The following is a 57075-nucleotide window of genomic DNA, read 5'->3' as shown; positions in this document are numbered from 1 at the left end:
GATTTGCGAGTGGCATAAATCGACCGCGGCCGCAGAGCCTCGGAGAATAATAACTACCGTTAGATTAAGGACTTATCATGTCTTTCACTTCCAACACCCGGGATGGGCGTATCGCTCCGTCCCTGCTCGCCATGGGCATCGCACTGGCTCTTTATCCTCAGATTGGTCACGCAGCGGATAAGACCGAAGACACTATCATTGTTGAAGGCTCAGCGGACAACAGCAGCGATACACAAGATCAGGACTACAGCGTAAAAGCCACCACTGCAGGGACTAAGATGCAGATGGTTCAGCGCGATATTCCGCAATCGGTTAGCATCATCAACGAACAACGTATGCAAGATCAGCAGCTGCAAACGCTTGGTGACGTGATGAACAATACCATTGGCATCACCAGCAGTCAGGCTGACTCCGACCGTACCAGCTACTTCTCTCGCGGCTTTCAAATTGATAACTACATGGTCGATGGCATTCCGACCTATTTTGAATCGCGCTGGAACCTAGGTGACGCGCTCTCCGATACCGCGTTGTTCGAACGTGTGGAAGTGGTACGTGGGGCGAATGGCCTCATGACCGGGACGGGGAATCCTTCCGCCTCCATTAACATGATCCGTAAACACGCCACCAGCAAAGAATTTAAAGGCGATATTTCCGCTGAATATGGTAGCTGGAATAAGCAACGTTACGTCACCGACCTGCAAAGCCCGCTGACCGAAGATGGCAATATTCGCGCGCGTATTGTTGCCGGTTACCAGAACAACGACTCCTGGCTCGACCGCTACAACAACGACAAAATTTTCTTCTCCGGGATCTTAGATGCGGATCTGGGGGACACCACCAGCATGTCGGTGGGATATGAATATCAACGTATAAATATCGACAGCCCAACCTGGGGCGGCCTGCCGCGCTGGAACACTGACGGCAGCACCAATCATTACGACCGCGCACACAGTACCTCACCGGATTGGGCCTACAACGATAAAGACATCAACAAAGTCTTCATGACGCTAACGCAGCGCTTTGCCGATACCTGGCAGGCCACGTTAAACGCCACCCATTCCGAGGTGAAGTTCGACAGCAAAATGATGTACATCGATGCCTACGTTAACAAAGCTGACGGTAAATTGATTGGTCCGTATGGCAGCTACGGCCCGGATTATGAGTACGTAGGTGGCACCGGCTGGAACAGCGGCAAACGTAAAGTGGATGCGCTGGACCTGTACGCCGACGGCAGCTACGACTTGTTCGGCCGCCAGCATAACCTGATGCTGGGTGGCAGCTACAGCAAACAGAACAACCGCTACTTCAGCTCTTGGGATAACGTCTTCCCAGACCAGATTGGCAACTTTGATAACTTCAACAGCGCCAGCTTCCCAGAAACCAACTGGAAACCGCAGAGCCTAGCGCAAGATGACACCACGCGCATGAAGTCGCTGTACGCCGCTACGCGCATTACGCTTGCTGACCCACTGCACCTGATTGTTGGTGCGCGTTACACCAATTGGAGCGTGGATACGCTGACCTACAACATGGAGCAAAACCATACGACGCCGTACGCGGGTCTGGTTTTTGACATTAACGATAACTGGTCAACTTACGCCAGCTACACCTCCATCTTCCAGCCGCAGAACGTCCGTGACAGCTCGGGCACATACCTGAAGCCAATCACCGGCAACAACTACGAGATGGGGCTTAAATCCGACTGGTTGGACAGCCGTCTGACCACCAGCCTTGCGGTATTCCGCATTGAGCAGGATAACCTGGGACAAGATAGTGGTGTGCCAATTTCCGGCGGCAACGGTGAAAATGCCTATACCACCGTCGACGGCACCGTCAGCAAAGGCGTTGAGTTTGAAATCAACGGTGCGCTGACCGATAACTGGCAGATGACCTTTGGTGCGACCCGCTATGTTGCTGAAGACAACGAAGGCAACGCGGTGAACCCGAACCTGCCACGCACCAGCGTGAAACTGTTCACCCGCTACCGTCTGCCGGCCATGCCTGAACTGACCGTCGGCGGTGGGGTAAACTGGCAAAACCGTATCTATAAAGACACCGTGACCGCGTATGGCACCTTCCGTGCCGAGCAAGGCAGCTACGCGCTGGTTGATTTGTTCACCCGCTACCAGGTGACCAAAAACTTCTCCGTACAGGGCAACCTGAACAACCTGTTCGATAAAACCTACGATACCAATATCGACGGTTCTATTGTTTATGGCGAACCGCGCAACGTTAGCGTGACGGCAAGCTATCAGTTCTAACGGGCTAGGATGAAATGGAAAGGAGCCAATAGGCTCCTTTTTTTTGCCGGATGGCGCTCACGCTTATCCAGCCTACGGCTGCATAACATGTAGGCCGGATAAGGCGCAGCCGCCATCCGGCACCCCGCTCTGGACATAAAAAAGGCAGCCATTCGGCTGCCTTAGTCTCCCCAATACTGCGACTACCAATAACTTAGTTATTGCGAATGTAGTCGTCCATCTCGGTTTTCAGGTTATCGGATTTAGTACCGAAGATTGCCTGAACGCCGGAACCTGCAACAACCACACCTGCAGCGCCCAGTCTCTTCAGGCCAGCCTGATCAACTTTTGCTACGTCAGCTACGCTGACGCGCAGACGGGTGATACATGCATCAAGGTTCGTGATGTTTTCTTTACCGCCGAAGGCTGCAATCAGCGCCGGAGCCATTTCACTGGTTGCGGTTGCTTTAGCATCTTCAGTGTTATCTTCACGGCCCGGAGTTTTCAGGTCCAGTGCTTTAATCAGCACACGGAAGACAACGTAGTACACGATCGCATAGCAAATACCGACGATCGGGAACAGCCACAGTTTGCTGCTGTTACCGGACAGTACGATAAAGTCGATAAGGCCGTGTGAGAACGACGTACCGTCACGCATACCCAGCAGAATACAGATAGGGAATGCCAGACCCGCCAGAATCGCGTGGATGATGTACAGGATCGGCGCAACGAACATGAAGGAGAACTCGATTGGCTCGGTAATACCGGTCAGGAACGAGGTCAACGCAGCGGAGATCATAATACCGCCCACTTTCGCGCGGTTTTCTGGTTTTGCTGAATGCCAAATAGCAATAGCTGCAGCTGGCAGGCCGTACATTTTGAACAGGAAGCCGCCGGACAGTTTGCCCGCAGTTGGGTCGCCTGCCATGTAGCGAGGAATGTCGCCATGGAAGACCTGGCCTGCTGCGTTGGTGTATTCACCAATTTGCATCTGGAATGGAACGTTCCAGATATGGTGCAGACCAAATGGCACCAGGCAACGCTCGATGAAGCCGTAGATACCAAACGCCACAACCGGGTTCTGGTAAGCCGCCCACTGAGAGAAGGTCTGGATAGCCGTACCGATTGGTGGCCAGATGAAGGACAGGACTACGCCGGTAAAGATCGCGGCCAGACCTGAGATAATCGGAACAAAACGCTTACCGGCAAAGAAGCCCAGATATTCTGGCAGCTTGATACGGTAGAAGCGATTGAACATGTACGCAGCAATAGCACCGGAGATGATACCGCCAAGAACACCGGTATCAGCCAAGTGTTTAGCGGCAATTTCTTCGGCCGGCAGATGCAGTACCAGTGGCGCAACCACAGCCATGGTTTTCACCATGATGCCGTAAGCGACGACGGAGGCGAGTGCGGATACACCGTCGTTATTGGTGAAGCCTAATGCCACACCGATAGCGAAGATAAGCGGCATGTTAGCAAAAACAGAACCGCCTGCTTCTGCCATAACATGAGAAACGACGGCTGGCAGCCAGCTGAAGTTTGCGGAACCGACGCCCAGCAGGATACCTGCGATAGGCAGCACGGAAACCGGCAGCATCAGCGATTTACCGACCTTCTGCAGGTTAGCAAATGCATTCTTAAACATAATTAGGAGTGCTCCTGAGTATTTGTACTTTTATCTACGTTTTCACGCATTAGTGAGTGGGGAGAGACTCACCAGGGACAGGGCATCTAAAGCGCCCTTTATTTATTACACAGAGTAAAATAAATCACTCGGTTTTTGTTTGACGGCTATCACGTTTCAAAGAGCTACGGCGTTAAAACTTAATCTTCTTTACAATATACGTGTCTATATGTTGCAGGATTAACATTCACCGCCGGTTTTACGGCGGTGAACTGTACTCGCTTTAACCATTAATTACGAGCATTAAAATAAGCCAAAAAATCAGCAAGATTGCAGGCGGGCGGGATCGATATGGAAGAGGTTTGCGAAGTTGTCCGTCGTCTGTTGCGCCAGCTGTTCGATGCTAACGCCCTTCAATACAGCCATGTATTCTGCAACGTCACGGACCATCGCTGGCTGGTTCTCTTTGCCACGATGAGGAACCGGTGCTAAGTAAGGAGAGTCGGTCTCAACCAGCAGTCGGTCCAGAGGAACGTAACGCGCGGCCTCGCGCAGCTGTTCCGCGTTGCGGAAGGTCACAATCCCCGAAAAAGAGATATAGAACCCCATATCCAAAAGCTTACCCGCAGTCTCAGTATCTTCCGTGAAACAGTGTAGTACACCGCCGCAATCCATCACCTTTTCTTCTTGCAGGATAGCCAACGTATCGGCACGGGCATCGCGGGTGTGCACAATCACGGGCTTATTCAGCTCACGGCCTATCTGGATATGTTGACGAAATGACAGCTGCTGCTGGGGCTTAGTTTCCGGAGTATAAAAATAATCCAACCCGGTTTCGCCCATTGCCACGACGCCCTCTTCTGCCGCCATACGACGGAGATCTTCTACATCGTACGGTTCGTCCTGATTCAGAGGATGCACGCCGCAGGAGAACACCACTTCCGGGCGTTCGCCTACTAGCTCACGCATCTGCCGATAGCCGGGCAAGGTGGTGGCAACAGCTAAGGCAAAACGGACATCACGCGCGGCGGCTTTCGCCATCACGTCGTTAACGTCTTTATGCAGGGATTGATAATCAAGGCCATCAAGATGGCAGTGCGAGTCGACTAAAAACATAATGTCTCTCTTAGAGGTGGGGTACTGGCAGTAATGCGCCAGGTTGCAAATACTGTTCCCAACGCAGTAGGCGCTCGGTGAGAATTAATTCACGATTGAGCCCGGTGACGCTCAGCAACTGTTCGCGGCAAACACAGGCATCAGCAGCAATAGCCTGGAGGCGTGCAGCCGACAGCGTCAGGGCTAGCTGATTGACCAGTGCCTGATTATCGACGTTGGTCTGGCGCGTGATCCGCTGTTGCTGCTTAAGCGCATCAAGCAACAACGAGGATAGCCAATGGAGCCGCTGTACCGCTGAATCATGGTTCAACGCCGGCAAAAGCGCCAGCCAGTCACCGCTGTTTAAGCTGCTGGTTAGCGCCTGACACAGTTTTTCACGCGCATCCCATGTTTCTTTGGCTAACAGTTCGCACGCCGCCGCTGGCGCATGATCGCACAGGCGCAGCGCGGTCAGCAGCATGTCACGCGGCGCGGTCACTTCGCGCTCCAGCCACGCCAAGGCATATTGCTCGCTCGGCGGTGCCAAATGGAAGAAACGGCAGCGACTACGCAGGGTTGCCAGAAGACGCGCGGGTTCTTCACAGGCCAAGAAGAACCACGTATTTTTTGGCGGTTCTTCCAGCGTTTTTAACAGCGCATTGGCCGCAGCTTCGGTGAGCAGCGTGGCGTCAGCAATCCACACCACCTTTGCGCCGCCCAAGCGGGCGTGTTCGTAGAGTTTTTCATTAACGCTACGCACGGCATCAATACCCAAGGTACTTTTGCCTTTTTCAGGCTGCAATGCGTAATAATCCGGGTGTGTCCCCGCCTGCATCAGTTGGCAGCTATGGCACTGACCACAGCTTTTATGGCCGTCGGGCTGATGACACATCAACAGACGGGTAATGGCGTAAGCAAGTGAATCGCCGCCCATTCCCGCGCGCGCCTGAATCAGCAGCGCGTGGTGACCCCGTCCAGCCTGATAGCTTGCGGTAAGCTGCTCAAACGGTGGGCGTAACCACGGATACCATTTCATGCCTGCTGCTCCGCAAACCAGCCGATCACCGCAGCGCGAATGTCGCTCATCACCTTCTCAAGTGACTGAGTGGCATCAATGGTGATGATACTGTCGTCGGCGGCCGCCAGCTCAAGATAACGCGCCCGGGTACGATTGAAGAAGTTCAACGACTCTTGTTCAATTCGGTCCAGCTCACCGCGCGCACGGGCGCGTTTGAGGCCCACTTCCGGCGTGACGTCGAGATAAATTGTCAGGTTGGGACGAAAGTCGCCCAACACCGCATCACGCAACGTAGCCAGCATGTGGCTGTCGATACCGCGCCCGCCGCCTTGGTACGCCTGAGTGGAAAGGTCATGGCGGTCGCCAATAACCCACTGACCGTTCGCCAGCGCAGGTTTTATGATGCTGTCAACGAGTTGGACACGCGCGGCATAAAACATCAGCACTTCGGCTTTATCCGTAATCACTTCATCGCCAACCGACTTAATATCCAGCACCAAGCTCCGCAACTTTTCGGCCAGTACGGTACCGCCTGGTTCACGGGTGAACAGCAGGTCGTTGACGCCAAGCTCGCGCAGCGTCTCCACAACCACGTCCCGCGCGGTTGTTTTACCCGCCCCTTCCAGCCCTTCAATGACGATGTAATTACTGCGCATTTTTATCCTTTAGCACTTTCAGATACTCCTGCACCGACCGGTTATGGCCCGCAAGATTGGTATTAAACGTATGCCCGCCTTTGCCGTCCGCAACAAAATAAAGGTACGGCGTTTTTGCCGGATGCGCCGCGGCATTCAATGACGCTTCGCCCGGACTGGCAATGGCACCCGGCGGCATGCCGGAAATGGTGTAGGTATTATACGCGGTTGGCGTCTCGAGATCTTTACGTGAGAGCTTGCCATTGTAGCTTTCACCCATGCCATAAATGACGGTCGGGTCGGTTTGCAGCCGCATACCAATACGCAGACGGTTGATAAACACCGAGGCGACACGATCGCGCTCCTCGGCCACCGCCGTCTCTTTTTCGATGATCGACGCCATGGTGACCAGCTGATTTTTATCATGATACGGCAGATTTTCCGCTCGCCCGTCCCAGATTTTATCAACCTGCGCGACCATTTTTTGATGAGCGCGTTTGAGGATCGCCACGTCGCTGGTATTGGCGGTATACATCCAAGTATCAGGCCAGAACCAACCTTCAACCCATTCCGGGTTATCTAATTTTAACGTCTGCGCCACCGTCGCATACTTATCGTCGCTGAGGGTGTGCTTGATATACGGCGACTCGCGCAGCTGTTTGAGATAGTCACTTAAACGCATGCCTTCGACAAAACGCAGCGGGAACTGCGCCTCTTTGCCGCTCGCCAACAGCTGTAGCATCTCGCGAACGGTCATTTGCGGCGTAAGACGGTAAGTCCCCGCCTTAAAGTGTGAAAGCTCGGGCTCTAAACGCAGCAGCCACTGGAACACCCGCGGACGGTTCAGCACTTTTTCCGCATACAGCTGGTTGCCAAGCGCCAGACGACCCGTGCCAGGTTTCAGCGTGAAGATGGTTTCGTCTTTAATCAGCAGCGCGCTGTCAGCCAGCTGCCGAACTTTCCACATGCCCACGCCGGCAGCAATGCCGAGGACGATGATTACTAACAAGACAAAGCGTAACATTCTTTTCATGCTAATCAGACGACTCACAAAGTGGGGCTAAAAATTGATAGAGTTCGCGGGCAGGCCACTGCTGCTCCGCATAGCGCTGAACGGGTACTATCGGCATCAACGCATTACAAATCACAACTTCGTCGGCCTGGCTTATCGCCTCAGGCCGCACGTTAACTTCGACAACGCGATAAGACGAGCGTGCCAAGCTTGCCATAATAAACTGGCGCATTACGCCGTTGACCCCAGCGCTGTCGAGGCGCGGCGTGAACACGTCCTGTCCGCAACGCCAGAATAAATTTGCGGCACAGCATTCCGTAAGCCACCCGTCACTGTCAAGAACAAGGGCCTCATCGGCGTTTGTCTGTTCAAGATGAGAACGAATCAGCACCTGCTCAAGACGGTTGAGGTGTTTTATTCCGGCAAGATACGGATTACGCCCCAGCGTCACGGGACTCAGCGCAAGGGTAATCCCCGTCGCTTTCCATTGAGTATAGTGGTCTGGCATCGCCGAAGTGGCGAGAATGCGGGTGGGCGAATGGCAGGCGCTGCCGCTGTAGCCCCTTCCCCCTGCTCCACGGCTGATAATCACTTTAAGGACGCCGTGCCCTTGCAAAACAGCCAGCGATGACATTTCTTGCGCCAAAAGCTGCCAGTCGTTAAACGTAATTGAAAGGCGTGAACAGGCCTGCTGTAGGCGATCAATATGGGCGGCAAGCATCATAACCCGCCCGTCAACGATACGCGCCGTAGTGAAACTACCGTCACCAAACTGCGTCGCACGGTCATTTACCGCAAGAGTGTTTTGCTCGAGGCCATTAATTAAGAACATAGCGGCTCCTTACTGATGGGCGGGTAGTTTCGCAAGATGGAACGCATTGAACAAGCAGAGAAAGCCGAATAAAAAAGGCCCGACATGCGGGCCTTAATCACGGCGTTATCCGACAGCGTAAGGGCTAGCGGATAATCAGGCTCAGATCTTTTTAAAGATCAGTGAACCGTTGGTACCACCAAAGCCGAAGGAGTTACACAGGGCATACTCCAATCCGCTAACCTGACGCGCTTCATGAGGCACGAAGTCCAGGTCACAACCTTCATCCGGGTTATCGAGGTTGATGGTTGGTGGAATGGCCTGATCGCGCAGCGCCAGGATGGAGTAGATAGACTCTACTGCACCAGCGGCACCCAGCAGGTGACCGGTCATTGACTTGGTGGAGCTGACCATCACACGGCTTGCGGCATCGCCAAACACAGACTTAACGGCCTGAGTTTCTGCTTTGTCGCCAGCAGGCGTTGAGGTACCGTGGGCATTCACGTAGCCAATCTGGCCCGCTTCAAGACCCGCGTCACGCAGGGCGTTAACCATCGCCAGCGCAGCACCCGCACCGTTTTCCGGCGGTGAAGTCATGTGGTAAGCGTCGCTACTCATGCCGAAGCCAACGACTTCTGCATAAATTTTCGCGCCGCGTTTTTTCGCGTGTTCGTACTCTTCCAGCACGACCATACCCGCACCGTCACCCAGCACGAAGCCATCACGGTCTTTATCCCAAGGACGGCTTGCCGCCTGCGGATTATCGTTGCGAGTAGACAGCGCGCGCGCAGCACCAAAGCCACCCACGCCCAGCGGGGTACTGGCTTTTTCTGCACCACCAGCAACCATCGCATCCGCGTCGCCATAAGCGATCATGCGTGCTGCTTGGCCGATGTTATGCACACCGGAAGTACAAGCGGTGGCGATAGAGATGCTTGGACCACGCAAACCGAACATGATGGTGAGATGACCTGCCACCATGTTAACAATGGTTGATGGAACGAAGAACGGGCTGATCTTACGCGGGCCACCATTCACCAAAGAGGCATGGTTTTCTTCGATAAGACCGAGTCCGCCAATACCGGAGCCGATAGCGGCGCCAATACGGTGAGCGTTCTCTTCCGTAATCTCGAGGCCAGAATCCTGCATGGCCTGCCAGCCTGCAACAATTCCATATTGAATGAAGGCATCCATCTTGCGCTGTTCTTTGCGCGAGATAATGTCATCACAGTTAAAATCCTTTACTAAGCCAGCAAATTTTGTTGCATAGGCGCTAGTATCGAAATGGTCGATCAGGCTGATGCCACTCTGACCGGCAAGGAGAGCTTTCCAGGTAGACTCTACGGTATTGCCGACAGGAGACAACATGCCCAGTCCGGTCACAACTACACGACGCTTAGACACGTTTGTCCTCCAGGGAGGGATAAAATAGATTCTTAAGGGAGAAAAAGATAAAACTCAGGCGGTCGAATGACCGCCTGGAGATGTTCACTTACGCCTGGTGACCGTTGATGTAATCAATGGCAGCCTGAACAGTAGTAATTTTCTCAGCTTCTTCGTCCGGAATCTCAGTATCAAACTCTTCTTCCAGAGCCATTACCAGCTCAACGGTGTCAAGAGAATCTGCGCCCAGGTCTTCAACGAAGGAAGCATTGTTGGTCACTTCTTCCTGCTTAACGCCCAGCTGTTCGCCGATGATTTTCTTAACGCGTTCTTCGATAGTGCTCATACTCTTAAATTTCCTATCAAAACTCGCTTTCGCGATGGTTTTCGTAGTGTATAAAATGTTGAAAAATTTGCAACTAAATCCCGGCAGGTCATACCACGATTTTACGCTATTTTGAGGGTGTTTGCCCTCATAACGCAAATGATTTTGCACTAATCATACTCAGACATACGTAGATTGCCCGTTGTCTGAGCACTTTGTGCAAAACACGGTCAGACCATATACATCCCGCCGTTAACGTGCAACGTTTCACCAGTGATGTAACTTGCTTCGTCGGAGGCTAAAAATGCCACCGCGCTAGCGATTTCATTTGGGGAACCAAGGCGCCCCGCAGGAACTGCTGCCAGCGTACCCGCACGCTGCTCATCAGTCAGCGCACGCGTCATGTCCGTTTCAATAAAGCCCGGCGCAACAACGTTTACAGTAATACCGCGTGACGCAATTTCACGCGCCAGTGATTTACTGAAGCCGATCAGACCCGCTTTCGCCGCAGCGTAGTTTGCCTGACCTGCATTTCCCATGGTACCAACCACAGAACCGACAGTGATAATACGCCCATGACGCTTTTTCATCATAGCGCGCATTACCGCTTTTGACAGACGGAAAACAGATGACAGGTTGGTTTCGATGATATCGTTCCACTCGTCATCTTTCATGCGCATTAACAGGTTATCACGAGTAATCCCGGCATTATTAACCAGAATGTCGACTTCACCAAATTCCGCACGAATTTTTTCCAGAACAGATTCAATAGATGCTGGATCGGTCACATTCAACATCAGACCTTTGCCGTTCGCACCCAAGTATTCGCTAATCGCCTGCGCACCGTTTTCGCTGGTCGCAGTGCCGATAACTTTTGCGCCGCGAGCGGCGAGTGTTTCAGCGATTGCGCGGCCAATACCGCGGCTTGCACCCGTTACCAGTGCAATTTTACCTTCGAAGCTCATGCTTTCCTCTTTTATTGCGCAAGTGCCGCTGACAGCGCGGTAGGCTCATTAATCGCCGACGCAGTCAGGGTATCTACAATACGTTTGGTCAGACCGGTCAGGACTTTACCCGGGCCAACTTCATACAGGTGCTCTACGCCCTGGGATGCCATAAACTCGACGGTTTTGGTCCACTGAACCGGGCTGTACAGTTGGCGAACCAGCGCATCGCGGATCGCGTTGGCTTCGGTTTCGCACTTCACATCGACGTTATTCACAACAGGAATGGTCGGTGCGGAGAAGGTGATTTTTTGCAGTTCAACGGCCAGTTTTTCCGCCGCAGGCTTCATCAGCGCACAGTGGGATGGCACGCTCACTGGCAGTGGCAGTGCACGCTTAGCGCCCGCCGCTTTACAAGCAGCGCCCGCGCGTTCAACCGCTTCTTTGTGACCTGCGATAACGACTTGGCCCGGCGAGTTGAAGTTAACCGGAGAAACAACTTGGCCTTCGGCAGATTCTTCACACGCTTTTGCGATAGAAGCATCATCCAGACCAATGATAGCAGACATGCCGCCAGTGCCTTCCGGTACCGCTTCTTGCATGAATTTGCCACGCATTTCAACCAAACGTACCGCATCAGCAAATGCGATTACGCCTGCGCAAACCAGCGCAGAGTATTCGCCAAGGCTATGGCCTGCCAGCATCGCAGGTGCTTTACCGCCCTGCTGCTGCCACAGACGATACAGCGCAACGGATGCAGTCAGCAACGCAGGCTGGGTCTGCCAGGTTTTGTTCAGTTCTTCAGCCGGGCCCTGTTGGGTTAACGCCCACAGATCGTAGCCCAGTGCTGCAGAGGCTTCATGAAAAGTCTCTTCAATAACCGGATAGGTTGCTGCCAGTTCAGACAACATGCCTACCGCTTGAGAACCCTGACCCGGGAACACAAAAGCGAATTGCGTCATTTTTTTATCCTTGTACTTAAAAACGAACCAGCGCGGAGCCCCAAGTGAAACCGCCACCAAAGGCTTCCAGCAGCACCAGTTGACCGCGTTTAATGCGGCCATCGCGGACGGCTTCGTCAAATGCGCACGGTACGGAAGCGGCCGAGGTGTTACCGTGACGATCGAGCGTCACCACCACATTGTCCATCGACATACCGAGCTTCTTCGCGGTCGCGCTGATAATACGTAAATTCGCCTGGTGTGGCACCAGCCAGTCCAGTTCAGAACGGTCGAGGTTATTGGCCGCCAGCGTTTCATCAACGATGTGCGCCAGCTCAGTGACCGCGACTTTAAAGACTTCGTTACCCGCCATCGTCAGATGGATAGAGTTTTCCGGGTTAACGCGATCGGCGTTCGGCAGCGTTAGCAGCTTACCGTAGCTCCCATCTGCATGCAGATGGGTAGAGATGATACCCTGCTCTTCGGATGCACCAAGTACCACGGCGCCAGCACCGTCACCGAAGATAATGATCGTGCCACGATCGGTAGGATCGCAGGTACGCGCCAGCGTATCGGCACCCACAACCAACGCGTACTTCACTGCGCCCGTTTTCACGTACAGATCGGCTACGCTCAGTGCATAGGTAAAACCGGCACACGCGGCGGCGACGTCAAATGCTGGAGCGCCTTTCACGCCCAACATATCTTGAATCTGGCAGGCAGCGCTTGGGAACGCGTGGGTCGCAGAAGTGGTGGCAACCACAATCAGCCCCAGTTCGCTTGCCTCAATACCCGCCATTTCTAGCGCGCGTTTTGCCGCTTCGTAACCCAGCGTAGACACGTTTTCATCAGGGCCCGCGATACGACGTTCGCGAATACCTGTACGGGTGACAATCCACTCGTCGGTGGTATCAACCATTTTCTCCAGATCGGCGTTAGTCCGCACCTGCTCAGGCAGATAGCTGCCGGTACCAATAATCTTCGTATACATGTACGCTCAGTCACTTTTCGCTAATATAGCCGCACTATTCGACCGCTGCGAAGCTGGCTTTACTGTTTGCCATCTTCCAGTACGTCAAACCCTGCGGGGTATACGGATTCCAGGCGAGCGGCAATTCTCTTGGGAACTTGTCGCTGCACCGCCTGCACTGCCTGTTCAATCGCGACGGCAAAAGCTCGCTGATTGGCAGCACCATGACTCTTAATCACCGTGCCGCGTAATCCTAACAGACAGGCGCCATTATACTGGTCGGGGTTGAGGTGACTGAATCGCCTTGTCAGGCTTTTTTGTAACCAACGCTTTAATATAATCAGCCACCACGACCGTTTTTTACCCTCACTTTGCGATTTCAGCAAAGAAAGGAACACTCTGACCACCCCTTCCATCGTCTTTAAGGTGACGTTACCGGTAAAACCATCACACACTAAAACATCGGTCTTACCCGTCAACAATTCGTTGGCTTCAAGATAGCCGATATAGTTGAGGGAAGAGATTTTTTTTAGCATTAATGAGGCATCACGAATACTATCATGCCCCTTAATTTCTTCTTCGCCGATGTTGAGCAACGCCACCCGCGGATTGGTAATCCCGAGCACGTCCTCCGCCATCACCGAACCCATGACGGCAAACTGCACCAGCATGGTACTGTCACAATCCACGTTAGCGCCGAGATCCAGCACCACCGTTTTCCCCTTTTGCTGATGCGGTAACACCGTCACTAGCGCCGGGCGCTCAATCCCCTGAATGGGTTTGAGTAATAATTTCGCCAGCCCCATCAGCGCACCGGTGTTCCCCGCGCTGACACAGGCCTCAGCCCGTCCTTCTTTTACCATCTCAAGGGCCACACGCATTGAACTTCCGCGACTATGGCGGATAGCGTGCGAAGGCCGTTCATCACTGGCAATAACCGACTGGGCAGGGATTATCTGCAAACGCGAACGTTGTTCAAAGTCAGCTTTGGCGAGTAATGGCGTAATGTCGTCGGGATTGCCGACTAATAGAAGTGAGAGTTGCGAATTAGAATCCAGTGCCTGCAAAGCTGCAGGCACTGTCACGGTAGGGCCAAAATCGCCCCCCATGACATCTAACGCCAGGGTTAGACGTGTCAAGGTATCGTCGCCGCTCGGTTTGGTGTTTCCCCAGTTGCCCGGGGAAATCCTCACTAAGCTTCACCACGCTTGTACTCTTCGTCTTTCACATCAAAGATGAGAAATCCCCGAGTAAGGCGTGATTACTTAGCGATAACCTTACGGCCACGGTAGAAACCGTCGGCAGTGATGTGGTGACGCAGGTGCTTCTCACCGGAGGTTTTGTCTACGGACAGATTTGCTGCGGTCAGAGCGTCATGGGAACGACGCATGCCACGTTTGGAACGGGTTGGTTTATTCTGTTGTACGGCCATGGACCTTACTCCTCAATTACTTTTGCTTTAAGCTGGCTAATACGGCAAATGGGTTTGGCTTCTGTGCCTCTTCAGGCAATTCACCAAAGACCATGTCCGCCTCGGACACTTCACAGTGTTCAGAATCATGCACCGGAACTACCGGCAAGGCGAGGATGATTTCATCTTCGACCAACGCCTGCAGATCGATTTCACCGAATTCGTTAACCTGAATCGGCTCATACGCTTCCGGGAGTGCTTCAATCTGGTCATCATTTTTGACCGGACTAAAACAATACGTTGTGTGAACATGATGGGTAAACGACTTCCCGCAACGCTGACATTCCAGCGATACCGTCACCTTCGCATCACCGTTAATGACCGCGAGGCGTTGGTTATCGATAGCGAAGGAGATCTCGCATTCCACATCGGTGTCCACACTGACTACAGACGCGGCGACGCGCTCCACCTGATCGCGGGAATAGATACCTGCGTAATCAAGGCGTTTTTGAGCCGTACGAACCGGATCGAGAGTCAGGGGTAATTTTACGTTTTGCATAGGGCGCGCATATTAACTTTGTAGCGTCATAGAGTCAAAGAAAAAGGCAGCCTCAGGTTGCCTTTCGCCAATTATTCGCACACATTGCGGCCTATAGTTTAAAATGTCGGAATCTAATTCGCTACACTCTATTTGAAAAATTATGCCTGAATTGATTCTTGCCTCCACCTCACCCTACCGCAAAATGCTCTTAGAGAAGCTTGGGCTGCCGTTTGAATGCGCGGCACCTGAGGTAGATGAACTCGCATTACCGGGCGAAACACCGCGTAGTCTGGTGCTGCGACTAGCCCAAGCGAAAGCCCAGGCCCTCGCCGCGCGTTATCCAAACCATCTGATAATCGGTTCCGATCAAGTCTGCGTGCTGGAGGGTAAAATAACCGGCAAACCGCACACGGAAGAAAATGCCCGCCTGCAGTTAAAAAAGGCCAGCGGCACCGTGGTGACTTTTTATACCGGACTGGCGCTTTATCACTCAGGCACGGGTCAACTGCAAACAGAATGTGAACCTTTCGATGTCCATTTTCGCCACCTGAGCGAGCAGGAAATAGACGTTTACATTCGCAAAGAGAGCCCTTTGAACTGCGCGGGCAGTTTTAAAAGCGAAGGTTTAGGCATTGCACTGTTTGAACGTCTTGAAGGGCGAGACCCAAATACCTTGATTGGTTTACCGCTAATTGCGCTCTGCAAAATGCTACGCCACGAGAATTTTAACCCGCTATTAGGTTAACCTCATTCCGCCACCGCATTGAACGTTCAGCCATGCGGTGGTGACAATATTGCTTATTCCTTCCGCGATCACAGTTTATTTTTCCGTCACCGCTAAACTCCAAAACAAAGATTGAAACAATGTTTTAATTTAAGGAGTGAGGATGCGTAGCAATAGTAAAATATTATTTATGCTGGCAATGTTAACCGCGGCACAAAGCTATGCTGCGGATGACTGGCAGCGTCAGGGCATTGTAGAAGGCAATCTTCCTGCCAGTTGGCAGCAGATGAAAACCCAGATGAACTATCCGGATTCATGGCTCTCTGGTCATTTTCCCGATTTTAAAAACTGGCTGCAGCATGCTCGTCAAACCTTCCGCCACGCTCTGCTGACCCCGAACGCCACTCGCCCCTTCGACGCGCAGAAAATCGCCAGCGAGGACCGGGGAAGCTACATTGCTGAAAAGCTAGCCCTCAATATCACCGACGATAATCGCATTGCGGCGCTGATGCTGACGCCAAAAACATCCGGGCCGCACCCGGCTATTGTCTTACTCCATGACCACGGTTCAAAATTTGATATTGGCAAAGAGAAACTTATTCGGCCGTGGGGCAACGCTGAACAGCTCGCCAGTGCACAAGCCTGGGCGGATAAATTCTTTAGCGGACGGTTTATCGGCGATGAACTGGCCAAACGCGGCTATGCCGTCATTGTTATCGATAGCCCCGGTTTTGGTGAACGCGGGCCAATGGTCTACGAGCAGCAGCAGGCGCTGGCCAGCAACTATTTCAATCTTGGACGCTCGCTTGCAGGTGAAGTGGCCTATGAAGATATGCGTACCGTGGATTTTATCGCCTCACTGCCAAGCGTTGATAGTCAACGTATCGGCGTTCTCGGTTTCTCGATGGGCGGCTTCCGGGCCTGGCAGCTAGCCGCGCTCTCCGATAAGGTGGCAGCGACCGCCGTGATTTCATGGTTTGGTACCTATGAAGGCCTAATGACCCCGGGCAATAACGTGCTGCGTGGGCAGTCTGCTTATTACATGCTGCACCCTGGCATGCCCGCTAAGATGGACATCCCAGACATCGCCAGCATGGCGGCACCAAAACCGATGCTGATTTTCAGCGGCGGCCAAGACAAACTTTTCCCCGCCAAAGCGGTTGATGATGCTTTCGTAAAAGTACACAAGATATGGGCTTCGCAAAAAGCCGACAATATGCTGGTGACGAAGAGCTGGCCAGCACTGGGCCACGTATTTTACCGCCAACAGCAGGATGAAGTGTTCCCTTGGCTGGACAAGTGGTTGAAACCCTAACCCCGTGTCCTCAGCCCGCGCGCCTTGCGGGCTGAGCCACGTAGATTTTTTATGTCGCTCTAGTTACTCTCTTGTCACAAATCATCATGACGACAGGACAGCTCCGTGAGCGCCTCATCGCAATCCTCTTCTTCCCTATGGCTCCCTATTACACTCGCCAGCGTGATCTTGATGATCACCATGGGTATCCGTCAAACCGTCGGGCTATTTATCCACCCCATCGTGATGGAAACCACCATGACCATTGCCGAAATCAGTATGGCGCTAGCTATTGGCCAACTGATGTGGGGCGCATTCCAGCCGCTGTTTGGCGCGTGGGCAGATAAACGCAGCGCGTTCAGCGTCCTCGTGATAGGCGCGCTGTTGATTGCGCTCGGCCAGCTCGGGACGTTGTGGGCCTCGTCGTTTTTACCTTTAACCCTTGCTCAGGGGCTGCTAAGCCCAGCAGGCGCAGCGGCCGGCAGCTTTTCGGTATTGATTGGTGTGGTTGCTAGCCGTATGCCGCCCGACAAAGGATCTATGGCGAGCGGCATCATCAACGCTGGAGGCTCGGTTGGCCAGTTTCTCTTCGCCCCATTGGTGCAGGTCATCATTAGCCTACGCGGGATGGCTTCAGGTCTGGGTTTTCTTGCTATAGCGGCGCTGGCGACGATATTTCCATCATGGTTGTTGTGCCGGGACGATAAACGCCAGGCTCTAATGGCTGACGCCCCCACCGCCGCCAGCACCGCCACGGAAAGCGGGCTAAAACAGCAGATAGCCTTGGCCTTTCGTAATCCGAACTACCTCTTGCTGCACGCAGGTTTTCTGACCTGTGGTTTTCACGTGGCGTTTCTAACCACCCATCTACCAACAGAAGCCGCACTGTGCGGCCACGATGCCACCGTTCCCGCCATTAGCCTGTCGCTAATCGGGCTTTGCAATATTGCGGGCAGTATCGCGGCGGGCTTCCTCGGTAAACGTTACCCCATGAAATACATTCTGGCGGTGCTTTATGCCTCACGCGCGGTGATGATTGCTCTGTTCCTACTATCATCAAAGTCAGAAACGGCGTTCTACATTTTCGCCTGCGCCATTGGTTTTACCTGGCTTGCCACGGTGCCGCCCACCGCCGGGATTATCGGTAAGTTATTTGGCACCCGCTATCTGGCGACGCTGTTTGGTTTTACGCTGTTTACCCACCAAATTGGCGCCTTTTTCGGGGCCTGGCTCGGCGGTGTCGCGATGCAGTACGAAGGGAATTTAACGTGGGTGTGGTATGTCGATATTGCGTTGGCCCTGCTGGCCGCGCTGGTCAATCTGCCCATCAAAGAGAAAAGCGTAGCCGTTCGGCTGCGCGAAATGGCGTAAAAAAACGGGCCATCTGGCCCGTTTCGCATTTACTTCTGGTTACGCAACACCTGAAGGCAACGCTTAAGCACGTTATCCATCGGCGCTTCAACGCGCATCACTTCACCAGTTCCCGGATGCGTGAATTTCAGCGCTGCGGCATGCAGGAACAGACGATTAAGCCCGGTTCCCGCCAGTTGCTTATCAAATTCGCGGTCGCCGTAACGATCGTCAAAAGCGATAGGATGCCCAGCATGCAGCGTATGCACACGAATCTGGTGCGTACGTCCGGTTACCGGGCTGCAGCGCACCAGCGTGGCGTGGGTGTAGCGCTCTTCCACTTTAAAGCGGGTTTCCGACGGCTTGCCTTCCTGACTAACGCGGACAATACGTTCGCCGCTCTGCAGTATATTTTTCAACAGCGGTGCCTGCACGCTCTTAACATGCGACTGCCACTGTCCGCGAACCAACGCCAGATAATCTTTCTGCATCCCCTTTTCACGCAACTGCTCATGCAGCGAACGCAGCGCAGAGCGCTTCTTCGCCACCAGCAGAACGCCGGAGGTGTCGCGGTCAAGACGATGAACCAGTTCCAAGAAGCGGGCTTCCGGACGCAGCGCTCGCAGCCCTTCAATAACACCGAAGCTTAATCCGCTGCCACCGTGAACCGCGGTGCCCGAGGGTTTATTGAGCACGAGGATATGGTCATCTTCATAGAGAATAACCTCGCTGAGCGCCGCGACTTTTTGCAGATGCGGAGAAACCGCATCTTCTTCACGTTCAGCAACGCGCACCGGTGGAACACGAACGATATCGCCATCTTCCAGCTTGTATTCTGGCTTGACGCGTTTCTTGTTCACCCGCACTTCGCCTTTGCGCAGGATGCGGTAAATCATACTCTTCGGCACGCCCTTAAGCTGGGTGCGCAAAAAGTTATCAATTCGTTGCCCGGCTTCATCAGCGCTAATGGCAATCATTTTTACGGTTGGAGTCTCAGTTTTCATGGTGCGCGATTCTAAATACCCCCGCTCAATAGCGCCACTCATTTTTATATGCTTATATTTAGCATGACCTGTTTTCTCTATGGTGCTTCCCACCGTGAATTGTTTGTTATTAGAACAATCTCAATGGACTGGTGAAGAAACTGTGAGTAACCGGGTGATAAAAGGTGAAAGTCATCTTGCTATAAGCAGGTTAGCAAGGAATAATGAAGCTGTTTTCCGTGTTGAACCTGAAATAACAAGGATATTTACGGAAAGACCAATTTTGTTTGCTTGATCATCCACGCAGCAATGGCGTAAGACGTATTGATCTTTCAAACAGTTAGCGGGCTGCGGGTTGCAGTCCTTACCGGTACATATACTGTACGAATTTTAGATGATAGACAGAAAGCGTAACGGGAAACACCCGTACTTACGTCAGTAAGATGCTAAGACCTCTACCCTCTAAAAGATGACGAGTATAAATGGAATCTTCTCTGGAGAGTTATCCCAGGTTGTTCCCCAAATAATTGCGCTGTGGTTCCGTTTGAAACACAGGCTACCGACACTCTGCGCCTCTTAAACGAGCGACAACCGTGAGGTTGGCGACGTGAATAGTCACGAGGCCATCGGTTTACCCCGGAAAGGCAATACTCTGCTCGCAGCTTAGTCGTCAATGTAAGAATAATGAGTAAGTTACGATGAAAAGAATGTTAATCAACGCAACTCAGCAAGAAGAGTTGCGTGTCGCTCTCGTGGATGGGCAGCGTCTGTACGATCTGGATATTGAAAGCCCAGGACACGAACAGAAAAAAGCGAACATCTACAAAGGCAAAATTACCCGTATCGAACCAAGTCTCGAAGCCGCGTTTGTTGATTACGGCGCCGAGCGTCATGGTTTCCTCCCCCTCAAAGAAATTGCTCGCGAATACTTCCCAGCGAATTACAACTCACACGGTCGTCCAAACATCAAAGACGTTCTGCGTGAAGGTCAGGAAGTCATCGTTCAGATTGATAAAGAAGAGCGCGGCAACAAAGGTGCTGCACTGACTACCTTTATCAGCCTGGCAGGCAGTTACTTGGTGCTGATGCCAAACAACCCACGTGCCGGCGGTATTTCTCGTCGCATCGAAGGTGATGACCGCACCGAACTGAAAGAAGCGCTGGCAAGCCTTGAACTGCCAGACGGCATGGGCTTAATCGTACGTACCGCTGGCGTGGGTAAATCCGCCGAAGCGCTACAGTGGGATTTAAGTTTCCGCATGAAGCACTGGGAAGCTATCCAGAAAGCTGCCGAAAGCCGCCCTGCTCCGTTCCTGATTCACCAGGAAAGCAACGTTATCGTTCGCGCCTTCCGCGACTACCTGCGCCAAGATATTGGCGAAATCCTTATCGACAACCCGAAAGTCATGGAGATGGCGCGTCAGCACATTTCTGCGCTGGGTCGTCCGGATTTCAGCAGCAAAATCAAACTGTACACCGGTGAAATCCCGCTGTTCAGCCACTACCAAATTGAATCGCAGATTGAATCCGCTTTCCAGCGTGAAGTGCGTCTGCCGTCAGGCGGCTCTATCGTTATCGATAGCACTGAAGCGCTGACCGCTATCGATATTAACTCCGCGCGCGCAACTCGCGGCGGTGATATCGAAGAGACTGCGTTCAACACCAACCTTGAAGCGGCCGATGAAATCGCCCGTCAGCTGCGTCTGCGTGACCTCGGTGGCCTGATTGTTATCGACTTCATCGACATGACACCGGTTCGCCACCAGCGCGCGGTAGAAAACCGTCTGCGTGAAGCGGTGCGTCAAGATCGTGCACGTATCCAGATTAGCCACATCTCTCGATTTGGTCTGCTGGAGATGTCTCGTCAGCGTCTGAGCCCATCGCTTGGTGAATCCAGCCACCATGTCTGCCCGCGCTGTTCCGGCACCGGCACCGTGCGTGATAACGAATCGCTGTCGCTGTCTATTCTGCGTCTGATTGAAGAAGAAGCGCTGAAAGAGAACACCAAAGAGGTTCATGCAATTGTCCCTGTGCCAATTGCCTCCTACCTGCTGAACGAAAAACGTGCGGCGGTAACGGCGATTGAAGCTCGTCAGACCGACGTGCGCTGCATTATCGTGCCAAACGACCAGATGGAAACGCCGCACTACTCCGTACTGCGCGTGCGTAAAGGCGAAGAGACCACCACGCTGAGCTATCTGCTGCCGAAGCTGCACGAAGAAGAAATGGCGCTGCCGGTCGATGAAGAAGTTGCCGAGCGCAAAATGCCTGAGCAACCTGCATTGGCAACCTTCGTCATGCCGGAAGTTCCGCCAGAACCGGCGGCCGTCAGCTCTGTCGCCCCTGCGACTAAAACAAAAGCCCCTGCCGTTGCTACCGCTGCAGCACCGGGCCTTGTAAGCCGCTTCTTTGCTGCGCTGAAAAACCTGTTTGCCGGTTCTCCGGAAGAAACCGTTGAGGCCCAGCCTGAAAAACAGCAGCAAGCGAAGCCTGAACGTCAGCAGGAACGCCGTAAGCCACGTCAGAACAATCGTCGCGATCGTAATGACCGCAGCGACCGTCGTAACGACCGTAATGATCGTAACGACCGTAACGAGAATGCTGAAGGCCGTGAGCCACGCGAAGGCCGTGAAGGTCGCGAGGATAACCGCCGTAACCGCCGTGAGAAACCACAGCAGTCAAGCGAAGTGCGTGAAAATCGCCAGCAAGCCGCTGCCGTAGTGGATGATAGCGAAAAAGCGAAATCCCGTGACGAACAACCACGCCGCGAGCGTAGCCGTCGCCGTAATGACGACAAGCGTCACTCGCAGCAGGAAGTTAAAGCGCAGAACAGCGAAGAAGTTGTTGTTGCAGCTGCTGCCCAGGAAGCCGCACCGGAAGATCGCGTACAGAACATGCCGCGTCGCAAGCCGCGTCAACTGTCGCAGAAAGTCCGTATCGAAACCCCAGAGCAGACTGCCGCTCGTGAGTTCGTTGCCGATGAACCGCAACAGGAAGCACCGCGCACTGCACTGGCGAAAGTTGACCTGCCGGCCGTGGTTGATGCTCCAGCTCCAGCTCCAGCGCAAGCTGAACAGGATGACAACGGTGAAGCCCGTGATAACAACGGTATGCCACGTCGTTCACGCCGCTCCCCTCGCCACCTGCGCGTAAGCGGTCAGCGTCGCCGTCGTTATCGTGATGAGCGTTACCCAACGCAATCACCAATGCCGCTGGCCGTAGCCTGTGCATCGCCTGAAATGGCTTCCGGTAAAGTGTGGATCCGCTACCCAGTGACACCGGTACAGGACCAAACTGTCGTAGACGCACCGGTTGAGCAGGAACTGATTGAGCAGCCAGACGTGATTGAAAGCGTAGAGCAAATCGTTGCACCGGTTGCTGTCGCCGAGCCAGTCGCTGTTGAAGCACCGGTTCAGTCAGCAGATGCTGTCACTGCAACCGCGGAAGAGACGACGCCAGTACAGGAAGAAGCACCAGCTCCGGTTGTCGCGCAAGCGCCTGTAGTTGTTGAAGCGCAAGAGCAGCCTACCGCTGAGTCTGCTGACGCTGAGGTGAAGGCTGAGGAAGTCGACGTCGAAGCACCGGTTGCTGTTGAAGCTGCCGTTGAGGCCGCGCCTGTGGTTGAAGCTCCTGTTGCACCAGCGCCAGAAGCTGAAAAACCGGTGGTTGAAGCGCCAGTGGTGGCAGAGCCTGTGGCAGCGAAACCGGTTGTTGATGCACCTGTCGCGGAAACCGTTGCCGCTCACCACGCCACTGCGCCAATGACGCGTGCACCAGCGCCAGACTATGTTGCTGAAGCACCGCGTAACAGCGATTGGGTTCGCCCATCCTTCGGCTTCGAAGGAAAAGGCTCCGCAGGTGGTCATAGCGCAACGCATACCGCAACGTCTGGACCAACGCGCCCACAATCGGTCGAATAACCCGAAATATGCGTGATAAAAATCGGCCCTTGTGGCCGATTTTTTTTGCCTGCGATTTGTTATATTCGCGCTGCGACGCTGCCGGATGGCGCTGCGCTTATCCGGCCTACGGGACGAGAGTATGCCCGGTAAGCGCAGCGCCACCGGGCAATCAGCTGCGTTCAGGCTGTCTCATCCCAGCAATTTGTGGCATGACCTCGCGCATCAGATCGAGAAACTTTCGCAGACGTACCGGGTAGTAGCGCGCCCACGGATACACCAAGTGCACCGGCAGCGGTGCCGCCTGCCATTGCGGTAAGAGTTCAACCAACGTGCCATTAGCGAGCTCCTCCTCGACGGTCCAGCTAGATACCACCGCCACGCCTACGCCCGCCAGCGCGGCGTTTTTTGCCACATACAAGCTGTCGGTGCTCAACCGCGAGGCTATCGCGACGCTCGTCGTCTGCTCATTATCAGCATGGCGCAGCACAACCTCATGCTGATAAAACGTACTGATGGCAATCCACGGCAGCGGCGATAATGACTCAGGGCCTACCACATCGGGGAAACGGCTCAGCAGTTCAGGGGACGCGATAATGCAGCGCGGCACCTCCGCCAACAGTACCGAAACGGTCGCAGGATCAACGTCAGCACCCACGCGGATCGCACAGTCTATGTTATCGCTGATAAAATCAACGGCTTTGTCGTGCAGCATCCACTCCACGGACAGCTGCGGATATCGCGCTAAAAATCCCACCAGCGGCATAAGTAACTGCTGCTGCCCAAACGCGTGGGGTGCCCGTACGCGCAGCGTGCCCACCGGTTGCTCATCGCTTAACTGCAACGAATCTTCCAGTGCCAGCCACGATGCCACCACCTGACGAGCATGTTGATAACAGCGTTCGCCATCATCGGTGAGCTTCATCGCGTGGGTTGAACGCAACAGCAGCTTCGCGCCGAGCATCTCTTCTAGCGATTGCAAACGGCGGCTGATTGTCGCCTGAGTGGTTTCCATCTGCCGAGCGGCGGCGGACAGCGATCCCGACTCAACAATGCGAATAAAGGTTCGCATCAGCTCGACGCGGTCTATACGCTCATTTCTTTTCATCTTCTTACTGCCTATACGTCAAACGTATAACTGTTTTACCACCATGGCGGCTACCGCTCCACCCCGAAGACGCGGAAAATGCCCGCCATACACCGTTGAGGATGAACTCATGACAACATCGAACACTTCATCGCAGACCGCCGGTCTGTTGATTTTTATTCTGGCTCTGGGCGCAGGCTTTAGTGTCGCCGCCATCTACTATGCACAGCCCCTTTTGCCGCTGATGGGGGCAACATTAAACTTAAGCGTTGAAGGGATGGGCCTTATTCCAACGCTGACGCAGGCCGGTTATGCGCTGGGCATTTTATTCCTGCTGCCGCTGGGCGACCGCTACGACCGCCGTACGCTGATTCTGGTGAAAAGCCTGTCGCTGGCAACACTGCTGCTCATCTACAGCCTGACCCAACAGTTCCACTCGCTGCTTGCGGTGAGCCTGCTGATTGGGATGGCCGCCACCATGGCGCAGGATATTGTTCCGGCCGCCGCTATTTTAGCGCCTGCGGGTAAACAGGGAAAAATGGTGGGCACGGTAATGACCGGTTTACTGCTGGGGATCCTGCTGTCGCGCACCGTGAGCGGCGTAGTGGGTGAACTGTTCGGCTGGCGTGTCATGTATCAAGCCGCAGCCATCAGTATCATTCTGATTGCCGCCGTGATGTGGCGGGTGTTGCCGCGCTTCCAAGCCCACTCTGAGCTGCGTTACCCGTCGCTGATGATGTCGATGGTGGACCTGTGGCGTCGCTATCCAACGCTGCGTCGCGCCGCAATGGCACAAGGTTTTCTCTCCATCGCGTTTAGTGCATTTTGGTCAACCCTGGCCGTAATGCTCGCGGAACACTATCACATGGGCAGCGCCGTGGCGGGAGGCTTTGGTATTGCGGGAGCCGCTGGCGCACTGGCCGCTCCGTTGGCCGGTAGTCTGGCGGATAAAGTGGGAGCCGAGAAAGTGACTCAGCTCGGGGCTGCGCTGGTCAGCGCGTCGTTTGCTCTGATGTTCCTGCTGCCCGTGCTACCGCCGACAGCACAGCTGGTGCTGATCGCCGTCTCCGCCGTTGGCTTTGACCTCGGCTTGCAGTCAAGCTTGGTTTCTCATCAGAATCTGGTATATAGCCTCGAACCGCAGGCGCGCGGTCGCCTTAACGCCCTGCTGTTTACCGGTGTCTTTATTGGCATGTCGCTGGGGTCAGTGCTCGGTACGCAAATCTACGGGCTAGCCGGTTGGGAAGGTGTGGTAGCGCTGGCAACACTAAGCGGTCTGATTGCATTGGCTATTCGCATCAGTGAAACCTGGCGCTTACGTAGCACCGTCATAAACGCACGCTAGAGACAAAAAAAAGCCCGCGACGGGGTAGTGACGCGGGCGATAAAAACATACCCAGTTTCCAGGCATGTTCAAAGCTTGATGTTATTATTTATTCAGTTGGAACAGCGACATGCCCTGCATATCGGTAAAGGCTTTATACGCCGCCTGCAGCGCCGTTTGCTGCATGGTGTAGTTGGAAATCGTCGAGTTCCAGTCTACGTCCACGAGGTTGCTCATCTGCTGAGTTTGCGCCAGCGTGCGGTCATCGCCCAATGAATCCAGTTTTTCCAGCTCGTTTAGCTGGGTTCCCAGCTCGGCGCGCACGGTCAGCACGTTGTTCAGCGAGTTGCTCAGACTACGGTTTGTACGGTCAATTGCCGCCTGCGACTCATCTTTGAGCGTTTCGTCATCACCCACCGGTATGTTTAATTTCGCAATCGCCGAATCCAGCGCGGTAAAGATATTGGCGTCCGCATCCGGTTTGGCATTGCTGGTGACGCTGGCAAAAATCTGGTCACCAGTATGACCAATCACCATAGAACGAGAAGAATCGACCTGTTGCTCAACGTTGATGTCGCCACCGACATAGGCGCCGGTGTCATCAAACGGCGCTTTTTCCGTTTTATAACCCGCAAAGATGTAACGTCCGTTACCGTCCTGGCTATTTGCAAGGTTCAGAAGCTGGTCGCGAATACCCTGTAAATCGGTCGCCAACGAGGCGCGGTCATCGTCGCTCAGGGTGCCGTTACCGGCGTAGACGATTTTCTCCTGTGCGGACTGAATTGCCGTCGTCACCTGCTTCAAGGTGCTCTCTTCCGTCGAGACTCGCTGCGTCGCAAAGGTACGCGCGGTCGCGTACTGAGCGGTTTGCGCCTGCGCCTGAGACAGCACAACGGCTTGGGAAGCGGCAACTGGGTCGTCGGAGGCGCGGTTGACCCGTTTGCCCGTCGACATCTGCTCACCGTACTTCAACCATTCAGACTGAGAGTTAGTAATACCGCTCATATTCTGCTGGTACATCATTAAGGTACTGACGCGCATGCTATGCCCCTTCCTTAGCGGATATTAATTAATGCGTCGAAAAGCGTGCTTGCAGTTTGCAGCACCTGCGCATTAGCCAGATAGTACTGTTGGAACAGCTGCAGGTTGCCGTACTCTTCGTCAAGGTTAACGCCGGAGATAGACTGCTGCTGATTGCTCAACTGCGTAACCACGTTTGCCTGAGTGGTGCTGCTGCTCTTCATGGTCGCGGTTTTGGTGCCAACAGAGCTCACCAGCGCAGCATAAGCATCGTTAAAGCTTTTCGAGCCGCCGACTATCTTGCTGTTTTGCAAATCCAGCAGCGCCTGACCGTTGCGGTTATCGCTCTCGCCGTCGCCAGGATCAGTATTGGTCGGGTCGCTCGTCGGCAGCCCCATCGCAATCTGCGATTCGCTGCTGATAGCCACATCCATATTAACGATAGTGTCGCTTACCGGTTTGACGATAAAGCTGTCGCCCGTCTGCGCAGGATCGGTACCACCCGTCTTAATCGCGGCAGTCACCGTTAGCCCATCAAACTTCAGCACGCCATTCGCCAGATCGCTGCTCGAATCCAAGGTGACTTTGGTGTTATCTGAAGTGCGCGTCACTTCCCAGCCGCTGTCGGTTTTCACCACTTTGTAGTCCGTTGCCTGGACGGCAGAAGACTTATCCATCTTCACTGACAGTTCAGCGTCGCCGGCATTTTTGCTGTTGGATATCGCCGACGGCTTGCCGAAGTCGAAGAAATCAACGCCATCCTTACCATCCGCATCAATGCCCTGCTTATGCACGGTGTTAAACGCGTCGGCAAAGGCCAGCGCCATCTGGTTAAGGCTGTTGCGCGTCTGGTCAAGATCCTGTGAACGGAATGTCAGCAGGCCGCCCAACGAACCGGTGGTGATCATTTTTTCTGGAATTTCGACGTTGCCCGCCACGTTATCAACATAGGCCACTGTCGTACGGTTTGGATCCGCGCTGCTTGGCACCGCCGCCAGCTGGCTGGCTTTGTTACCTGCAACGAGGGTGTAACCGTTCGCCATGGTGATGTTGTAGGTGCTGCCATCCTGGATGTTAACTTCCACACCCACCAGCTTGTTGAGTTCGCTGACCAACTGGTCGCGCTGGTCGAGCAGGTCGTTTGGCGATGCACCCGCGCCGACGCCGGTCAACCGTGCAATCTTGTCGTTGAGGCTGGCAATCTGCGAGGAGTAGTTATTCACCAGTCCGACCGTCGAGGAGATAGACAGGTTAACCTGCTTATCCTGATCGCGCAGATACTGGTCAACGACTTTAAACTGGTTCACGACGCCGTCGGCTTTACCAAGGACAGTCTGACGAGCCGCCGGATCTTCCGCGTTGCTCACCAGCGTTTGCAGGCTGCTGAAAAAGTCCTGTAGCGTCGTCGACAGATTATTGGTTGAGCTGGAGATCATGCTGTCGATTTTCGACACCTGCTCGTAACGCGACGTTAAGCCGCTGCTCTGGTTTTGCGCCGACCGCAGTTGGTTGGTGATAAAAGCGTTGTATTCACGCTGCACGCTGGAAACGTTAACGCCATTGCCCACCCAACCGCCTGCACCCAGCGTACTGTTGGCTGACGCCAGCACCGTCGTCTGGCGGGTGTATCCCGCCACGTTGTAGCTCGCAATGTTGTTACTGGTGGTGTTCAGCGCCGCCTGAGCGGCATTCAACCCGCTCATCGCGCTGTTAATTAAACTGGACATGAACGCTCCTTCTTAAGGCCATGGTATTACTTATCGGATGGCGGTCTGCAAACTTGAGGCAAATCAGAACAGATTTTCGAGAGAATCACGGTAGGTATTACTGACCTTGTCGCTCATCGATTTCAGCTGCTGAATCATGCTGGTTAATTTACGCGCATACTGAGGATCGGTGGCGTAACCGGCGTTCTGCAACGCCTGTGCACCGGCTTCCGCCGTCGACGCCGAGGTCACCGCCGCATAGCGTGGATTGCGGGTCAGGAGGCCAACGTAATCCGACAGCGCCTCCAGATACGAGCTGTAGACGCGGAATTTGGCTTTCACCTTTTTCGCCTCGCCGTTTTCAAACTCGGTGGTCGTAATTTCCGTGACTTTGCCTTTCCAGTCGCCAGATGCTTTTACGCCAAACAAGTTGAAGCTCGGCTCGCCGTTTTCCCGGCGGATTTGCCGCTGCCCCCACCCCGATTCCAGCGCCGCCTGCGCCAAAATCAGATGATGCGGTATACCGCTCTGCTCGCTCGCCAAACGTGCCGGGAGGGAAAGCTGAGCTAAGAAGTCTTTCGAATCGCCGGACAGCGGCGTATCGCTGTTGTCCGGCGCTTTTGGCAGCGCCTTACGCACCATTTGCGTCAGTGCCGCATTCTGGTAGCTGGTGACGGTCTGCATATCGAACTTCATAGGGATCTGGCCCGCACTCTCTGCGGGCTCCTGCTGCTGAGCTGACAGCTGTTTAACCATCTCCTCCGCTAGGCCAAGGCCCTTACCAGCGGTCATCTGCTGGGCGATTTGCTGGTCGTACATACTGGTATAAAGCCGCGTCTGGTCGCTACTGAAAAGGCCGTCTTTCGGCAGCGTTTCACGCATACTTTTCAACATCATCTGCACGAACATCCCCTCAACCTGCCGCGCTACCGGCCGGAGGTTGGCCTGCGGATCTTGCCCGGCTTTGGTCTTGAGTTCGTTTAACGACTGCGAGTCCCAGGCGGCGCTGGCCAGTAATTTGCTGTCAGTCAACATTAGACAATCTCCACTTTCGCCCGCAGACAGCCCGCGCTCTGCATCGCCTGGATGATAGACATCAGCTCCATCGGCGTGGCGCCCAAGGCATTCAGCGCACGAACCACGTTGTTAAGATTGGCGCTGGCACGCACGCTCTGCAGCGAGCCGCCGCTCTGACGCAGGTCAATCTGTGTTTGCGGGGTCACCACGGTTCGCCCACCGGCAAACGGCGTATCCGGCTGGCTAACCTGCGCTGAGCGGTTGACCGAGACCGAGAGGTTACCCTGTGCTACCGCGCAGGTATCCAGCGTCACTTCGCGGTTCATGACCACCGAACCGGTACGCGAGTTGATAATAATCTTCGCATCCTGCGGCGGCATGCCCACTTCCAGATTCTGGATATCAGCCAACAGTCGTACCTGGCCGCTGCCGCCGGATGGCGCACGAACCTGAACGGTACGGGCGTCAAGCGCGGTTGCATTGCCCATGCTGCTGCGGCGGTTGATGGTGTCGGCAATCTGCTGCGCCATGGTGAAGTCGTCATCGTTGAGCTGCAGGTTAATGGTGTTGCCCGCGCCAAACTGGCTTGGCAGTTCACGCTCAATGGTCGCCCCGCCGGTAATTCGCCCGCCGTTTAGCTGGTTAACCTGCACGCTGCTGCCACCCGCCGACGCGCCCGCGCCGCCGACCAAGATGTTGCCCTGCGCCAGCGCATAGACCTGGCTGTCAACGCCCTTGAGCGGCGTCATCAGCAGCGTGCCGCCGCGCAGACTTTTAGCGTTACCCATCGACGACACCACAACGTCGATATTCTGCCCCTGACGGCCAAATGCCGGGAGCTGGGCCGTCACCATGACCGCTGCCACGTTTTTCAGCTGCATGTTGGTGCCCGCCGGAACGGTGATCCCCAACTGGGACAGCATGTTATTCAGCGTCTGGGTGGTAAACGGCGTCTGCGTCGTCTGGTCACCCGTACCGTCTAGCCCCACGACCAGACCGTAGCCTATCAGGGAGTTTTCCCTTACCCCCTGCACGCTGGTGAGATCGCGGATACGTTCGCCGTGCGCAAGGCCGGTGACCAACACCAGAGCCAGGGTTAGCAGTGTTTTAAACATAATTCACCTCGTTACATCGGCGATAAGTTAAGGAAGAAACGCTGCAGCCAGCCCATATTCTGTGCTTCGTTGATATAGCCATTGCCCACGTATTCGATACGCGCATCCGCCACCTGCGTCGAAGGCACGGTGTTGCTGCCGCTGATGGTGCGCGGGTTGACCACCCCGGAGAAGCGGATAAATTCGGTGCCCTGGTTAATCGCAATCTGTTTTTCACCGACCACGTGCAGGTTACCGTTGACCAATACCTGATCGACGGTCACGGTCAACGTGCCGCTAAAGGTATTGCTGGCGTTCGCGCCGCCTTTGCCGTTAAAGGTGTTGCCACCGGAAGCGTCCACATCGGCGCGCGCATTGCCAAACAGGCCCTGCAGGTAGCGCGGCACGGTGTCGAAGCCGAAACTGGTTTTGCCATCGCGGCTGGCGTTCGCCGACGAGCTTTTGCTCGCACTGACGTTTTCCTGCAGCTGGATGGTCAGCGTATCGCCGATATTGCGCGGACGGCGATCTTCAAACAGCGGCTGATAGCCGTAGTTAATTGGCTGCGCGGTCTGAAAGATAGAGCCGTTAACCACCGGCACCGGGCCTGGGATCGGCTGGGCCGTCGTTGCGCCTTCCACCAACGGTTTTGATGGAATCAATGCACATCCCGCCACGCTAATGGCGACGGCGGTTAAAAGCGGAAAACGAAACGCTGCGGATTTTTGCATTGCTTTCTTCTTTATGAATCTTAAAGTTTGCTCCGAGAGATCCCGGAGTCGCTTTGCTCGTCCGGGCTACGGAATGCCGGATGGCGGCTGTCGCCTTATCCGGCCTACGGTCCTTCATCATTTGTAGGCCGGATAAGACGCGCAAGCGCCACCATCAGGCGATCGGTTACGCCCTTACAGCTGCGTCAGTTTTTGCAGCATCTGATCGGTCGTCGATACCGCTTTACTGTTGATCTCATACGCACGTTGTACCTGAATCATATTGACCAGTTCTTCCGCCACGTTGACGTTCGAGGTCTCTACATATCCTTGATACAGCAGACCCGCGCCGTTTAAGCCTGGCGTGGTGTCATTCGGCGCGCCCGAAGCCTGCGTTTCGATGTACAGGTTTTCACCAATACTTTCGAGGCCGGTGTCGTTCATAAAGGTCGACAGGTTCAGCTGTCCCACCTGCACCGGGTTCGCCTGCCCCTGTTGGGTCACGCTGACGATGCCGTCGCGCCCAATCGTGATGCTGATGGCGTTCGCCGGAATGGTGATAGCCGGCTGTACCTGATAGCCGCTGGCAGTGACCAACTGACCATTCTGATCGACCTGGAACGAGCCGTCGCGGGTATAGCCAGACGAGCCGTCCGGCAGCAGGATCTGGAAGAACCCGTCGCCTTTGATTGCCACATCTTTGCTGTTGTTGGTCTGTGACAGGTTGCCCTGGCTGTGCAGGCGCTCGGTGGCCACTGGGCGCACACCGGTACCAATCTGCAGGCCTGAAGGCAGCGTCGTTTGTTCGGATGATTGCGCACCCGGTTGGCGAACGGTCTGATAGAGCAAGTCTTCAAACACCGCGCGCTGGCGCTTAAAACCATTGGTACTGACGTTGGCCAAGTTGTTGGCGATAACGTCCATATTGGTTTGCTGCGCGTCGAGACCGGTTTTCGCGATCCATAATGAACTGATCATAGTTTTCCTTAGCTCATTGACAGCAACTGGTTAGCTTTCTGCGTGTTTTCATCCACGCTGCTGATAACCTTCATCTGCATTTCAAATCGGCGCGAGCTGGCGATCATATCCGCCATCGCCGCCACCGGTTTCACGTTGCTTCCTTCCAGCACGCCGGACTGCAGGCGCAGCGTTGGGTCAGCCTGTAAAATTGGCCCACGTGTGGCGATGGCCGACGGGGTGAGATGGAACAATCCATCATCACCGCGAGCCACTTCCGTCGCGTTGGCTTTAACCACCTTCAACTTACCAACCGGTGATACCGTGTTCGCCGGATCGCCCGGCGTCAGCGCCGAAATCGTGCCGTCCGATGCAATAGTCACCTGCGAGCCTTCCGGTACGCTGAGCGGCCCGGCTTCACCGATAACCGGATGGCCTTGGATTGTCAGCTGTCCGGTCGGACTGACCTGGATATTGCCGTTACGGGTATAGCCTTCGCTGCCATCGACCGATTGCACCGCCAGCCAGCCGTCTTGCTGAACCGCAACGTCTAGGGGACGCGCGGTATAATCCAACTGCCCCGGCGTCATATCCGCTCCCGGCGTGGTGGCGGCGACCAATGTACGTGTTTCCACGCTAGGCCCCACCACCGGCACCGCGCGCATCGCAGTTAGCTGTGCGCGAAAGCCCGGCGTGGAAGTGTTAGCAAGGTTGCTCGCCGTGACCGACTGCTGCTGCATGGTCTGGCTGGCGGCGCCCATTGCCGTGTATATCGCGTGATCCATGACGTCACCCTGTTAGAAAATTAACGCAGGTTAACCAGCGTGTTGAGGATCTGATCCTGGGTCTTGATGGTCTGCGCGTTCGACTGATAGTTACGCTGCGCCACAATCATGTTCACCAGTTCTTTACTCAGATCGACGTTGGAAGCTTCGAGCGCACCGTTGGTCAGCGAGCCGAAGTTGCCCGTACCCGCCGTTCCCAGCAGCGCGACGCCAGAGGACTGGGTTGCAGACCAAACGTTGTCACCTTCCGATTGCAGACCACCGGTGTTGGAGAAGTTCGCCAACACGATCTGCCCCAGCAGTTGGCTTTGACGGTTGGAATAGTTCCCTACCACCGAGCCATCGTCGTTGACCTGATAGCTCACCAAGCTGCCCGGTGCATAACCGTTCTGGGTGGTGGCGACCACGTCGCTGGAGCCGGTGTTCTGCTGCATGGAGTTGAGGAAGCTGAGGCTAAAAGTACCGGCCTGGGAGCCATTCAGTGAGGCAACGCCGATATTGATGGCCGGGTCAGCATTTGCCGGGCCCAAGATCAAGGTGCCAGGGTTTGCCGGATCGTCAATGTAGTCGGACACTGAGGTCAGCGTACCGCTCTCGCTGAACTCCATCTGCGCCGCTTTCACCGACGCAGCACCGCTCACGCTGGTGTCTTGGGTATAGACATCCCACTTGTTCGCCTCGGTTTTCACGTAGTAAACGTTCAGGTCGTGAGAGTTACCCAAGCTGTCATAGACGGTCACGGTGCCTTTTTTGCTGTAGGTATCCGGATCGCTTGGGTTGAAGGTTTTGGTGATAGCGCTATCGGTGGAGTTCAAGTTCATCTGCATGGTGCCGGAAGTCGATGACTTCGCTGACATCAGCGTGTTTGGAATCGACAGCGCCACCGGGTTCGCCCCCTGCTGGATGGTCGGTGGCGTACCGCTTGCCGGATAACCGGTCAGATTCAGCCCCTGGGAGTTCACCAGGTTACGGTTCTCGTCGAGCGAGAACTGGCCGTTACGGCTGTAGTACACCGCGCCGTTGGTATCGACCAGACGGAAGAAACCGTTCTGACTGATAGCGACGTCCAGTGCACGGCCGGTACTGGTGGTGGTGCCATCGGTAAAGTCTTGGGTTATCCCCGCGACTTTAACGCCTAGGCCCACTTTGGAACCGGCGAACATATCGGCAAACGACGCCGACCCTGATTTAAAACCGTAGGTCGCGGAGTTGGCGATGTTGTTGCCGATAACATCGAGGTTAGTGGCAGCCGCGTTTAAACCGCTGACCGCTTGTGAAAAGGCCATAACGTCTCTCCTGAAATAGTTAAAGGCTTAAATAATCTGGCGAACCTGATCCAGCGTGGTAGTGCCGTACGTGCCCAAATCCAGTTTGTTGCCGTCTTTGCCCAAGGTAACGCCCTGCACCAGAGCAAATTGCAACGGCTGAACCACCAACTGCGTGGTTCCCTGACTGGCGGCAAAACTGATGTTGTATGCGCCATCCGGCGCCGCTGAACCATCGTCCAGCTTGCCATCCCAGGTAAAGGTATGAACACCGGCGGTCTGCGCGCCCATGTTCAAGGTGCGAACCACTTTGCCGGTGCCATCGGTGATGGTCGCGGTGACCTTCTCAGCCGCCTGCGTCAGCTCAATGCCGAACGGCGTGGTATCCACGCTTTCGCTGGTGCTGTTTTTTCCGGCAAGAATGGTAGAGCCTGGGATCATCACGCCGCGACCGACCAGCGAACTGGCCTGTAACGACTGGCCGCTATCGATTTGCCCGGAGATGGAACCCAGCGTGGTGTTGAGCTTCTCAATGCCGCTCAGGGTGCTTATCTGCGCGAGCTGCGAAGTCAGTTCGTTGTTCTGCAACGGGTTAGTGGGGTCTTGGTTTTTCAACTGCGCCACCAGCAGCGTCAGAAAGCTGCTTTGCAGGTCGGAAGAGCTGTTGGTGCCGGTGCTGCTGACCGACGACGACGAGGACGCAGCTTGGCTGCTTGTGGTGTCGTTAATATTGGCTACGATGGACATCGGTTATCTCCTTATTGTCCCAGCGTCAACGTTTTGAGCATCATACTTTTAACGGTATTGAGCACCTCAACGTTCGCCTGGTAGCTGCGCGACGCTGACATGGTGTTCACCATCTCTCCCACCACATCCACATTCGGCATGCGGACATAGCCTTTGGCGTCGGCCAGCGGATTCCCGGGCTGATAAACCAGCTTGTCGGGATCCTGGCTTTCCACCACGTCGGCGACTTTCACACCGCCGGTTGCCGCGCCAATTGGCGCATCAACCTGGAAAACCACCTGCTTAGCGCGATACGGCTGTCCGTCCGGCCCGGCGACGCTGTCGGCGTTTGCCAAGTTACTGGCGGCGACGTTCAGACGCTTGGACTGTGCGGTTAGCGCAGAGCCGGCAACGTCGAAGATATTGAGTAATGCCATGGGTTAGTTCCCCTGCTGCAGGACACTCATCATGCCCTTGATTTGTCCACCCAGAACCGTCAGTCCGGTCTGGTACTGGAGGCTGTTATCGGCAAACTGCGTGCGTTCCCGGTCCATATCGACGGTGTTACCATCCATCGCAGGCTGGTCGGGAATGCGGTACAGCAAATCGGCTTCAGGCGTCGAGATAGTCTGTGCGGGGATGTGGCGTGAAGAGGTTAGCGTCAGCGCAACGCCGCTGTTTTCCGCGCGCCCGCGCGCCATTACTTTTTTAAGTTCACTGGCAAAATCAATATCGCGCGCCTGAAACCCTGGGGTATCAGCGTTGGCGATATTAGAGGCCAGAATCTCCTGGCGCTCAGCGCGCAGGTTTAGAGCTTCTTGCTGAAAACGTAGTGCGGCGTCGAGTTTATCGAGCATGTCTCCTCCGCTAATGACAAAGTTTCAGCGAACAGCTTAATTCTCCAGGCATGTGCTTCATCGTTGGAATAAACGCAATATGCGTCGCTATTTATTGCGTTGATGTCGGCACAAGTTGGGTAAAATGCATACATTCACCATCCACAGGAGCGTTCAATGCGTCAGCTTATTGCCCCCGTTACCGCGGCACTTCTGGCTTTGAGCTCGTTTGCTCAGGCTGCTGATATCCAGACCCAATTGACTGATTTTTTCAGCGCTCGGTTAACCGGATTTAGTACGGAAGTCAGCGTTAGCTTGCGCAATGCACAAAATCTGAAGCTCAGCTGTGATCAACCGACATTTAATACGCCGGGAAACGCGAAGCTGTGGGGAAATCTGACGGTGCAGGCGCAGTGTGGAAACGTGAAACAATTTTTGCAGGTTAACGTGCAGGCTATCGGCGAGTACGTTGTTGCCGCCGCGCCCATTGTGCGCGGCACGCCAATTGAGGCGCAGAGCGTGACACTAATGCGTGGTCGTCTCGACCAACTACCGCCCCGCACCATGCTGACTCTGGCACAGGCCGAAGATGCTATAAGTCTGCGTGATGTCGCTATCGGACAGCCCATTTCGCTATCCATGGTGCGACAATCATGGCGCGTGAAGGCCGGTCAGAAGGTGCTGGTGATTGCGCAAGGAGAAGGATTTAGTATCAACAGTGAAGGCCAAGCATTAAATAATGCCTCCGTCGCGCAAAGCGCGCGGGTGCGAATGCCGTCCGGGCAGGTGGTGAGCGGACAGGTCAATACTGATGGGAATATTCTGATTAATCTATAAACGTCATAAAGAAACTGCGTCGCTTGCCGATAGATAATTAACAATTAATGAGAGTCGGCGCCTGCGCCATACAAGAGCCTCCATGAGGAAAGAACCATGAGCATCGATCGTACATCACCTCTGAAAGCTGTCACCACCGTACAGCCGCGCGAAACCCCGGAAGCTAGCGCCCAGAAAGCACGTGCTGAAAAAACCGCCACGGCGACCAGCGCCAGCGTGACGTTAAGCAATGCGCAGACGGCATTGACCCGTTCTGACAGCCGCGACATTAATATGGCTCGCGTTGAAGAACTGAAAACAGCCATCCGTAACGGCGACTTAAAAATGGACACCGGCAAAATTGCCGACGCATTAATTCAGGACACGCAAGAATATCTGCAGAGTAAATAGAGAGATGAGCGGTTTGTCAGCAATACTGGACCAAATGACCAGCATCCTCAACTCACTCAAAGAGGTGATGGATGCTGAGCAACAGCAGCTTTCCGCGGGCAACGTGGATGGCCTGCAGCTTGCCAGCATTACAGAAGAAAAAAGCTCTCTGTTGGCAACGCTCGACTACCTAGAGAAACAGCGCCGGGTTGAACAAACCGCGCAGCGTAACGCCGAAGACGATGTTAGCTCGCGCTGGCAAGCTATCACCGATACCACCCAGCATCTTCGCCGGGTCAATCAGCATAACGGCTGGTTGCTTGAAGGCCAGATTACGCGCAATCAGCAGGCGATTGACGTCTTAAAGCCGTTCCAAGAAACGGGGCTTTACGGCAAAGATGGGCAGACGGCAGGTGTGAGTTTGGCGCGTAGCGCGAAGAAATTTTCAGTTTAGTACTCGCGGGGCAACCTAATATGCCCCGCGCGTCCCTTTTGCTTACGCCGTCCGGCGGGCAAACTCTTTAATCTTGAAGCCCAGAATTGCCAGCGTCGCAAAGTACGCAACAATCCCAACCAACACCACGCCCATCAGGCGTAGCAGACGATACGGCATCGTCCCCACAGACCACTCTGGCATCACATATATCATGCCGAGAAGTGCGGCAGCCATCACCAGAACCGCGACCACAAGACGCGCTGAGAACACGCGCCAGCCTGGCTGCGGGGTAAAGATTTTCTGTTTACGCAACTGCCAGTAAAGCAGCGCCGCGTTAAGACAGGCCGCCAGACCAATCGACAGCGCCAATCCCGCGTGTTTGAACGGACCAATAAAGGCGAGGTTCATCAACTGGGTCATAATCAGTGTCACAATAGCGATTTTGACCGGCGTTTTAATATCTTGGCGTGAGTAGAAGCCCGGAGCCAGCACCTTAACGATAATCAGCCCCATCAGGCCGACCGAGTAAGCCACCAGCGCACGCTGGGTCATCATGGCGTCAAAGGCGGTGAATTTACCGTACTGGAACAGCGCAACCGTCAGCGGCTTAGCCAAAATCCCCAGCGCTACGGCGCTTGGCAAGGCGAGCAGGAAGCACAGGCGCAGGCCCCAGTCCATCAGGCGGCAGTATTCATCGTGGTTGCCGCTCGAGAAGCTTTTCGACAGCGACGGCAGCAGGATAGTCCCCAGTGCTACGCCCAGCACTCCAGATGGAAACTCCATCAGACGGTCGGCATAGTACATCCAGGAGACAGAACCGGACGCGAGGAAAGAGGCAAATATGGTGTTGATGATAAGCGAAATCTGGCTCACGGAAACGCCAAGAATAGCCGGCCCCATTTGTTTTACGACGCGAACCGCGCCCGCATCTTTGAGGTTAATTCGTGGCAGCACCAACATGCCGATTTTCTTTAGGTGCGGCAACTGGTAGGCCAACTGCAGCACGCCACCGACCGTTACCGCCCACGCCAGCGCCAGCACCGGTGGATTAAAATGCGGTGCAGCAAACAGCGCGAAGCCAATCATGCTGACGTTTAGGAAAGTAGGAGCAAACGCAGGAACGGAGAAACGGTTCCAAGTATTGAGGATTGCGCCAACCAGCGATGCCAGTGAAATCAGCAGAATATAAGGGAAAGTGATCCTAAGCAGCTGCGTGGTAAGGGCAAATTTATCTGCGGTATCAGCAAAACCGGGCGCGGTGAGGGTAATCACCCACGGTGCTGCAATCATCCCCAGCACCGTCACCAGTGCCAGCGCCAACGTCAGCAGACCCGACACATAGGAGACGAATACGCGGGTTGCATCTTCCCCTTGCTTGCTTTTGTACTCAGCGAGAATCGGTACAAATGCCTGAGAAAATGCCCCTTCAGCAAAAATACGCCGTAGGAGATTGGGCAGCTTAAACGCCACGAAAAAGGCATCGGTTGCCATACCGGCACCAAATACCCTTGCGACTATCGCATCACGCGCAAATCCCAACACGCGCGAAAACATGGTCATCGAGCTGACGGCTGCCAGCGATTTGAGTAGGTTCATTAATCTGTGATTCCACAACCTGGAAAGGCGCGCCCGGTAGACAAGCGCTGAAAAAGTGGCGTTAGTCTACCGGGTTCGAGATGAATTGCTACTGCCAGATGTTACAGCTGATTATTCCCTAATAGCCTCGCGCCACAGCCCTTCCACGATACGCTGGGCATAAATTGCCTGCTCACCGGCGGTATCCGGAACCGTCTGATTTTGCACGCATTCAATAAAGTGACGGGCGCAACCGGCAAAACCACGCTGTTCGAGGGTTGTCTGCCAACCAGGAATGGCCCGCGTGACGATGCCAGCACCACGTTCTTCGCGCCACTCACGCATATCCGTCACTTCAAACAGCCCGCCGTCCGCCACCGCCTGCACCCATTCGCGCTGGCTACCGGCGCGGCGATGCATGCTGGTCGTAATTTGTAGACCGGGCTGACTGAAGTGATGCTCAGCATAGAACATGCAGCCTTCATCGGTAGTCTGTAAGGTTCCGCCGCTGAGTTTTGCGTTGCCGTCCGCCAGCCACAGCGCGGTATCCACAACATGCAGATAGTCGTCCAGCAGCGTAAAACGCAGGTCGTGCGGCCCGACGCTGTCGGCACGGTGTTTATCCATGCGCAGCGATGACATCTCGCCTGCACTTTGCTTGAGCTCGCGATACAGCGGCGAGAAACGACGGTTAAAACCAACCATCAGGGTGAGGTTTTTGCGGGCAGCAAGGGCCACCAGCCGCTCGGCATCATCGAGCTTATCGGCCAATGGTTTATCGACACAAACATGCACCCCGGCATTGAGCAGTTCGCTCACCACGGCGTAATGCGAAGCGGTAGAGCTGTGCACAAATACTGCGTCACACTGAGCGGCGAGCGCCGTTAACGACTCGGCATAAGGGATGCGATAGGTTTCACACACCCGCAGTGCTTTTTCTTTCCCCGGCGACCACGCCGCCTGCAGCGTCCAGTCGGTGGCGGCGCTTAACACCGGCAGCCACGCTTTTTGGGCGATGCCGCCAAGCCCGACTACGCCAATGCGAATTTTAGCCATTTGTTTATTCCCCGAGATGCGCCAGCAGTGAATCTAGGCGCTGTTTCAGTTCGGCAACCTCGCCTTCCAGCGCATCAACGCGTGAACGTAGGTCGTCGTCAATCAGCGGAGCATCTTGCTGAGCGGAGACTATCGCCTGTACGTCAACCTCACCGCTAAACAAATGCATATAGCGACTTTCTCTTTTCCCCGGCTCGCGCGGCAGACGGACCACGAAAGGACCATCTTCACGATTGGCCAGACGTTCAAGGGTCGATTCAACTTCCGCCATATCGCCAAATTCATGCATCCGCTGAGCGCGTCCACGCAGTTCACCCGGCGTTTGTGCACCGCGCAGCAGCAGCGTGGTCACCAGCGCCACTTCGGCCGTTGAGAGCTTGAGATCGCCAAATTCTGAATTACAAAAACGCTGTTCGTATTTTGTCACCCGATTACCAAAACCACTGACCGTACGCAGGTAGTGACGTTTGACCAGCGTATCGAGCTGGTCCTGCACTTGTGCTTCACTGAGCGTCATCACCGGTTCGCGATTGGTTTTCTGATTGCAGGCCGTAACCACGCCATTAATAGATAAAGGATATTGCTCGGGGGTGGTGACCTGTTTTTCCAGTAAGCAGCCGATAACGCGAGCTTCCTGCGGGTTCAATTGGTATTTCATGGTTGTCTCCTTATCGACCGGCGGTCCATTGTGGGGTGGTTAACGCCGTAAGCACATGGTCGCGCCACTCGCCGTCAATCAGCAAATACTCTTTTGCGTACCCTTCTTTCTCAAAGCCCAATCTCGCCAGCAGGTCACCGCTGCGCTGATTGTGCGGCATGTAGTTCGCCATAATGCGGTGAATATGCTGCGTACGCTGCATATACCGGATAGCGCTGGAGAGCGCTTCATACATCATCCCCTGCCCCTGCCACTTCTGGCTGATGGAGTAGCCAAGATAGCAGGCATGAAATGAGCCGCGCACCACGTTGGAAAAATTGGCGACGCCGATTATCTCTTTCTCTTCGGGATCGAGCAGCGCGAAATAAAAGGCGGTTCCCTGTTTATGGAATTCATTAATCATCGACAACCGCGCCTGCCAGCCCGAAGGGTAGCAGTGGCTATCGTCACGGATAGGTTCCCAGGGTTTCAAAAACTGCCGATTCTCCGCGTAATAATCGGCCAGACGCCACGCGTCCCTGTCGTGAACCAGACGCACGACCAACCGGTCGGTGGTTAACCTTACTTTCGGCACACTACTGCGATAGCCAAACATCTCACTACTCCCGTACCCAACGTATACCCTGGTCTTTTCACTATACCTGCACGATGGCAGCCAATGAAAACAACAATCTATTATTTTGCATTGTGATAAAAAACGGGTCTTGCTGGCAATACGTCAAAAGGTGAGGCAGACCAGCAAAATGCGGATTTCAGTAGGATAGCAATCGGGTTCAGTGGGAAGCGGCAGGTTGAATAGTAGTGATTGATTTCGCCTGTTTGCCGCACTTTCAGCCTTTTCCGCTGTCACAAAGTCACTGACAGCGTATGCTGCTCTTAGTCAGGATGAACACGCGTATTTCGTTGAGGAACCCCATGAATAAATTGTTTGTCATTGCCGCCCTGATCGTCAGCGGTCTGGTTGTCGGCTGTAATCAGCTTACGCAGTATTCGGTAAGTGAGCAGGAGATTAATCAGGCGCTGCAAAAGCGGAATAATTTCTCCAAAGATATCGGGCTTCCCGGCGTCGCCGACGCACATATTGTCCTCAACAACCTGACCAGCGCCATTGGTCGTGAAGAACCGAATAAAATCACGCTCAGCGGCGATGCGAAACTGGATTTGAACTCACTGTTTGGCAGCCAGAAAGCCAACATTGTGCTGACGCTAAAAGCACTGCCGGTATTCAACCAGGAACAGGGCGCAATTTATCTGCAGGAGATGGAAGTGCAGAGTGCGAAGGTCACCCCGGAAAAAATGCAGTCGGTGGTGCAGACGCTCATTCCTTACCTGAATCAATCGCTGCGCACCTACTTCAATAAACAACCCGCCTATGTGCTGAAGGAAGATGCCAGCCAGGGCGAAGCGCTGGCCAAAAAGTACGCTAAAGGGATTGAAGTGAAGCCGGGCGAAATTATTATTCCGTTCACTAACTGATTCATCCTGCCGATTGCCCGGTGGCGCGACGCTCGCCGGGCAACCTCTCCCCATTCCCCATACCGCCGCAAACAATTTTTGCGGAAAAGGATGCAAAGGGAAACGTTTACGCTTATCCTTAGTGCCCGGCAAAAATGACTGCAATTCCACCAGCCGGAGCCTCAAATGACCGCATTACCTCAAGTTGTGAAAATTCGCCGCCCAGACGACTGGCATATTCATCTTCGCGATGGCGAGATGCTGAAAACCGTCGTTCCGTACACCAGCGAACTGTATGGCCGCGCGATTATCATGCCGAATCTGGTTCCGCCAATCACCACCGTGGATGCGGCTATCGCTTATCGCCAACGTATTCTCGACGCGGTACCTGCCGGGCATGATTTCACCCCGCTGATGACCTGTTATTTAACCGATACGTTAGATCCTAACGAACTTGAGCGCGGCTTCAACGAAGGCGTATTTACTGCTGCCAAACTGTATCCGGCCAACGCCACCACGAACTCCAGCCACGGTGTCACCAGCACCGATGCTATCATGCCGGTGCTTGAGCGTATGGAAAAGCTAGGCATGCCGCTGCTGGTTCATGGCGAAGTCACCCACGCGGATATCGATATTTTCGACCGCGAAGCGCGCTTTATTGATACCGTCATGGAGCCGCTGCGCCAGCGCCTACAGGGCCTGAAAGTGGTGTTCGAGCATATCACTACCAAAGACGCGGCAGAATATGTGCGCGACGGTAATGAACTGATCGCTGCCACCATTACCCCGCAACACCTGATGTTTAACCGCAACCATATGCTGGTCGGTGGCGTGCGCCCACATCTGTACTGCCTGCCGATCCTCAAGCGTAACGTTCACCAGCAGGCGCTGCGTGAACTGGTCGCCAGTGGCTTTACCCGCGCCTTCCTTGGCACCGACTCGGCGCCGCATGCCCGTCACCGTAAAGAAGCCAGTTGCGGTTGCGCTGGGTGCTTTAATGCCCCGACCGCGCTGGGTAGCTACGCAACGGTGTTTGAAGAGATGAATGCGCTGGAACATCTGGAAGCCTTCTGCTCGCTAAACGGCCCGCGCTTCTATGGTTTGCCGGTTAACGATGGCTTTGTCGAACTGGTACGCGAAGACAGCCTCGTGGAAGAAAGCATTGCCCTGAGCGACGATACCCTAGTGCCGTTCCTTGCCGGTGAAACGCTGCGCTGGACAGTTAAAAAATAAAATCGCGCCCCCTGTTGTAAAAACTCAAATGTAACTGTATAAACATACAGTATATTACACAGGGGGCAATTATGCGTATTGAAGTCACTGTTGCAAAAACCACCGTGCTGCCCGCCGGTGCCTTAGACGCGCTGGCAGACGAACTTTCCCGCCGTATCAACGACCAATTTCCCGACAGCGGAGGCAGCGTCAGCGTGCGCTACGCCGCGAGCAACAACCTTTCCGTTATCGGTGGCATTAAAGAAGATAAAGAGCGCATCACCGAAATTCTGCAAGAGACCTGGGAGAGCGCAGACGACTGGTTTATTACCGATTAACCCTTGTTCAAACATTGTGTTTTTGCCGGGTCGCCCCGGCTTTTTTTCATCTTTATCTGCTTGTTATCCCCGTCCATAACCCCCATATTTTAGATTAGTCGCAAAAATAATCATCACAATGGTTGTTTATTGTGCAAACAACAATCTGCTCAGGAATTTATGTTGCTTTTGATTTCAATTCTCGAGTATTTATTGAATTGTTGTATACTGATAAAGCTTCACAAAAAATTGCATTAACCTCGAGAGTTGTTGTCTTTTAACACGTACATAAGGGGTTATGATGGAAAAGAATAATGAAGTCATCCAGACCCATCCCCTCGTTGGATGGGACATCAGCACCGTAGATAGCTACGACGCGCTGATGTTGCGCCTGCACTACCAAGACCCCAGTGAATCGAGCAATAAAGAAGCAGAAGTTGGCCAGACGCTATGGTTAACGACGGACGTCGCACGTCAGTTTATATCTATTCTGGAAGCCGGAATCGCCAAAATTGAGTCGGGTGATTATCAGGTCAACGAGTATCGAAGGCATTGATGCCGATACTTTCCGCGAATTAAGCGCCAACAGGCACCTACGGGTGCCTTAATTATTTGTGCCCTTGTATAACCACGGTGGGTTAATTACTCTACAGGTCACTGTTTCGCGCCTTATCATCGTGTCAGGAAAGACTATGCAATACGATCTTATTATTATTGGCAGCGGCTCTGTCGGCGCTGCGGCAGGTTATTACGCCCGAAAAGCGGGACTCAACGTCCTGATGACCGACGCCCATATGCCACCGCACCAACAGGGTAGCCATCACGGCGATACCCGCCTTATGCGCCATGCCTACGGCGAAGGCGAAAAATACGTGCCTTTGGTCCTGCGCGCTCAGGCATTATGGGACGAACTTGCCGCTACCAGCGGTGAAGAGCTCTTTGAACGCAGCGGCGTCGTTAACCTTGGCCCTGCAAATTCTGAGTTTCTTAAGACTGCCGCACACAGCGCGGCTCAGTTTTCGCTGCCGGTTGAGCATCTTGATGCCGCGGCGGTGATGAAACGCTGGCCGGAAATCACCGTGCCCAGCGACTACCACGCTATTTTTGAACCTGACGCCGGCGTGCTCAAAAGCGAGCTGGCAGTCAAAACGCTGATTGCGATGGCCAAAGATGCTGGCTGCGCGCAGCTGTTTAACTGTCCGGTCACCGCTATTCAAAGCGATGCCGACGGCGTGACGATTGAAACATCGGAAGGCAGCTGGCGCGGGAAGAAACTGCTGCTGACGGCGGGCACCTGGGTCAAACAGTTTTATCCTGAGCTGCCTATTCAGCCAGTGCGCAAAGTGTTTGCCTGGTTTCAAGCCGACGGTCGCTACAGTAAAAAGAATAATTTCCCCGCCTTTACCGGCGAGCTTGCCAACGGTGACCAGTTCTACGGCTTCCCAGCAGTGGAAAATGAGCTCAAAATCGGTAAGCACAACGGCGGTCAGGTGATCAGCAGCCCTGAAGAGCGTAAAGCGTTTGGCAATGTCGCTACCGATGGTTCGGAAGCCTTTAGTTTCCTGCGACAAATTCTGCCAGGAATCGGCGGATGTTTGCACGGCGCAGCCTGCACTTATGATAATTCACCCGACGAAGATTTTATTATCGACACCCTGCCCGGCCAACCGGATGTTCTGTTTATCGGCGGTCTCAGCGGTCACGGCTTCAAGTTTGCCACAGTGCTCGGCGAAATTGCCGCTCAGTTTGCCCAACAGCAGACGCCGGCATTTGACCTAAGCCCGTTCGTGCTAGGCCGTTTTAATCACTAAAACAAAACGGCCCCGATTAATCGGGGCCGTTCAATTGAGAAAGCTATGCGTCGCCTGTTCAACTACCTTATCAACAATATTCGCGAACACCTGATGCTTTATCTCATGCTCTGGTTACTGCTGGCGGCGATTGACATCGCTTATCTCTATTTCAGTTAGCTATCGGTTTTTTCCGGGTCTGGAATACCCAATCGAGTATTCAGGCGACCGCGGGATTTATTGAAGATCTTATTGCCATTTTCACGCCCGGCGCGACGTAAACGTTGTTCTTCTTCCGGTAACTTATGCTCTTCCTGACAGGCTTCGCTGCAGCAACCATCATATTTTTCAGCACAAGATGGGCATTGGATAAACAGCAGATGGCAACCGTCATTCAAGCAGTTGGTGTGGCTGTCGCATAGGGTGCCGCACTGGTGACAATGCGCAATAATTTCGTCAGAAATGCGTTCGCCCATACGCTCGTCAAAAACAAAGTTCTTGCCGATAAAACGCACCGGAAGCCCCTGCTCACGCGCGCGACGCGCATATTCGATAATGCCGCCTTCGATATGCCAGACCTGCTTAAAGCCGTTGTGCTTCATCCAAGCGCTGGCTTTTTCGCAGCGAATGCCGCCGGTGCAATACATCACAATTTTTTTGTCTTTATGCTCCTGCATCATCTCGACCGCTTTCGGCAACTGCTCGCGGAACGTATCTGCAGGGATTTCCAGCGCCTGTTCAAAATGGCCCACTTCATATTCGTAGTGGTTACGCATGTCGATAAATACCGCATCCGGGTCATCCAACATCGCATTGACCTCTGCGGCCTTGAGATAATCGCCCACGTCGCTGGCGTCAAAGGTGGCATCGACAATGCCGTCGGCAACGATACGCTCACGCACTTTCATGCGCAGCACCCAGAATGATTTACCGTCGTCGTCCAGCGCAATGTTAAGGCGCAGATTTTTCAGCGCAGGGTCGAAGCCATTCAGACACTCGCGTAACGCATCAACCTTGCTTGCCGGGACGCTTATCTGCGCATTAATCCCTTCACGGGCGAGATAGACGCGGCCAAAGACATTCAGCGCCGACAGCGCGACGTACAGCGCGTCACGCGTTGCTTTTGGGTCAACAATGGTGAAATACTTATAGAATGAGATGGTGGTGCGTGGCTCAGTTTCCGCCAGCATCTGCGCTTTCAGCGTCTCATTCGAAATGCGGTTGTGCAACACTGGCATGGTGTTCTTATCCTGCAAAATTGAATGGGTGGTTAGGTTTATTCATAAACGGCCGCATGATATAGCAATCACTGCTAATTTACATCCCCACATTTTGCGCTACATTTTCATCACCATTGTTGATGTTTCACGACACGATCGTCTAGTTTTACGCCAGTTAAGAGCTGGCCGTTTTGGATGACCGAAAAAAAATGCGACAATAGAAGTCGTTGCTTATAACAACAGGAAAGACATGACCCAGTTACCCAAATTCAGCGCCGCTTTGCTGCATCCCCGCTACTGGCTTCTATGGATGGGCGTAGGCCTGCTCTGGCTAGTCGTCCAACTGCCTTATCCGGTTCTTTACCGGTTAGGAAATGCGTTGGGCCGCTTCGCTATGCGCGTCATGAAGCGCCGCGCCAAAATCGCCTATCGTAATCTTGAACTGTGTTTCCCGCAGATGAGCGAAGCGGAACGCCATCAAATGGCAATTAAGAATTTTGAATCGGTTGGCATGGGTGTCATTGAAACCGGCATTGCTTGGTTCTGGTCAACCGAGAGGATGAATCGCTGGATGGATGCCAGCGGCCTTGAGCATATTCGCGCAGTGCAGGAATCTGGGCGGGGCGTGTTACTCATCGGTATTCACTTCCTGACCCTCGAAATCGGGGCGCGGATGTTCGGCATTCATAACCCCGGTATCGGCGTTTACCGCCCGAACGATAATCCGGTCATCGATCTGTTACAAACCTGGGGACGCATGCGTTCCAATAAAGACATGATCGACCGTAAAGATCTCAAAGGGATGGTTAGAGCGCTGAAAAATGGCGAAATCATCTGGTATGCCCCGGATCACGACTACGGCCCACGCGCCAGCGTATTTGCGCCCTTGTTTGCGGTGAAAGATGCTGCCACGACTTCAGGAACTTGGATGTTGGCAAAAATGTCTAAGGCCTGTGTCGTACCGTTTGTGCCGCGTCGCAAGCCAGATGGTAAAGGCTATGAGCTGATAATCCTGCCCCCTGAATGTCATCCACCGCTTGATGATGCCGAAACCACCGCCACGTGGATGAACAAGGTTATCGAGCAGTGCATCATGATGGCACCCGAGCAGTATATGTGGCTGCACCGTCGCTTTAAAACGCGGCCTGAAGGTGTTCCCTCTCGCTACTGACACAATAAACGCGCAGCCCCGGTTGCGCGTTTATTGTTTTAGCTTTAAAAGCTCCCCACATTGCGACGATAGCGACACAAGCGCATAATTAGCAGGCTTATATATCAATCACTTTATTTTGTGACATTTTGCCTGCGGAATCCTATGCAACCCTCAGATGCCCCCATCAACTGGAAGCGCAATCTCACCGTGGTGTGGTTCGGCTGTTTTTTAACCGGCGCCGCATTCAGCCTCGTAATGCCTTTTCTCCCGCTGTATGTGGAACAACTCGGCGTAACGGGCCATAGCGAACTCAATATGTGGTCCGGGCTAGTATTCAGCATTACCTTTTTATTTTCCGCCATAGCGTCTCCGTTGTGGGGCGGGCTAGCCGACCGCAAAGGGCGTAAAATCATGCTACTGCGCTCGGCGTTGGGCATGGGGATCGTCATGCTGTTAATGGGGCTGGCGCAGAATATTTGGCAGTTTTTAGTCCTGCGCGCGCTGCTTGGGCTGCTGGGCGGTTTTATTCCCAATGCCAATGCCCTAATTGCCACGCAAATTCCCCGCCATAAAAGCGGCTGGGCGCTGGGGACATTATCCACCGGCGCGGTCAGCGGCGCGCTATTAGGCCCGCTTGCTGGGGGTTTTCTCGCCGATAATTATGGCCTGCGACCGGTCTTCTTCATGACCGCGGCGGTGCTGTTTCTTTGCTTTATCCTCACCCTCTTCTTTATCCGCGAACAGTTCACGCCGGTCTCCAAGAAGGAGATGCTGCACGTGAAAGAAGTGTTCGGTTCCCTCAAAAATCGTGAACTGGTGCTGAGCCTGTTCGTCACCACCTTGATCATTCAAGTCGCTACGGGTTCGATAGCCCCGATCCTAACGCTGTACGTGCGGGATCTTGCGGGGAATATCAGCAATATTGCCTTTATCAGCGGCATGATAGCCTCAGTGCCCGGCGTTGCCGCGTTACTGTGCGCGCCGCGCTTGGGCAAGCTAGGCGACCGTATCGGCCCGGAAAAAATTCTGATCGTGGCGCTTATAGTCTCCGTACTGTTACTAATCCCCATGTCATTTGTCCAAACGCCCTGGCAACTGGGCGTTTTGCGCTTCTTGCTTGGCGCTGCCGATGGCGCACTGCTTCCCGCAGTGCAGACGTTGTTGGTTTACAATTCAAGTAATCAAATTGCCGGCCGAATTTTCAGCTACAACCAATCCTTTCGTGATATTGGCAACGTTACCGGCCCGCTTATCGGCGCTGCTGTTTCGGCAAGCTATGGTTTCCGCGCCGTGTTTTGCGTGACCGCGTTGGTGGTATTAATTAACGCAGTTTACACCGGCATTAGCCTACGTCGTCGCGCGGTTCCTTCCCGCACTTAGCGTCCCTTGCCCGCTGGTTTAGGTAATTTCAAAACCCGGGCGTGTACAACCGAAAAGTTCAGCTATTATTTTCCTGAATACCCATCATATTGCAGGGAGTTGAGATGACTTTATACGCCACCCTCGAAGAAGCTATTGATGCGGCACGCGAAATGTTCCTAGCCGATAATCCCGGCCTTGAGGAAGGTGACGCGGACGTACAGCAGTTCAATATGCAAAAGTACGTTCAACAAGACGGCGACATTATGTGGCAGGCTGAGTTCTTTGCCGATGAGGACGGAGAAGGTGAGTGCCTACCGATGCTGACAGGCGAAGCTGCCCAAAGCGTATTTGACGGCGACTTCGACGAAGTTGAGCTTCGCCAAGAATGGATTGAAGAGAATACGCTGCACGAGTGGGATGAGGGTGAGTATCAGCTCGAACCCTCACTGGACACCGAAGAGGGCCAGACGGCAGCCGATGAGTGGGATGAACGCTAGTTATTCGTAAGGCCCGTGGCTGGCATCAATTGGCAGCAACAGGGTATCGAACACTAGCGAAAATGGCAGGTCAAGGATGGTGACATAGCGCCAAGCTGAATCACGTAGATCCCATTGCACACCGGGATAGTACTGGTTGCCGTGGCCTTGTCCCGGTATCGTCCGGCTGATAATGCTGCCGCATCCGCTCAGCACCATGACCATGGCGGCTACCAGCATCATTCTTATCACGTCATTTTTCCTCATTTAAAAGACAAAAAAATACCGGCAAAGAATGTCGGTATTTCTTTTCAGCTTTTATTCACTCAGAACCTCCCCAGCGCCGCTTCGCTTGGCCGGGGAGACTCCGTGCTAGTTAGCTTTTAGCGCCAGCGGGTTCATCGTCAGCTTGTTGTACTCAGCCACCCACGAAGAATATTTCTCCGGGGCTGCCCAAACACGGTAGTGCAAACGAGAAAGCGTTACCGGATCGCTCAACAGCACCAGACGACGATCGCGGTTAAGTTTATCCGGAAGATCGTTTAACGCCTGCTCAACGTGACGATCGCGGGCGATCTCCAGCACGTGGCTGCTGCGGTGACGCGCGGTAGCCATCGCCGTTGCCAAGGCATTGAATGATGGGTTAAACACCGCATGCATAAAGCCATCGTCCAAGATCCGCTCACGGTTAAGCTTGAGGTAGGACTCCGTATCCGCCAACACTTTAGGCGTGCTGTACTCTTCAGGGATCAAGAACAGATTCCAGCGTTTAGTGCGCAAGCCATTGGTTGCACGGCTTGAAACGACCGACACAAACGGCGAGAGGATCAACGAGAAGACGATAGGCGCCAGCCAGAACAGGAAGCGCAGATCGAGCCACGCCATACCAACTGCCCATACCAGACCCAGCAGCAACTGCGAGCCATGACGCATGAACGCTTCGCTCCACGGCGTAGAGTCATCATCACGCTGCGGCGAGTTCCAGACCACTTCCCAGCCGAGGAACGCACTGACCACAAACACGGTATGGAACAGCATACGCACCGGCGCCAGCAGGACTGAGAACAGTACTTCGAGCAGCAGAGAAATCGTCACGCGAATAAAGCCGCCGTACTCTTTCGAGCCTTTGCACCACACCAGAATAATACTGAGCAGTTTCGGCAGGAACAGCAGCACCATCGTTGAGGCGAACAGAGCAATGGCTAGCTCAGGACGCCACTGCGGCCAAACCGGGAACAATTGACGCGGCTGCAAGAAGTATTGCGGCTCGGTCAAGGCATGCACCACCTGCAACGCCGTCGACAGGGCTAAGAACATAAACCACAGCGGCGCGGAGAGGTAGGACATCACGCCGGTCAGGAACACCGCACGGTGTACCGGGTGCATCCCTTTAACTAGGAACAGGCGGAAGTTCATCAGGTTACCCTGACACCAGCGGCGGTCACGCTTGAGTTCGTCCAGCAGGTTCGGCGGCAACTCTTCATAGGAGCCAGGGAGATCGTACGCAATCCATACGCCCCACCCTGCACGGCGCATCAGCGCAGCTTCAACGAAGTCATGCGACAGAATCGACCCAGCAAAGTTACCGTCACCCGGTAACGGCGCCAGCGCACAGTGCTCAATAAACGGCTTCACGCGGATAATGGCGTTGTGGCCCCAGTAGTGGGATTCACCCAACTGCCAGAAGTGCAGACCTGCGGTAAACAGCGGCCCATAAACGCGCGTCGCAAACTGCTGACAGCGCGCATACAGGGTGTCCATCCCGGAGGCGCGTGGTGAAGACTGGATGATCCCTGCGTTCGGGTTCGCTTCCATCAGGCGCACAAGGTTAGTCAGACAGTCACCGGACATAACGGAGTCGGCGTCCAGCACCACCATGTAGCTATACTGGTTACCCCAACGACGGCAGAAGTCATCGATGTTACCGCTTTTACGCTTCACGCGACGACGACGACGGCGATAGAAGATCTGACCTTCGCCCTGCACTTCTGCGATAAGCTCCATCCACGCCTTTTGTTCCGCCACGCAGATGTCTGGGTTGTAGCTATCGCTCAGAATATACACATCAAAGTGTTTTTCCTGACCGGTCGCTTTAACCGACTCCCAGGTCGCACGCAGACCGGCGAACACGCGGGAGACATCTTCGTTACAGATAGGCATGATGAGCGCCGTCCGGTGTTCCGGATTGAGCGGCTCATCCCCTACCGTTGAGGCAGAAATGCTGTATTTATCCCGCCCAATAAGCAGCTGTAGGAAGCCCATCAAAGCGGTCCAAAAACCGGCCGAAACCCAACAGAACAGAACGGCGAACAGAATAAGGATCCCAGTTTGCAACAGATAAGGCAGCAGTTGCATAAAGGAGAGCCACAAGTTCTGCCCCACCATATCGGCCGGATTAATGAATGCCCATCCCTGATACGGCAGGATGGTTTTCATGTACCACGTGGCGACGACGGTCTGGGCCAGCGTGAGGATAAGCAGCGTATAGCGGCGGATAGACCCCACCGTACGCCATTTGGCCTCACGTTCCTGCTCTTCTTTGGTCAGGCGGGAAAGATAGCGCGGGGTAACATCACGGCCGCGCAGACGATCCCAGAAGCGACCAACCGGGTTGGTCCGCCACGGGTCAGGGAACATAGAAGAACGCGTTGCCTTTGGCATCGCTTTCAACTGGGTACGCCCTTCGTCATCTTTGGTCAGTTGAGAGCCGCCCAAAGAGTCAGGCCAGCTCTGCTCGAGCCGGGCCTTAACGGAAGCTAGGGGCGTGTCGTCATCACGGGAAAAAGCCTGATGTTCATCATCTAACGCTTCATGAACGGCACGAAGATCCGTATCAGGAAGCGCCGCTTTTTCTGCATCCGTAAGCGACAGTGCGTCGATATACTTCGTTGTGTTATTCATTTGCAGGCAGCTGATAGCTCCAGGTTTCACTCAGCGACTGATCGGCATTGACCAGCGCGGCGCGCATTTCAGTGGTTTTCTTCGCATCTTTCACTTTCACGCGCAGCGTTAAGCGCCAACCTTTAGTCACCGGGTTGTAGCGAACGCTGTTTTCAACGATTTCACCATTATCGCCAATGCTAGTCTGCGCCGTTACCGCCGTATCCTGCGGCAACTTACGCATTTCAGCGCCGGTGAAGTCGACGACGAATGCCACCGTGCCGTCAGGCTGACGAATCAGATTAGACTGTTTCACATCACCGGTAGAACGACGGGTCTGCATAACATACGCGCTATCAGCGTCATGCAGTTTTTCTTCATCGCGGGTAAAGGTGATGGTGTACTTATAGTTCATCTCTTTGCCAGCCGCTGGCAGCTTGTCCGGCGTCCAGTAAGCTACGATGTTGTCGTTGGTTTCATCGTTGGTTGGGATCTCTACCAGCTCAACGGTACCTTTGCCCCAATCCCCTTTTGGCGTGATCCAAGCGCTAGGACGCAGATCGTAGCGGTCATCCAGATCTTCAAAGCGAGAGAACTGACGGCCACGCTGCAGCAGACCAAACCCTTGTGGGTTTTCGGTCGCAAAGCTGCTAACGGCCAAATGTTTCGGGTTGTTCAGCGGGCGCCAGATCCACTCATCGTTGCCAGCATGAATCGACAGGCCATTTGAGTCGTGCAGTTCAGGGCGGAAGTTTGTCGTCGGCGACGGCTGGTTTGGCCCGAACAGGAACATACTGGTCAACGGAGCGACGCCAAGCTTGCCCACTTTATCGCGCAGATAGATTTTGGTCTGCACATCAACCACGGTATCGCGGCCAGGCATCACCACGAAACGGTATGCACCAGTCGCACGCGGGGAGTCCAACAGCGCATAAATAGTTAGACGCTTATCGTTGGCTTTCGGGCGCTCAATCCAGTATTCGCGGAAGCGAGGGAATTCTTCACCGGACGGCAGAGCCGTATCGATTGCCAAACCACGCGCCGACAAACCGTAAACCTGCCCCTGACCGAGAACGCGGAAATAGCTCGCGCCAAGCATGCTGACGATTTCGTCGTTTTTATCTTTGCTGTTGAGTGGATAAAGCACTTTGAAGCCCGCGAAGCCAAGATCCTTCACGGTGTCTTTATCATGCTGTACGTCACCAAAAGTAAAATAGTCCGGGCTATATTTAATTTTGCGCACGGAAGTCGCCGTGACTTCATTAATGGTCACCGGCGTGTCGAAATACATACCCTGATGGTAAAACTCAAGTTTGAATGGGGTCTTTATTTTGCTCCAGTACGCCTTATCGTGGTTGAACTGGATTTGCTGGTAGTCCGCGTATTTCATGTCGCGGAAGACGGATGGCAAGTTGCTTTTCGGCGCTTCATAGCTCTTATCAGCCAGCGATTTAGCCTGCTTCGCAACGTCATCAATAGTGAATGCCCATGCAGATGAAGTACACAGGGACAACATTACGGCTGCGCCTAACCAACGCAGTTTCATCATCTGTGGTGTATGTTTCATATAACTAAGCACTTCCCCCTTTGTGTGCTTAAATCGATCCTTCCCATTTTACTGGAAATTCAAGCAATCCGACAACATAATCCCCATATTGTTCAGTACGGTGGCTTATGGAATAAACAACCGTTAACTGCACCTTGCACTTTGCGTGCTTATCCTAGAGACAGGTATCCAGAGTTAGTGTAGGGTTGCCAACGAATGTAAACTTTATCGTCTGGTTTCGTAAGGCGATTAGTCCGAGAATCGTACTTAACTCTATGAATAACAAACCCGCGCAGCGTGAATACTTCCTCGACTCCATTCGTGCTTGGCTGATGCTCTTGGGGATACCCTTTCACATCTCACTGCTCTACTCCAGCCACACCTGGCATATGAACAGCGAATCACCGTCTTGGTGGTTAACGCTGTTCAACGATTTTATTCACGCCTTTCGCATGCAGGTGTTCTTTGTTATTTCGGGCTATTTTTCCTATATGCTTTTTTTGCGCTATCCGCTTAAGAAGTGGTGGAAAGTTCGCGTGGAGCGCGTCGGTATCCCGCTCTTAACCGCCATCCCGCTTCTGACGCTACCGCAGTTTCTGATGCTGCAATATGTAAAGGGTAAGACGGAAACCTGGCATACGCTCACTTTCTATCAAAAATATAATACGCTGGCCTGGGAATTAGTGTCGCATCTGTGGTTCTTGCTGGTACTGGTGGTACTCACTACCATCGGTATTCTGGTATTTCGCCTGATGCGTCGCCGTCAAATGCGCAGGCGCGAAGATCTTTTCGATAATATGTCGATGGGCAAGCTGACGCTGATGTTCCTGCTGCTGGGCGTCGTTTACGCCGCTATTCGTCGCACGATTTTTCTCACCTACCCACCCATTCTGAGCGACGGCTTATTTAACTTTGTCGTCATGCAGACCCTATTTTACATCCCGTTCTTTATCCTTGGCGCACTGGCCTTCATTCATCCACGGCTAAAGGATCTGTTTACCACCCCTTCCCCTTGGTGCATGTTTGCCGCGCTGCTAGGTTTTATCGCCTACCTTGCCAACCAACATTACGGTTCTGGCGACGCTTGGATGTATGAAACAGAGTATGTGATTACGATGGTGCTGGGGCTGTGGATGGTTAATGTGGTCTTTTCGTTCGGTCACCGCCTGCTGAACTTCCAGTCCGCACGGGTGACCTATTTCGTGAATGCTTCTTTATTTATCTATTTGGTGCATCATCCGCTGACGCTGTTTTTCGGCGCTTGGATTATGCCGGTCATCAGCTCAAATACGCTCGGTTTTCTGACCGGTCTGCTGTTTGTTGTCGGCTGCGCAATCGTGCTCTACGAAATTCATTTGCGCATACCGCTGCTACGTTTTCTTTTCTCGGGCAAGCCGCAGCAAAAGAACGCCAAGTCCCAAAGCCCGGCAGCTAAGTGTTAGCATCGTTAGCCAGACTCGGGATCCGGGTCTGGCTAATTTGCTGCTGATACAGCTTCAACATCTCATCATCAAAACAGACAAAATAGACGATTTCCGGCAGGCTACGGCGAGTCAAGAAAGTGGCAACGGTGTTCACCGCAATTTCCACTGCCGCAGCGTGGGGATAGCCGTATGCCCCCGTTGAAATAGCCGGAAACGCGAGCGTGTGATAGCCATTATCAAGCGCGAGCTGCAAACTGTTACGGTATGCCTGCTCTAACAGTGAAGCTTCGTGTTCTTCTCCACCCTGCCAGACCGGCCCTACAGTATGAATAACCGCCTTCGCTTTCAGATCCCCCGCATGGGTGATGACCGCATGCCCCGGAGGGCAGGTACCCTGCTGCTGACGCACAACGGCGCAAGCCTCTTGCAACGAGGGGCCTGCTGCGCGGTGGATGGCACCGTCGACACCACCGCCACCCATCAGTGAAGGGTTAGCGGCGTTGACAATCACATCCACCTCAAGACGGGTAATATCGCCCTGCAGCAGTTGAATTCGTTCGGTCATGCTTACTATCCTCTGTCTAAGAAGAACATATTGTCTACCATAGACAACGCTGACCGCAATTTCGTTTCGGACTATTTGTATTCCACATTCAGGATTGCGAGTTTTTTCGCCTGATCCACCCACTGTAAACGGGCGATACTCGTGTCATTGACGATTGTCTGCCCCTGTAACAAGGCATTCATAGGGATGGTCCGTTCCGTGTTGCCCGTCTTGGCGTTATAGCAGTTCACACGCATCTGTTGTGATGAGGGTTGGTATACGCAGGGCGTTTCAACAATTTGCCCAACAAAGTGAATGACGCCGCCGTTTGCAGCAAGAGCAGAGGCAGAACTTATCGTCAATAAAGGAAGAAGAGAAATAAACTTGCGGATGTTAGTTTGCATGGCAACTCCCCGTTAATTCATGGTTGTCTGGAATAGCCCACAGTTTTGATTCGTCAATTTACACACAGGAAACAATTGACATACATATAAGTTACATTAATGACGTTAGACGGCTTTGAGACTTTCTGCATAAGAAGCGATGCATATTGCCGCCATTTATATATTTACGGCGAGAGATTCAATTTCTTGATTCATTTCGCAAAAAAAAGGCCGTAATGCTCAGATTACGGCCTTCTCTCATTGTTGAACTCATTGTGACTACATTACCTATACGATTAAATTATCAGCGGTTACAGCCGGAAGCACCAGGCTGATTACATTTTGCGCCATCCGAGGTACCGGATACCGGACTACTAGTAAAGAAACCGCCACGAACTGTGGTTGGGGTTACACTTGGAGTGCCGCCAACGGGATCAACACCACCGCCATTGTCACCACCACCGTTATTACCACCACCACCGTTATTACCACCACCACCGTTGTTACCACCACCACCGTTGTTACCGCCACCACCGTTGCCGCCACCGTGACCACCGCCATGACCTCCCCCAAGACACAAAAACACATCTCCGCGCCCACGACCCAGACGCACAGCGAGAAAGCCGGCATCTGCTACAAAAAATCTCTTAGG

57 protein-coding genes are annotated in these 57075 nt (G+C 54.0%); 19 read left to right on the top strand and 38 right to left on the bottom strand.

Annotation, left to right across the window (positions count from 1 at the left end; genetic code table 11):
- Positions 1 to 77: 77 nt before the first annotated feature.
- On the top strand, positions 78 to 2261 hold the full coding sequence (fhuE, locus tag AB4K05_RS06765) for a ferric-rhodotorulic acid/ferric-coprogen receptor FhuE (protein WP_368479230.1): 2184 nt from the start codon (positions 78 to 80) through the stop codon (positions 2259 to 2261).
- A 193-nt stretch (positions 2262 to 2454) separates the two neighbouring features.
- Here fhuE and ptsG read toward each other — a convergent pair whose 3' ends face one another.
- The 14 genes from ptsG to yceD all read right to left on the bottom strand — a co-directional run bounded on the left by ptsG (position 2455) and on the right by yceD (position 14971).
- Complete coding sequence (gene ptsG, locus AB4K05_RS06760; RefSeq protein WP_368479229.1) at positions 2455 to 3888, bottom strand: PTS glucose transporter subunit IIBC; 1434 nt, start codon at positions 3886 to 3888, stop codon at positions 2455 to 2457.
- A 300-nt stretch (positions 3889 to 4188) separates the two neighbouring features.
- On the bottom strand, positions 4189 to 4983 hold the full coding sequence (locus AB4K05_RS06755) for a metal-dependent hydrolase (protein WP_368479228.1): 795 nt from the start codon (positions 4981 to 4983) through the stop codon (positions 4189 to 4191).
- Between the two features lie 10 nt (positions 4984 to 4993).
- Positions 4994 to 5998 carry a DNA polymerase III subunit delta' gene (gene holB, locus AB4K05_RS06750; RefSeq protein ID WP_368479227.1) on the bottom strand — a complete coding sequence of 335 codons (1005 nt, stop codon included), beginning with the start codon at positions 5996 to 5998 and terminating at the stop codon, positions 4994 to 4996.
- A complete protein-coding gene (gene tmk / locus AB4K05_RS06745; RefSeq protein WP_368479226.1) occupies positions 5995 to 6636 on the bottom strand; it encodes a dTMP kinase in 642 nt (213 codons plus the stop codon). Before tmk ends, holB begins: the two co-directional genes overlap by 4 nt.
- On the bottom strand, positions 6626 to 7648 hold the full coding sequence (gene yceG / locus AB4K05_RS06740) for a cell division protein YceG (protein WP_368479225.1): 1023 nt from the start codon (positions 7646 to 7648) through the stop codon (positions 6626 to 6628). The genes tmk and yceG overlap by 11 nt, the downstream gene beginning before the upstream one ends.
- A gap of 1 nt (position 7649) precedes the next feature.
- Entirely contained in the window at positions 7650 to 8459 is an 810-nt protein-coding gene (pabC, locus tag AB4K05_RS06735) for an aminodeoxychorismate lyase (protein ID WP_368479224.1), read from the bottom strand.
- Positions 8460 to 8600: 141 nt separating this feature from the next.
- Positions 8601 to 9842 carry a beta-ketoacyl-ACP synthase II gene (fabF, locus tag AB4K05_RS06730; RefSeq protein ID WP_368479223.1) on the bottom strand — a complete coding sequence of 414 codons (1242 nt, stop codon included), beginning with the start codon at positions 9840 to 9842 and terminating at the stop codon, positions 8601 to 8603.
- 88 nt (positions 9843 to 9930) lie between these two features.
- Complete coding sequence (gene acpP / locus AB4K05_RS06725; RefSeq protein WP_000103754.1) at positions 9931 to 10167, bottom strand: acyl carrier protein; 237 nt, start codon at positions 10165 to 10167, stop codon at positions 9931 to 9933.
- 209 nt (positions 10168 to 10376) lie between these two features.
- Positions 10377 to 11111 carry a 3-oxoacyl-ACP reductase FabG gene (gene fabG / locus AB4K05_RS06720; protein ID WP_368479222.1) on the bottom strand — a complete coding sequence of 245 codons (735 nt, stop codon included), beginning with the start codon at positions 11109 to 11111 and terminating at the stop codon, positions 10377 to 10379.
- A gap of 11 nt (positions 11112 to 11122) precedes the next feature.
- Complete coding sequence (gene fabD, locus AB4K05_RS06715) at positions 11123 to 12052, bottom strand: ACP S-malonyltransferase (protein WP_368479221.1); 930 nt, start codon at positions 12050 to 12052, stop codon at positions 11123 to 11125.
- A 16-nt stretch (positions 12053 to 12068) separates the two neighbouring features.
- Positions 12069 to 13022, bottom strand: a complete 954-nt coding sequence (locus AB4K05_RS06710; RefSeq protein ID WP_368479220.1) for a beta-ketoacyl-ACP synthase III — start codon at positions 13020 to 13022, stop codon at positions 12069 to 12071.
- 59 nt (positions 13023 to 13081) lie between these two features.
- Complete coding sequence (gene plsX, locus AB4K05_RS06705) at positions 13082 to 14140, bottom strand: phosphate acyltransferase PlsX (RefSeq protein WP_368479219.1); 1059 nt, start codon at positions 14138 to 14140, stop codon at positions 13082 to 13084.
- Positions 14141 to 14262: 122 nt separating this feature from the next.
- Positions 14263 to 14433, bottom strand: a complete 171-nt coding sequence (gene rpmF / locus AB4K05_RS06700) for a 50S ribosomal protein L32 (protein ID WP_052284447.1) — start codon at positions 14431 to 14433, stop codon at positions 14263 to 14265.
- A gap of 16 nt (positions 14434 to 14449) precedes the next feature.
- Positions 14450 to 14971, bottom strand: a complete 522-nt coding sequence (gene yceD / locus AB4K05_RS06695; protein WP_368479218.1) for a 23S rRNA accumulation protein YceD — start codon at positions 14969 to 14971, stop codon at positions 14450 to 14452.
- A gap of 142 nt (positions 14972 to 15113) precedes the next feature.
- Between yceD and AB4K05_RS06690 the strand changes: the two genes are divergently transcribed.
- The 3 genes from AB4K05_RS06690 to AB4K05_RS06680 all read left to right on the top strand — a co-directional run bounded on the left by AB4K05_RS06690 (position 15114) and on the right by AB4K05_RS06680 (position 18342).
- Positions 15114 to 15698 carry a nucleoside triphosphate pyrophosphatase gene (locus AB4K05_RS06690; RefSeq protein ID WP_368479217.1) on the top strand — a complete coding sequence of 195 codons (585 nt, stop codon included), beginning with the start codon at positions 15114 to 15116 and terminating at the stop codon, positions 15696 to 15698.
- A 169-nt stretch (positions 15699 to 15867) separates the two neighbouring features.
- The gene (locus tag AB4K05_RS06685; RefSeq protein ID WP_368479709.1) at positions 15868 to 16992 is read left to right on the top strand and encodes a dienelactone hydrolase family protein; all 1125 of its coding nucleotides are present in this window, start codon (positions 15868 to 15870) and stop codon (positions 16990 to 16992) included.
- Between the two features lie 105 nt (positions 16993 to 17097).
- Positions 17098 to 18342: an MFS transporter gene (locus tag AB4K05_RS06680; protein WP_368479216.1), complete on the top strand. Its 1245-nt coding sequence runs from the start codon at positions 17098 to 17100 to the stop codon at positions 18340 to 18342.
- Positions 18343 to 18371: 29 nt separating this feature from the next.
- Here the strand turns inward: AB4K05_RS06680 and rluC are convergent, their stop codons facing one another.
- A complete protein-coding gene (gene rluC, locus AB4K05_RS06675) occupies positions 18372 to 19325 on the bottom strand; it encodes a 23S rRNA pseudouridine(955/2504/2580) synthase RluC (RefSeq protein WP_368479215.1) in 954 nt (317 codons plus the stop codon).
- 677 nt (positions 19326 to 20002) lie between these two features.
- Between rluC and rne the strand changes: the two genes are divergently transcribed.
- Positions 20003 to 23224 (top strand): ribonuclease E, encoded by a 3222-nt coding sequence (gene rne, locus AB4K05_RS06670; protein WP_368479214.1) that lies wholly within the window; start codon positions 20003 to 20005, stop codon positions 23222 to 23224.
- Positions 23225 to 23375: 151 nt separating this feature from the next.
- Here the strand turns inward: rne and AB4K05_RS06665 are convergent, their stop codons facing one another.
- Positions 23376 to 24311: a LysR family transcriptional regulator gene (locus tag AB4K05_RS06665; protein ID WP_368479213.1), complete on the bottom strand. Its 936-nt coding sequence runs from the start codon at positions 24309 to 24311 to the stop codon at positions 23376 to 23378.
- A 109-nt stretch (positions 24312 to 24420) separates the two neighbouring features.
- Between AB4K05_RS06665 and AB4K05_RS06660 the strand changes: the two genes are divergently transcribed.
- Positions 24421 to 25635 carry an MFS transporter gene (locus tag AB4K05_RS06660; RefSeq protein WP_368479212.1) on the top strand — a complete coding sequence of 405 codons (1215 nt, stop codon included), beginning with the start codon at positions 24421 to 24423 and terminating at the stop codon, positions 25633 to 25635.
- 84 nt (positions 25636 to 25719) lie between these two features.
- On the opposite strand, the gene flgL is transcribed toward AB4K05_RS06660, so the two are convergent.
- From flgL to flgB, 11 genes are all read right to left on the bottom strand, one after another.
- Positions 25720 to 26655, bottom strand: a complete 936-nt coding sequence (gene flgL / locus AB4K05_RS06655; RefSeq protein ID WP_368479211.1) for a flagellar hook-associated protein FlgL — start codon at positions 26653 to 26655, stop codon at positions 25720 to 25722.
- 14 nt (positions 26656 to 26669) lie between these two features.
- Complete coding sequence (gene flgK, locus AB4K05_RS06650) at positions 26670 to 28361, bottom strand: flagellar hook-associated protein FlgK (RefSeq protein ID WP_368479210.1); 1692 nt, start codon at positions 28359 to 28361, stop codon at positions 26670 to 26672.
- Between the two features lie 63 nt (positions 28362 to 28424).
- Complete coding sequence (flgJ, locus tag AB4K05_RS06645) at positions 28425 to 29375, bottom strand: flagellar assembly peptidoglycan hydrolase FlgJ (protein ID WP_368479209.1); 951 nt, start codon at positions 29373 to 29375, stop codon at positions 28425 to 28427.
- The gene (locus AB4K05_RS06640; protein ID WP_368479208.1) at positions 29375 to 30472 is read right to left on the bottom strand and encodes a flagellar basal body P-ring protein FlgI; all 1098 of its coding nucleotides are present in this window, start codon (positions 30470 to 30472) and stop codon (positions 29375 to 29377) included. Before AB4K05_RS06640 ends, flgJ begins: the two co-directional genes overlap by 1 nt.
- An 11-nt stretch (positions 30473 to 30483) precedes the next feature.
- Entirely contained in the window at positions 30484 to 31182 is a 699-nt protein-coding gene (locus AB4K05_RS06635; RefSeq protein WP_368479207.1) for a flagellar basal body L-ring protein FlgH, read from the bottom strand.
- 174 nt (positions 31183 to 31356) lie between these two features.
- A complete protein-coding gene (gene flgG, locus AB4K05_RS06630) occupies positions 31357 to 32139 on the bottom strand; it encodes a flagellar basal-body rod protein FlgG (protein WP_052285574.1) in 783 nt (260 codons plus the stop codon).
- Between the two features lie 8 nt (positions 32140 to 32147).
- Positions 32148 to 32903 carry a flagellar basal body rod protein FlgF gene (locus AB4K05_RS06625; protein WP_368479206.1) on the bottom strand — a complete coding sequence of 252 codons (756 nt, stop codon included), beginning with the start codon at positions 32901 to 32903 and terminating at the stop codon, positions 32148 to 32150.
- Between the two features lie 20 nt (positions 32904 to 32923).
- Positions 32924 to 34189, bottom strand: a complete 1266-nt coding sequence (gene flgE / locus AB4K05_RS06620) for a flagellar hook protein FlgE (RefSeq protein ID WP_368479205.1) — start codon at positions 34187 to 34189, stop codon at positions 32924 to 32926.
- A 27-nt stretch (positions 34190 to 34216) separates the two neighbouring features.
- A complete protein-coding gene (gene flgD / locus AB4K05_RS06615; RefSeq protein WP_368479204.1) occupies positions 34217 to 34915 on the bottom strand; it encodes a flagellar hook assembly protein FlgD in 699 nt (232 codons plus the stop codon).
- Between the two features lie 11 nt (positions 34916 to 34926).
- Positions 34927 to 35331 carry a flagellar basal body rod protein FlgC gene (gene flgC / locus AB4K05_RS06610; RefSeq protein ID WP_368479203.1) on the bottom strand — a complete coding sequence of 135 codons (405 nt, stop codon included), beginning with the start codon at positions 35329 to 35331 and terminating at the stop codon, positions 34927 to 34929.
- A 3-nt stretch (positions 35332 to 35334) separates the two neighbouring features.
- Positions 35335 to 35751, bottom strand: coding sequence for a flagellar basal body rod protein FlgB (gene flgB, locus AB4K05_RS06605; protein WP_368479202.1), 417 nt, complete (start codon positions 35749 to 35751; stop codon positions 35335 to 35337).
- Positions 35752 to 35907: 156 nt separating this feature from the next.
- Here flgB and flgA point away from each other — a divergent pair, with 156 nt between their 5' ends.
- The 3 genes from flgA (at position 35908) to flgN (ending at position 37390) form a co-directional block, all read left to right on the top strand.
- Entirely contained in the window at positions 35908 to 36567 is a 660-nt protein-coding gene (gene flgA, locus AB4K05_RS06600; protein ID WP_368479201.1) for a flagellar basal body P-ring formation chaperone FlgA, read from the top strand.
- Positions 36568 to 36663: 96 nt separating this feature from the next.
- Complete coding sequence (gene flgM, locus AB4K05_RS06595; RefSeq protein WP_368479200.1) at positions 36664 to 36957, top strand: flagellar biosynthesis anti-sigma factor FlgM; 294 nt, start codon at positions 36664 to 36666, stop codon at positions 36955 to 36957.
- Between the two features lie 4 nt (positions 36958 to 36961).
- Complete coding sequence (gene flgN / locus AB4K05_RS06590; protein WP_368479199.1) at positions 36962 to 37390, top strand: flagella biosynthesis chaperone FlgN; 429 nt, start codon at positions 36962 to 36964, stop codon at positions 37388 to 37390.
- Positions 37391 to 37432: 42 nt separating this feature from the next.
- Here the strand turns inward: flgN and murJ are convergent, their stop codons facing one another.
- The 4 genes from murJ to rimJ all read right to left on the bottom strand — a co-directional run bounded on the left by murJ (position 37433) and on the right by rimJ (position 41256).
- Positions 37433 to 38968 carry a murein biosynthesis integral membrane protein MurJ gene (murJ, locus tag AB4K05_RS06585; protein ID WP_368479198.1) on the bottom strand — a complete coding sequence of 512 codons (1536 nt, stop codon included), beginning with the start codon at positions 38966 to 38968 and terminating at the stop codon, positions 37433 to 37435.
- Positions 38969 to 39079: 111 nt separating this feature from the next.
- A complete protein-coding gene (locus AB4K05_RS06580) occupies positions 39080 to 40003 on the bottom strand; it encodes a Gfo/Idh/MocA family protein (protein WP_368479197.1) in 924 nt (307 codons plus the stop codon).
- A gap of 4 nt (positions 40004 to 40007) precedes the next feature.
- The gene (locus AB4K05_RS06575) at positions 40008 to 40661 is read right to left on the bottom strand and encodes a YceH family protein (RefSeq protein ID WP_368479196.1); all 654 of its coding nucleotides are present in this window, start codon (positions 40659 to 40661) and stop codon (positions 40008 to 40010) included.
- A gap of 10 nt (positions 40662 to 40671) precedes the next feature.
- Complete coding sequence (gene rimJ, locus AB4K05_RS06570; RefSeq protein WP_368479195.1) at positions 40672 to 41256, bottom strand: ribosomal protein S5-alanine N-acetyltransferase; 585 nt, start codon at positions 41254 to 41256, stop codon at positions 40672 to 40674.
- Between the two features lie 320 nt (positions 41257 to 41576).
- On the opposite strand from rimJ, the gene AB4K05_RS06565 reads away from it, so the two are divergent.
- The 6 genes from AB4K05_RS06565 to AB4K05_RS06540 all read left to right on the top strand — a co-directional run bounded on the left by AB4K05_RS06565 (position 41577) and on the right by AB4K05_RS06540 (position 45615).
- Entirely contained in the window at positions 41577 to 42137 is a 561-nt protein-coding gene (locus AB4K05_RS06565; RefSeq protein WP_368479194.1) for a lipoprotein, read from the top strand.
- 165 nt (positions 42138 to 42302) lie between these two features.
- A complete protein-coding gene (pyrC, locus tag AB4K05_RS06560) occupies positions 42303 to 43349 on the top strand; it encodes a dihydroorotase (protein ID WP_368479193.1) in 1047 nt (348 codons plus the stop codon).
- 71 nt (positions 43350 to 43420) lie between these two features.
- Positions 43421 to 43666 carry a DNA damage-inducible protein I gene (gene dinI, locus AB4K05_RS06555; protein WP_368479192.1) on the top strand — a complete coding sequence of 82 codons (246 nt, stop codon included), beginning with the start codon at positions 43421 to 43423 and terminating at the stop codon, positions 43664 to 43666.
- 280 nt (positions 43667 to 43946) lie between these two features.
- Entirely contained in the window at positions 43947 to 44201 is a 255-nt protein-coding gene (bssS, locus tag AB4K05_RS06550; protein WP_368479191.1) for a biofilm formation regulator BssS, read from the top strand.
- 136 nt (positions 44202 to 44337) lie between these two features.
- Positions 44338 to 45456, top strand: a complete 1119-nt coding sequence (gene solA / locus AB4K05_RS06545; RefSeq protein ID WP_368479190.1) for an N-methyl-L-tryptophan oxidase — start codon at positions 44338 to 44340, stop codon at positions 45454 to 45456.
- A gap of 45 nt (positions 45457 to 45501) precedes the next feature.
- Positions 45502 to 45615 carry a DUF2770 family protein gene (locus AB4K05_RS06540; RefSeq protein ID WP_368479189.1) on the top strand — a complete coding sequence of 38 codons (114 nt, stop codon included), beginning with the start codon at positions 45502 to 45504 and terminating at the stop codon, positions 45613 to 45615.
- Here the strand turns inward: AB4K05_RS06540 and AB4K05_RS06535 are convergent.
- Complete coding sequence (locus AB4K05_RS06535; RefSeq protein ID WP_368479188.1) at positions 45612 to 46673, bottom strand: rhodanese-related sulfurtransferase; 1062 nt, start codon at positions 46671 to 46673, stop codon at positions 45612 to 45614. The genes AB4K05_RS06540 and AB4K05_RS06535 overlap by 4 nt on opposite strands.
- 232 nt (positions 46674 to 46905) lie before the next feature.
- Between AB4K05_RS06535 and AB4K05_RS06530 the strand changes: the two genes are divergently transcribed.
- The 3 genes from AB4K05_RS06530 (at position 46906) to AB4K05_RS06520 (ending at position 49667) form a co-directional block, all read left to right on the top strand.
- Positions 46906 to 47826 (top strand): Kdo(2)-lipid IV(A) acyltransferase, encoded by a 921-nt coding sequence (locus AB4K05_RS06530; protein WP_368479187.1) that lies wholly within the window; start codon positions 46906 to 46908, stop codon positions 47824 to 47826.
- A 144-nt stretch (positions 47827 to 47970) separates the two neighbouring features.
- A complete protein-coding gene (gene mdtG, locus AB4K05_RS06525) occupies positions 47971 to 49188 on the top strand; it encodes a multidrug efflux MFS transporter MdtG (protein ID WP_368479186.1) in 1218 nt (405 codons plus the stop codon).
- A 104-nt stretch (positions 49189 to 49292) separates the two neighbouring features.
- A complete protein-coding gene (locus tag AB4K05_RS06520; protein ID WP_368479185.1) occupies positions 49293 to 49667 on the top strand; it encodes a MysB family protein in 375 nt (124 codons plus the stop codon).
- Here AB4K05_RS06520 and AB4K05_RS06515 read toward each other — a convergent pair whose 3' ends face one another.
- The 3 genes from AB4K05_RS06515 to mdoG form a co-directional block, all read right to left on the bottom strand.
- Positions 49668 to 49895: a YceK/YidQ family lipoprotein gene (locus tag AB4K05_RS06515; RefSeq protein ID WP_368479708.1), complete on the bottom strand. Its 228-nt coding sequence runs from the start codon at positions 49893 to 49895 to the stop codon at positions 49668 to 49670. It abuts the gene before it with no gap.
- A gap of 123 nt (positions 49896 to 50018) precedes the next feature.
- On the bottom strand, positions 50019 to 52547 hold the full coding sequence (gene mdoH / locus AB4K05_RS06510; protein WP_368479184.1) for a glucans biosynthesis glucosyltransferase MdoH: 2529 nt from the start codon (positions 52545 to 52547) through the stop codon (positions 50019 to 50021).
- Entirely contained in the window at positions 52540 to 54075 is a 1536-nt protein-coding gene (gene mdoG / locus AB4K05_RS06505) for a glucans biosynthesis protein MdoG (RefSeq protein ID WP_368479707.1), read from the bottom strand. Before mdoG ends, mdoH begins: the two co-directional genes overlap by 8 nt.
- A 272-nt stretch (positions 54076 to 54347) precedes the next feature.
- Between mdoG and mdoC the strand changes: the two genes are divergently transcribed.
- On the top strand, positions 54348 to 55514 hold the full coding sequence (gene mdoC, locus AB4K05_RS06500; protein WP_368479183.1) for a glucans biosynthesis protein MdoC: 1167 nt from the start codon (positions 54348 to 54350) through the stop codon (positions 55512 to 55514).
- Here mdoC and ymdB read toward each other — a convergent pair.
- From ymdB to AB4K05_RS06485, 3 genes are all read right to left on the bottom strand, one after another.
- The gene (gene ymdB, locus AB4K05_RS06495; RefSeq protein WP_368479182.1) at positions 55504 to 56061 is read right to left on the bottom strand and encodes an O-acetyl-ADP-ribose deacetylase; all 558 of its coding nucleotides are present in this window, start codon (positions 56059 to 56061) and stop codon (positions 55504 to 55506) included. The two genes, mdoC and ymdB, sit on opposite strands and share 11 nt — an antisense overlap.
- Before the next feature lie 71 nt (positions 56062 to 56132).
- Positions 56133 to 56444: a hypothetical protein gene (locus AB4K05_RS06490; RefSeq protein ID WP_368479181.1), complete on the bottom strand. Its 312-nt coding sequence runs from the start codon at positions 56442 to 56444 to the stop codon at positions 56133 to 56135.
- Between the two features lie 387 nt (positions 56445 to 56831).
- The gene (locus AB4K05_RS06485; RefSeq protein ID WP_368479180.1) at positions 56832 to 56984 is read right to left on the bottom strand and encodes a hypothetical protein; all 153 of its coding nucleotides are present in this window, start codon (positions 56982 to 56984) and stop codon (positions 56832 to 56834) included.
- Positions 56985 to 57075: the final 91 nt, after the last annotated feature.

The sequence above is a fragment of the Kluyvera sp. STS39-E genome (genome assembly GCF_040932435.1).
Taxonomy (GTDB): domain Bacteria; phylum Pseudomonadota; class Gammaproteobacteria; order Enterobacterales; family Enterobacteriaceae; genus Kluyvera.
The sequence above is the reverse complement of the archived record's forward strand: the minus strand, read 5'-3'. Positions and strand labels throughout refer to the sequence as shown.

Coding starts and splice junctions, on each gene's coding strand:
- mdoH (WP_368479184.1), bottom strand. CDS start 52,547: ATGAATAACACAACGAAGTATATCGACGCACTGTCGCTTACGGATGCA.
- ptsG (WP_368479229.1), bottom strand. CDS start 3,888: ATGTTTAAGAATGCATTTGCTAACCTGCAGAAGGTCGGTAAATCGCTG.
- rne (WP_368479214.1), top strand. CDS start 20,003: ATGAAAAGAATGTTAATCAACGCAACTCAGCAAGAAGAGTTGCGTGTC.
- fabG (WP_368479222.1), bottom strand. CDS start 11,111: ATGAGCTTCGAAGGTAAAATTGCACTGGTAACGGGTGCAAGCCGCGGT.
- flgL (WP_368479211.1), bottom strand. CDS start 26,655: ATGCGCGTCAGTACCTTAATGATGTACCAGCAGAATATGAGCGGTATT.
- ymdB (WP_368479182.1), bottom strand. CDS start 56,061: ATGACCGAACGAATTCAACTGCTGCAGGGCGATATTACCCGTCTTGAG.
- AB4K05_RS06540 (WP_368479189.1), top strand. CDS start 45,502: ATGCGTCGCCTGTTCAACTACCTTATCAACAATATTCGCGAACACCTG.
- tmk (WP_368479226.1), bottom strand. CDS start 6,636: ATGCGCAGTAATTACATCGTCATTGAAGGGCTGGAAGGGGCGGGTAAA.
- rimJ (WP_368479195.1), bottom strand. CDS start 41,256: ATGTTTGGCTATCGCAGTAGTGTGCCGAAAGTAAGGTTAACCACCGAC.
- flgN (WP_368479199.1), top strand. CDS start 36,962: ATGAGCGGTTTGTCAGCAATACTGGACCAAATGACCAGCATCCTCAAC.
- dinI (WP_368479192.1), top strand. CDS start 43,421: ATGCGTATTGAAGTCACTGTTGCAAAAACCACCGTGCTGCCCGCCGGT.
- AB4K05_RS06580 (WP_368479197.1), bottom strand. CDS start 40,003: ATGGCTAAAATTCGCATTGGCGTAGTCGGGCTTGGCGGCATCGCCCAA.
- flgD (WP_368479204.1), bottom strand. CDS start 34,915: ATGTCCATCGTAGCCAATATTAACGACACCACAAGCAGCCAAGCTGCG.
- AB4K05_RS06685 (WP_368479709.1), top strand. CDS start 15,868: ATGCTGGCAATGTTAACCGCGGCACAAAGCTATGCTGCGGATGACTGG.
- mdtG (WP_368479186.1), top strand. CDS start 47,971: ATGCAACCCTCAGATGCCCCCATCAACTGGAAGCGCAATCTCACCGTG.
- flgC (WP_368479203.1), bottom strand. CDS start 35,331: ATGGCATTACTCAATATCTTCGACGTTGCCGGCTCTGCGCTAACCGCA.
- flgB (WP_368479202.1), bottom strand. CDS start 35,751: ATGCTCGATAAACTCGACGCCGCACTACGTTTTCAGCAAGAAGCTCTA.
- flgE (WP_368479205.1), bottom strand. CDS start 34,189: ATGGCCTTTTCACAAGCGGTCAGCGGTTTAAACGCGGCTGCCACTAAC.
- solA (WP_368479190.1), top strand. CDS start 44,338: ATGCAATACGATCTTATTATTATTGGCAGCGGCTCTGTCGGCGCTGCG.
- AB4K05_RS06640 (WP_368479208.1), bottom strand. CDS start 30,472: ATGTTTAAAACACTGCTAACCCTGGCTCTGGTGTTGGTCACCGGCCTT.
- flgM (WP_368479200.1), top strand. CDS start 36,664: ATGAGCATCGATCGTACATCACCTCTGAAAGCTGTCACCACCGTACAG.
- flgA (WP_368479201.1), top strand. CDS start 35,908: ATGCGTCAGCTTATTGCCCCCGTTACCGCGGCACTTCTGGCTTTGAGC.
- AB4K05_RS06690 (WP_368479217.1), top strand. CDS start 15,114: ATGCCTGAATTGATTCTTGCCTCCACCTCACCCTACCGCAAAATGCTC.
- flgJ (WP_368479209.1), bottom strand. CDS start 29,375: ATGTTGACTGACAGCAAATTACTGGCCAGCGCCGCCTGGGACTCGCAG.
- mdoG (WP_368479707.1), bottom strand. CDS start 54,075: ATGATGAAACTGCGTTGGTTAGGCGCAGCCGTAATGTTGTCCCTGTGT.
- pyrC (WP_368479193.1), top strand. CDS start 42,303: ATGACCGCATTACCTCAAGTTGTGAAAATTCGCCGCCCAGACGACTGG.
- bssS (WP_368479191.1), top strand. CDS start 43,947: ATGGAAAAGAATAATGAAGTCATCCAGACCCATCCCCTCGTTGGATGG.
- AB4K05_RS06710 (WP_368479220.1), bottom strand. CDS start 13,022: ATGTATACGAAGATTATTGGTACCGGCAGCTATCTGCCTGAGCAGGTG.
- rluC (WP_368479215.1), bottom strand. CDS start 19,325: ATGAAAACTGAGACTCCAACCGTAAAAATGATTGCCATTAGCGCTGAT.
- AB4K05_RS06665 (WP_368479213.1), bottom strand. CDS start 24,311: ATGAAAAGAAATGAGCGTATAGACCGCGTCGAGCTGATGCGAACCTTT.
- AB4K05_RS06520 (WP_368479185.1), top strand. CDS start 49,293: ATGACTTTATACGCCACCCTCGAAGAAGCTATTGATGCGGCACGCGAA.
- AB4K05_RS06575 (WP_368479196.1), bottom strand. CDS start 40,661: ATGAAATACCAATTGAACCCGCAGGAAGCTCGCGTTATCGGCTGCTTA.
- rpmF (WP_052284447.1), bottom strand. CDS start 14,433: ATGGCCGTACAACAGAATAAACCAACCCGTTCCAAACGTGGCATGCGT.
- AB4K05_RS06535 (WP_368479188.1), bottom strand. CDS start 46,673: ATGCCAGTGTTGCACAACCGCATTTCGAATGAGACGCTGAAAGCGCAG.
- AB4K05_RS06660 (WP_368479212.1), top strand. CDS start 24,421: ATGACAACATCGAACACTTCATCGCAGACCGCCGGTCTGTTGATTTTT.
- AB4K05_RS06565 (WP_368479194.1), top strand. CDS start 41,577: ATGAATAAATTGTTTGTCATTGCCGCCCTGATCGTCAGCGGTCTGGTT.
- AB4K05_RS06485 (WP_368479180.1), bottom strand. CDS start 56,984: ATGGCGGTGGTCACGGTGGCGGCAACGGTGGTGGCGGTAACAACGGTG.
- fhuE (WP_368479230.1), top strand. CDS start 78: ATGTCTTTCACTTCCAACACCCGGGATGGGCGTATCGCTCCGTCCCTG.
- acpP (WP_000103754.1), bottom strand. CDS start 10,167: ATGAGCACTATCGAAGAACGCGTTAAGAAAATCATCGGCGAACAGCTG.
- yceG (WP_368479225.1), bottom strand. CDS start 7,648: ATGAAAAGAATGTTACGCTTTGTCTTGTTAGTAATCATCGTCCTCGGC.
- pabC (WP_368479224.1), bottom strand. CDS start 8,459: ATGTTCTTAATTAATGGCCTCGAGCAAAACACTCTTGCGGTAAATGAC.
- yceD (WP_368479218.1), bottom strand. CDS start 14,971: ATGCAAAACGTAAAATTACCCCTGACTCTCGATCCGGTTCGTACGGCT.
- holB (WP_368479227.1), bottom strand. CDS start 5,998: ATGAAATGGTATCCGTGGTTACGCCCACCGTTTGAGCAGCTTACCGCA.
- AB4K05_RS06530 (WP_368479187.1), top strand. CDS start 46,906: ATGACCCAGTTACCCAAATTCAGCGCCGCTTTGCTGCATCCCCGCTAC.
- flgG (WP_052285574.1), bottom strand. CDS start 32,139: ATGATCAGTTCATTATGGATCGCGAAAACCGGTCTCGACGCGCAGCAA.
- flgK (WP_368479210.1), bottom strand. CDS start 28,361: ATGTCCAGTTTAATTAACAGCGCGATGAGCGGGTTGAATGCCGCTCAG.
- AB4K05_RS06625 (WP_368479206.1), bottom strand. CDS start 32,903: ATGGATCACGCGATATACACGGCAATGGGCGCCGCCAGCCAGACCATG.
- murJ (WP_368479198.1), bottom strand. CDS start 38,968: ATGAACCTACTCAAATCGCTGGCAGCCGTCAGCTCGATGACCATGTTT.
- fabD (WP_368479221.1), bottom strand. CDS start 12,052: ATGACGCAATTCGCTTTTGTGTTCCCGGGTCAGGGTTCTCAAGCGGTA.
- AB4K05_RS06635 (WP_368479207.1), bottom strand. CDS start 31,182: ATGCAAAAATCCGCAGCGTTTCGTTTTCCGCTTTTAACCGCCGTCGCC.
- AB4K05_RS06490 (WP_368479181.1), bottom strand. CDS start 56,444: ATGCAAACTAACATCCGCAAGTTTATTTCTCTTCTTCCTTTATTGACG.
- AB4K05_RS06755 (WP_368479228.1), bottom strand. CDS start 4,983: ATGTTTTTAGTCGACTCGCACTGCCATCTTGATGGCCTTGATTATCAA.
- mdoC (WP_368479183.1), top strand. CDS start 54,348: ATGAATAACAAACCCGCGCAGCGTGAATACTTCCTCGACTCCATTCGT.